57 protein-coding genes and 4 pseudogenes (1 of these 61 cut by a window edge) are annotated in these 53,686 nt (G+C 71.7%); 26 read left to right on the top strand and 35 right to left on the bottom strand.

What is annotated here, in order from left to right:
* The 3 genes from AB0O76_RS40435 to AB0O76_RS40425 all read right to left on the bottom strand — a co-directional run.
* A protein-coding gene (locus AB0O76_RS40435) for a nitronate monooxygenase (protein WP_365502100.1) crosses the window boundary here: on the bottom strand, window positions 1–446 show its beginning. Its footprint begins 544 nt before the window's first position; only the first 446 of its 990 coding nucleotides appear in the window; its start codon is at window positions 444–446; the stop codon falls past the left edge of the window.
* 67 nt (window positions 447–513) lie between these two features.
* The gene (locus AB0O76_RS40430; protein WP_365502098.1) at window positions 514–1,095 is read right to left on the bottom strand and encodes a DUF2867 domain-containing protein; all 582 of its coding nucleotides are present in this window, start codon (window positions 1,093–1,095) and stop codon (window positions 514–516) included.
* A 95-nt stretch (window positions 1,096–1,190) separates the two neighbouring features.
* Window positions 1,191–1,799: a helix-turn-helix domain-containing protein gene (locus AB0O76_RS40425; protein WP_365502096.1), complete on the bottom strand. Its 609-nt coding sequence runs from the start codon at window positions 1,797–1,799 to the stop codon at window positions 1,191–1,193.
* Window positions 1,800–1,908: 109 nt separating this feature from the next.
* On the opposite strand from AB0O76_RS40425, the gene AB0O76_RS40420 reads away from it, so the two are divergent.
* Window positions 1,909–3,369 carry a cytochrome P450 gene (locus AB0O76_RS40420; RefSeq protein ID WP_365502094.1) on the top strand — a complete coding sequence of 487 codons (1,461 nt, stop codon included), beginning with the start codon at window positions 1,909–1,911 and terminating at the stop codon, window positions 3,367–3,369.
* A gap of 233 nt (window positions 3,370–3,602) precedes the next feature.
* Window positions 3,603–3,890, top strand: coding sequence for a hypothetical protein (locus tag AB0O76_RS40415; protein ID WP_365502092.1), 288 nt, complete (start codon window positions 3,603–3,605; stop codon window positions 3,888–3,890).
* Between the two features lie 30 nt (window positions 3,891–3,920).
* On the opposite strand, the gene AB0O76_RS40410 is transcribed toward AB0O76_RS40415, so the two are convergent.
* Both AB0O76_RS40410 and AB0O76_RS40405 read right to left on the bottom strand, forming a co-directional pair.
* Window positions 3,921–4,157, bottom strand: coding sequence for a hypothetical protein (locus tag AB0O76_RS40410; protein WP_365502090.1), 237 nt, complete (start codon window positions 4,155–4,157; stop codon window positions 3,921–3,923).
* 56 nt (window positions 4,158–4,213) lie between these two features.
* On the bottom strand, window positions 4,214–4,708 hold the full coding sequence (locus tag AB0O76_RS40405; protein ID WP_365502088.1) for a TetR family transcriptional regulator C-terminal domain-containing protein: 495 nt from the start codon (window positions 4,706–4,708) through the stop codon (window positions 4,214–4,216).
* 27 nt (window positions 4,709–4,735) lie between these two features.
* Here AB0O76_RS40405 and AB0O76_RS40400 point away from each other — a divergent pair, with 27 nt between their 5' ends.
* From AB0O76_RS40400 to AB0O76_RS40390, 3 genes are all read left to right on the top strand, one after another.
* Window positions 4,736–5,272 (top strand): hypothetical protein, encoded by a 537-nt coding sequence (locus AB0O76_RS40400; RefSeq protein ID WP_365502086.1) that lies wholly within the window; start codon window positions 4,736–4,738, stop codon window positions 5,270–5,272.
* Window positions 5,269–5,535, top strand: a complete 267-nt coding sequence (locus tag AB0O76_RS40395; RefSeq protein WP_365502084.1) for a hypothetical protein — start codon at window positions 5,269–5,271, stop codon at window positions 5,533–5,535. Before AB0O76_RS40400 ends, AB0O76_RS40395 begins: the two co-directional genes overlap by 4 nt.
* Before the next feature lie 227 nt (window positions 5,536–5,762).
* Window positions 5,763–6,278, top strand: a complete 516-nt coding sequence (locus AB0O76_RS40390; RefSeq protein WP_365502082.1) for a hypothetical protein — start codon at window positions 5,763–5,765, stop codon at window positions 6,276–6,278.
* 98 nt (window positions 6,279–6,376) lie between these two features.
* Here the strand turns inward: AB0O76_RS40390 and AB0O76_RS40385 are convergent, their stop codons facing one another.
* From AB0O76_RS40385 to AB0O76_RS40345, 9 genes are all read right to left on the bottom strand, one after another.
* Window positions 6,377–7,618, bottom strand: coding sequence for a glycosyltransferase (locus AB0O76_RS40385; RefSeq protein ID WP_365502080.1), 1,242 nt, complete (start codon window positions 7,616–7,618; stop codon window positions 6,377–6,379).
* Window positions 7,618–8,463, bottom strand: a complete 846-nt coding sequence (locus tag AB0O76_RS40380; RefSeq protein ID WP_365502078.1) for a MerR family transcriptional regulator — start codon at window positions 8,461–8,463, stop codon at window positions 7,618–7,620. The genes AB0O76_RS40385 and AB0O76_RS40380 overlap by 1 nt, the downstream gene beginning before the upstream one ends.
* Window positions 8,460–9,185, bottom strand: coding sequence for a helix-turn-helix domain-containing protein (locus AB0O76_RS40375; RefSeq protein WP_365502076.1), 726 nt, complete (start codon window positions 9,183–9,185; stop codon window positions 8,460–8,462). Before AB0O76_RS40375 ends, AB0O76_RS40380 begins: the two co-directional genes overlap by 4 nt.
* 52 nt (window positions 9,186–9,237) lie before the next feature.
* A complete protein-coding gene (locus AB0O76_RS40370; protein WP_365502074.1) occupies window positions 9,238–11,136 on the bottom strand; it encodes a DUF2264 domain-containing protein in 1,899 nt (632 codons plus the stop codon).
* Window positions 11,133–12,149, bottom strand: a complete 1,017-nt coding sequence (locus AB0O76_RS40365) for a hydroxyacid dehydrogenase (RefSeq protein WP_365502072.1) — start codon at window positions 12,147–12,149, stop codon at window positions 11,133–11,135. The genes AB0O76_RS40370 and AB0O76_RS40365 overlap by 4 nt, the downstream gene beginning before the upstream one ends.
* Before the next feature lie 37 nt (window positions 12,150–12,186).
* Window positions 12,187–13,050, bottom strand: a complete 864-nt coding sequence (locus tag AB0O76_RS40360) for a carbohydrate ABC transporter permease (protein ID WP_365502070.1) — start codon at window positions 13,048–13,050, stop codon at window positions 12,187–12,189.
* Window positions 13,047–14,018, bottom strand: a complete 972-nt coding sequence (locus AB0O76_RS40355; protein WP_365502068.1) for a sugar ABC transporter permease — start codon at window positions 14,016–14,018, stop codon at window positions 13,047–13,049. Before AB0O76_RS40355 ends, AB0O76_RS40360 begins: the two co-directional genes overlap by 4 nt.
* Before the next feature lie 80 nt (window positions 14,019–14,098).
* On the bottom strand, window positions 14,099–15,430 hold the full coding sequence (locus AB0O76_RS40350) for a sugar ABC transporter substrate-binding protein (protein ID WP_365502066.1): 1,332 nt from the start codon (window positions 15,428–15,430) through the stop codon (window positions 14,099–14,101).
* Between the two features lie 91 nt (window positions 15,431–15,521).
* Window positions 15,522–16,616: a substrate-binding domain-containing protein gene (locus tag AB0O76_RS40345; RefSeq protein ID WP_365502064.1), complete on the bottom strand. Its 1,095-nt coding sequence runs from the start codon at window positions 16,614–16,616 to the stop codon at window positions 15,522–15,524.
* A 162-nt stretch (window positions 16,617–16,778) separates the two neighbouring features.
* On the opposite strand from AB0O76_RS40345, the gene AB0O76_RS40340 reads away from it, so the two are divergent.
* Window positions 16,779–17,141 carry a hypothetical protein gene (locus tag AB0O76_RS40340; RefSeq protein ID WP_365502062.1) on the top strand — a complete coding sequence of 121 codons (363 nt, stop codon included), beginning with the start codon at window positions 16,779–16,781 and terminating at the stop codon, window positions 17,139–17,141.
* On the opposite strand, the gene AB0O76_RS40335 is transcribed toward AB0O76_RS40340, so the two are convergent.
* The 5 genes from AB0O76_RS40335 to AB0O76_RS40315 are packed head-to-tail and all read right to left on the bottom strand — an operon-like array spanning window position 17,128 to window position 23,535.
* Window positions 17,128–18,624, bottom strand: coding sequence for a membrane-associated oxidoreductase (locus AB0O76_RS40335; protein ID WP_365502060.1), 1,497 nt, complete (start codon window positions 18,622–18,624; stop codon window positions 17,128–17,130). The two genes, AB0O76_RS40340 and AB0O76_RS40335, sit on opposite strands and share 14 nt — an antisense overlap.
* A 33-nt stretch (window positions 18,625–18,657) precedes the next feature.
* Complete coding sequence (locus AB0O76_RS40330) at window positions 18,658–20,187, bottom strand: ATP-binding cassette domain-containing protein (protein WP_365502058.1); 1,530 nt, start codon at window positions 20,185–20,187, stop codon at window positions 18,658–18,660.
* Window positions 20,184–20,990, bottom strand: a complete 807-nt coding sequence (locus AB0O76_RS40325) for an ABC transporter permease subunit (RefSeq protein ID WP_365502056.1) — start codon at window positions 20,988–20,990, stop codon at window positions 20,184–20,186. The genes AB0O76_RS40330 and AB0O76_RS40325 overlap by 4 nt, the downstream gene beginning before the upstream one ends.
* Window positions 20,987–21,940 carry an ABC transporter permease gene (locus AB0O76_RS40320; protein WP_365502054.1) on the bottom strand — a complete coding sequence of 318 codons (954 nt, stop codon included), beginning with the start codon at window positions 21,938–21,940 and terminating at the stop codon, window positions 20,987–20,989. Before AB0O76_RS40320 ends, AB0O76_RS40325 begins: the two co-directional genes overlap by 4 nt.
* On the bottom strand, window positions 21,937–23,535 hold the full coding sequence (locus AB0O76_RS40315) for an ABC transporter substrate-binding protein (protein ID WP_365502052.1): 1,599 nt from the start codon (window positions 23,533–23,535) through the stop codon (window positions 21,937–21,939). Before AB0O76_RS40315 ends, AB0O76_RS40320 begins: the two co-directional genes overlap by 4 nt.
* A 534-nt stretch (window positions 23,536–24,069) precedes the next feature.
* On the opposite strand from AB0O76_RS40315, the gene AB0O76_RS40310 reads away from it, so the two are divergent.
* From AB0O76_RS40310 to AB0O76_RS40300, 3 genes are all read left to right on the top strand, one after another.
* Window positions 24,070–24,633: a GNAT family N-acetyltransferase gene (locus AB0O76_RS40310; protein WP_365502050.1), complete on the top strand. Its 564-nt coding sequence runs from the start codon at window positions 24,070–24,072 to the stop codon at window positions 24,631–24,633.
* Between the two features lie 81 nt (window positions 24,634–24,714).
* Window positions 24,715–24,885, top strand: a complete 171-nt coding sequence (gene rpmF / locus AB0O76_RS40305) for a 50S ribosomal protein L32 (RefSeq protein ID WP_135332135.1) — start codon at window positions 24,715–24,717, stop codon at window positions 24,883–24,885.
* A gap of 4 nt (window positions 24,886–24,889) precedes the next feature.
* Window positions 24,890–26,062, top strand: coding sequence for a GTP-binding protein (locus AB0O76_RS40300; protein WP_365502048.1), 1,173 nt, complete (start codon window positions 24,890–24,892; stop codon window positions 26,060–26,062).
* Here the strand turns inward: AB0O76_RS40300 and AB0O76_RS40295 are convergent.
* The 4 genes and pseudogenes from AB0O76_RS40295 to AB0O76_RS40280 form a co-directional block, all read right to left on the bottom strand.
* Window positions 26,051–26,287 (bottom strand): hypothetical protein, encoded by a 237-nt coding sequence (locus AB0O76_RS40295; protein ID WP_365502046.1) that lies wholly within the window; start codon window positions 26,285–26,287, stop codon window positions 26,051–26,053. The genes AB0O76_RS40300 and AB0O76_RS40295 overlap by 12 nt on opposite strands.
* Before the next feature lie 7 nt (window positions 26,288–26,294).
* Window positions 26,295–26,966, bottom strand: coding sequence for a TNT domain-containing protein (locus tag AB0O76_RS40290; RefSeq protein ID WP_365502110.1), 672 nt, complete (start codon window positions 26,964–26,966; stop codon window positions 26,295–26,297).
* Between the two features lie 190 nt (window positions 26,967–27,156).
* Window positions 27,157–27,531: an STAS domain-containing protein gene (locus AB0O76_RS40285; RefSeq protein WP_365502044.1), complete on the bottom strand. Its 375-nt coding sequence runs from the start codon at window positions 27,529–27,531 to the stop codon at window positions 27,157–27,159.
* 245 nt (window positions 27,532–27,776) lie between these two features.
* A pseudogene (locus AB0O76_RS40280) lies at window positions 27,777–28,313 on the bottom strand (cytosine permease); the annotation flags it as partial.
* Window position 28,314: 1 nt separating this feature from the next.
* Between AB0O76_RS40280 and AB0O76_RS40275 the strand changes: the two are divergent.
* Window positions 28,315–29,085, top strand: a pseudogene (locus AB0O76_RS40275) (amidohydrolase family protein); the annotation flags it as partial.
* Between the two features lie 137 nt (window positions 29,086–29,222).
* Window positions 29,223–30,425 carry a lactonase family protein gene (locus AB0O76_RS40270; RefSeq protein WP_365502042.1) on the top strand — a complete coding sequence of 401 codons (1,203 nt, stop codon included), beginning with the start codon at window positions 29,223–29,225 and terminating at the stop codon, window positions 30,423–30,425.
* Here AB0O76_RS40270 and AB0O76_RS40265 read toward each other — a convergent pair.
* Window positions 30,422–31,090, bottom strand: coding sequence for a hypothetical protein (locus AB0O76_RS40265; RefSeq protein ID WP_365502040.1), 669 nt, complete (start codon window positions 31,088–31,090; stop codon window positions 30,422–30,424). The two genes, AB0O76_RS40270 and AB0O76_RS40265, sit on opposite strands and share 4 nt — an antisense overlap.
* Window positions 31,091–31,213: 123 nt before the next feature.
* Here AB0O76_RS40265 and AB0O76_RS40260 point away from each other — a divergent pair, with 123 nt between their 5' ends.
* Both AB0O76_RS40260 and AB0O76_RS40255 read left to right on the top strand, forming a co-directional pair.
* Window positions 31,214–32,824: an alpha-amylase family glycosyl hydrolase gene (locus AB0O76_RS40260; protein WP_365502038.1), complete on the top strand. Its 1,611-nt coding sequence runs from the start codon at window positions 31,214–31,216 to the stop codon at window positions 32,822–32,824.
* Window positions 32,825–32,877: 53 nt separating this feature from the next.
* Window positions 32,878–33,594, top strand: coding sequence for a TetR/AcrR family transcriptional regulator (locus AB0O76_RS40255; RefSeq protein ID WP_365502036.1), 717 nt, complete (start codon window positions 32,878–32,880; stop codon window positions 33,592–33,594).
* Between the two features lie 74 nt (window positions 33,595–33,668).
* On the opposite strand, the gene AB0O76_RS40250 is transcribed toward AB0O76_RS40255, so the two are convergent.
* Both AB0O76_RS40250 and AB0O76_RS40245 read right to left on the bottom strand, forming a co-directional pair.
* Window positions 33,669–34,262, bottom strand: a complete 594-nt coding sequence (locus AB0O76_RS40250; protein ID WP_365502034.1) for an isochorismatase family protein — start codon at window positions 34,260–34,262, stop codon at window positions 33,669–33,671.
* Entirely contained in the window at window positions 34,255–35,499 is a 1,245-nt protein-coding gene (locus AB0O76_RS40245; RefSeq protein WP_365502032.1) for an amidohydrolase family protein, read from the bottom strand. Before AB0O76_RS40245 ends, AB0O76_RS40250 begins: the two co-directional genes overlap by 8 nt.
* 131 nt (window positions 35,500–35,630) lie before the next feature.
* Between AB0O76_RS40245 and AB0O76_RS40240 the strand changes: the two genes are divergently transcribed.
* The gene (locus AB0O76_RS40240; RefSeq protein WP_365502030.1) at window positions 35,631–35,930 is read left to right on the top strand and encodes a hypothetical protein; all 300 of its coding nucleotides are present in this window, start codon (window positions 35,631–35,633) and stop codon (window positions 35,928–35,930) included.
* On the opposite strand, the gene AB0O76_RS40235 is transcribed toward AB0O76_RS40240, so the two are convergent.
* Window positions 35,901–36,620: a DUF2470 domain-containing protein gene (locus AB0O76_RS40235; RefSeq protein WP_365502028.1), complete on the bottom strand. Its 720-nt coding sequence runs from the start codon at window positions 36,618–36,620 to the stop codon at window positions 35,901–35,903. The genes AB0O76_RS40240 and AB0O76_RS40235 overlap by 30 nt on opposite strands.
* Before the next feature lie 247 nt (window positions 36,621–36,867).
* Window positions 36,868–37,143, bottom strand: a complete 276-nt coding sequence (locus AB0O76_RS40230; protein WP_365502026.1) for a hypothetical protein — start codon at window positions 37,141–37,143, stop codon at window positions 36,868–36,870.
* Between the two features lie 49 nt (window positions 37,144–37,192).
* Here AB0O76_RS40230 and AB0O76_RS40225 point away from each other — a divergent pair.
* A pseudogene (locus AB0O76_RS40225) lies at window positions 37,193–37,604 on the top strand (fumarylacetoacetate hydrolase family protein).
* 67 nt (window positions 37,605–37,671) lie between these two features.
* On the opposite strand, the gene AB0O76_RS40220 reads toward AB0O76_RS40225, so the two are convergent.
* Window positions 37,672–38,304, bottom strand: coding sequence for an MBL fold metallo-hydrolase (locus tag AB0O76_RS40220; RefSeq protein ID WP_365502024.1), 633 nt, complete (start codon window positions 38,302–38,304; stop codon window positions 37,672–37,674).
* Complete coding sequence (locus tag AB0O76_RS40215; protein WP_365502022.1) at window positions 38,304–39,389, bottom strand: S-(hydroxymethyl)mycothiol dehydrogenase; 1,086 nt, start codon at window positions 39,387–39,389, stop codon at window positions 38,304–38,306. Before AB0O76_RS40215 ends, AB0O76_RS40220 begins: the two co-directional genes overlap by 1 nt.
* A gap of 138 nt (window positions 39,390–39,527) precedes the next feature.
* Here AB0O76_RS40215 and AB0O76_RS40210 point away from each other — a divergent pair, with 138 nt between their 5' ends.
* Window positions 39,528–40,319 carry an ABC transporter permease gene (locus tag AB0O76_RS40210; RefSeq protein WP_365502020.1) on the top strand — a complete coding sequence of 264 codons (792 nt, stop codon included), beginning with the start codon at window positions 39,528–39,530 and terminating at the stop codon, window positions 40,317–40,319.
* Window positions 40,320–40,352: 33 nt separating this feature from the next.
* Window positions 40,353–40,844 (top strand): glutathione peroxidase, encoded by a 492-nt coding sequence (locus AB0O76_RS40205; RefSeq protein WP_365502018.1) that lies wholly within the window; start codon window positions 40,353–40,355, stop codon window positions 40,842–40,844.
* 139 nt (window positions 40,845–40,983) lie between these two features.
* Here the strand turns inward: AB0O76_RS40205 and AB0O76_RS40200 are convergent, their stop codons facing one another.
* On the bottom strand, window positions 40,984–41,877 hold the full coding sequence (locus AB0O76_RS40200; RefSeq protein ID WP_365502016.1) for a helix-turn-helix transcriptional regulator: 894 nt from the start codon (window positions 41,875–41,877) through the stop codon (window positions 40,984–40,986).
* Window positions 41,878–41,973: 96 nt separating this feature from the next.
* Between AB0O76_RS40200 and AB0O76_RS40195 the strand changes: the two genes are divergently transcribed.
* On the top strand, window positions 41,974–42,768 hold the full coding sequence (locus tag AB0O76_RS40195; RefSeq protein ID WP_365502014.1) for an NAD(P)H-dependent oxidoreductase: 795 nt from the start codon (window positions 41,974–41,976) through the stop codon (window positions 42,766–42,768).
* Between the two features lie 21 nt (window positions 42,769–42,789).
* Here the strand turns inward: AB0O76_RS40195 and AB0O76_RS40190 are convergent, their stop codons facing one another.
* Both AB0O76_RS40190 and AB0O76_RS40185 read right to left on the bottom strand, forming a co-directional pair.
* The gene (locus AB0O76_RS40190; RefSeq protein WP_365502012.1) at window positions 42,790–43,617 is read right to left on the bottom strand and encodes an NAD(P)H-binding protein; all 828 of its coding nucleotides are present in this window, start codon (window positions 43,615–43,617) and stop codon (window positions 42,790–42,792) included.
* Between the two features lie 115 nt (window positions 43,618–43,732).
* Window positions 43,733–44,395, bottom strand: a complete 663-nt coding sequence (locus tag AB0O76_RS40185) for a restriction endonuclease (protein WP_365502010.1) — start codon at window positions 44,393–44,395, stop codon at window positions 43,733–43,735.
* A gap of 32 nt (window positions 44,396–44,427) precedes the next feature.
* Here AB0O76_RS40185 and AB0O76_RS40180 point away from each other — a divergent pair.
* From AB0O76_RS40180 to AB0O76_RS40165, 4 genes and pseudogenes are all read left to right on the top strand, one after another.
* Window positions 44,428–44,682: pseudogene (locus AB0O76_RS40180) on the top strand (hypothetical protein); the annotation flags it as partial.
* Window positions 44,683–44,812: 130 nt separating this feature from the next.
* Window positions 44,813–45,262, top strand: coding sequence for a carboxylesterase family protein (locus AB0O76_RS40175; protein WP_365502008.1), 450 nt, complete (start codon window positions 44,813–44,815; stop codon window positions 45,260–45,262).
* A gap of 29 nt (window positions 45,263–45,291) precedes the next feature.
* The gene (locus tag AB0O76_RS40170; protein WP_365502114.1) at window positions 45,292–45,459 is read left to right on the top strand and encodes a hypothetical protein; all 168 of its coding nucleotides are present in this window, start codon (window positions 45,292–45,294) and stop codon (window positions 45,457–45,459) included.
* Between the two features lie 109 nt (window positions 45,460–45,568).
* The gene (locus AB0O76_RS40165; RefSeq protein WP_365502006.1) at window positions 45,569–46,753 is read left to right on the top strand and encodes a serine hydrolase; all 1,185 of its coding nucleotides are present in this window, start codon (window positions 45,569–45,571) and stop codon (window positions 46,751–46,753) included.
* Between the two features lie 129 nt (window positions 46,754–46,882).
* Here the strand turns inward: AB0O76_RS40165 and AB0O76_RS40160 are convergent, their stop codons facing one another.
* Together AB0O76_RS40160 and AB0O76_RS40155 are read right to left on the bottom strand one after the other, a co-directional pair.
* Window positions 46,883–47,782 carry a trypsin-like peptidase domain-containing protein gene (locus AB0O76_RS40160; RefSeq protein WP_365502004.1) on the bottom strand — a complete coding sequence of 300 codons (900 nt, stop codon included), beginning with the start codon at window positions 47,780–47,782 and terminating at the stop codon, window positions 46,883–46,885.
* A gap of 112 nt (window positions 47,783–47,894) precedes the next feature.
* A complete protein-coding gene (locus AB0O76_RS40155; protein ID WP_365502002.1) occupies window positions 47,895–48,308 on the bottom strand; it encodes an SsgA family sporulation/cell division regulator in 414 nt (137 codons plus the stop codon).
* A 209-nt stretch (window positions 48,309–48,517) separates the two neighbouring features.
* Here AB0O76_RS40155 and AB0O76_RS40150 point away from each other — a divergent pair, with 209 nt between their 5' ends.
* The 4 genes from AB0O76_RS40150 (at window position 48,518) to AB0O76_RS40135 (ending at window position 53,585) form a co-directional block, all read left to right on the top strand.
* Complete coding sequence (locus AB0O76_RS40150) at window positions 48,518–50,047, top strand: sigma-70 family RNA polymerase sigma factor (RefSeq protein ID WP_365502000.1); 1,530 nt, start codon at window positions 48,518–48,520, stop codon at window positions 50,045–50,047.
* A gap of 117 nt (window positions 50,048–50,164) precedes the next feature.
* Window positions 50,165–51,709: an ATP-dependent DNA ligase gene (locus AB0O76_RS40145; RefSeq protein WP_365501998.1), complete on the top strand. Its 1,545-nt coding sequence runs from the start codon at window positions 50,165–50,167 to the stop codon at window positions 51,707–51,709.
* A 117-nt stretch (window positions 51,710–51,826) separates the two neighbouring features.
* On the top strand, window positions 51,827–52,312 hold the full coding sequence (locus AB0O76_RS40140) for a TrkA C-terminal domain-containing protein (protein WP_365501996.1): 486 nt from the start codon (window positions 51,827–51,829) through the stop codon (window positions 52,310–52,312).
* Window positions 52,313–52,316: 4 nt separating this feature from the next.
* Window positions 52,317–53,585 carry a cation:proton antiporter gene (locus AB0O76_RS40135; protein WP_365501994.1) on the top strand — a complete coding sequence of 423 codons (1,269 nt, stop codon included), beginning with the start codon at window positions 52,317–52,319 and terminating at the stop codon, window positions 53,583–53,585.
* Window positions 53,586–53,686 lie beyond the last annotated feature (101 nt).

The raw sequence follows: 53,686 nt of genomic DNA, 5'->3' as shown, positions 1-53,686 counted from the left end.
TGCCGCGCACCGTGCCCACCGCTCTCGGTCCCCTGGGCCACGATCACATCGGCCCCCACCTCCACGGCACGCCTCGCCTCATCCAGGTCGGTGACCTGAACGATCAGAAGCGCGTCGGACCGGCGGATCCGGTCGACGAACGGGCCCGGGTCACCGAAGGACAACATCACCGCGGCGGGCCGGAACTCCAGCGCACGGTCCACCGCATCGGCATCGATCCCCCAGGTCAGAAAGCCGACACCCCACGGCTCGGCAGTCCCCTCCGCGACGATCGCCAACTCGCGCTCCAGCCAGGCCCGTTCCCCGTGGCCACCGCCCACAAGGCCGAGCCCGCCCGCCCGGGACACGGCCGCGGCCAGCGCACCCCCGGCCGAACCGCCCATCGGCGCCAGCACGATCGGCTGCCGTACGCCCAACAACTCCGTCAACTCCGTCGACAACGCCATGGCCCCATCATGGCTCCCGCCCCGAAGCTGGAAGGAGAACGCTGACGCGGCCGTCCCGGCATCCGCTTCACGGCGCTGCCGCACGCCACTCGCGTTCGATCTTCCGCATCAGTGCCGGGTACACGATCACGTACCGGAAGGGTTTGATCACGGCCATGTAGGCGGCGCCGAACAGGCCGTTGGGCTTCGCCAGGACCGCCATCTGGCCGCGGTGTCCGCCGGAGCCGTCCGGGACCCAGCTCAGGTGCATCACGGTATGCACGGTCCCGTTGGCCAATTCCGCCGCCCACTCGTGCTCCAGCAGGTACAGCGGGGTGAACGGGAGCGCGGTGAACTCCGGCCCCGTCGGGACGTCGTGCAGGTCCTTGGGCATGCGGTTGCGCAGCGAGGCCACCCGGGTGCCGATGCCGGACTTCGGGCGGTCCCAGCCGAGCACCTTCCCGATCTTCCAGCGCGCCGCCCAGAGCGTGCGCACGACGAGCGGGGCGCCGTCGGGGAAGTTCCCGGAGACGGTCTGCGAGACCAGGCGGGGGAAGTCGTCGGGCCCGCCGGGGGTCGGCAGCGCCCACACGTCCTCGACCTGGAAGTCGCGAGTCAGTTCGTGGATACGCCACGGGCGTTCGGTGTGTGCGGTCTTCGGCAGTCTCATCCGGGAACCTCCGTGTCGGGGGGCATCGGCAGCGTGCGGCATCAGGCGCCCCTCGGATCCGGTGTGCGGGGCGCGGGTGGCAGACCGAGCACGCCTCACGGCGAGATCGCGCCCAGGAGTGCTCTCGCGCACAGGTCCCGCACCTCTTCCCTGGGCAGGTCCGGCTCCTCGAGCCACTCCAGGCAGACGGCCACCATGAACGCGAGCCAGCCGCGCACGGCCAGGCGGAGAGTCGGCAAGTCGTGTGCGGTGGCCGCCGCTTCGGGGTCCGCGGCCAGGGCTTGCAGGATCTGGTGCTCCTGGGCGGCGAGGCTCTCGCGGTAGACCTTGCGCGCGCTCGGGTCACCCGTCGCCTCGGCCCGGTGGAGGGCGCGGAACCCCTCCGCGTGCGCCTCGACGTAGGCGAGGAACGTGTCGAGCCCCGTGGTGACCTGCTCGCGGACCGGGATCCCGGGGACCGCGGCCGTCAGCCGCAGCATGCGCCGGCTCTCGCGCTGCACGACGGCGGCGAAGAAGTCGCTCTTGGTCGGGAAGTAGTGGTACAGCAGGCCGCGTGAGACACCGGCGATCTCCGCCACCCGCTCGACCCATACGTCGTCGTACGGATTCTGTGCGAAGAGCCGCGCCCCGGCGGTGAGCAGTTGCTCGCGCCGCTCCTCGGTGCTGAGTCTGCGGCGCGTGCGTTCCTGCGGGTTCACGGCCATGCGAGCACCTTACTTGACGTGGATTCAACAGGGGGACCAGACTGAAGTGCCTTATTGAATCCGCGTACAACAAGCTCAACGAGCGCGTGGCACAAGGGAGATGGCACTCATGGCGCAGTTGTCCGAGGTGGCGGAGCCGGAGGGTGCCCCGATGCCCAAGGGGTTCCGCAGTGCCGAGCTCGGGTGGCCGCGGCTCGACCTCGTTCCGCATCCGCCGCGCCGTGTGCCCCTGATCGGCGATGTCCTCGGCGCCAACGTGCGTACACCCGTGCAGGATTCGATGCGGATCGGGCAGGCCCTGGGGCCGATATTCCGCCGCAAGGCCTTCGGCAAGGAGATCGTCTTCGTCTGGGGTGCCGAGCTCGCGGCCGAGCTGGCCGACGAGTCACGGTTCGCCAAGCATGTGGGGCTCGGCGTCGCCAATCTGCGGCCGGTCGCCGGGGACGGCCTGTTCACCGCCTACAACCACGAGCCCAACTGGCAGCTGGCGCACGACATCCTCGCGCCGGGGTTCAGCCGTGACGCGATGGCGGGCTACCACCCGCTGATGCTGGACGTCGCCCGGCAGTTGACGGCCCGCTGGGACGAGCGCGAGGCGGCGGGACGGTCCGTGGACGTGCCGGGCGACATGACGAAGCTGACCCTGGAGACGATCTCCCGCACCGGCTTCGGGCACGACTTCGGATCCTTCGAGCGGTCCCGGCCGCATCCGTTCGTGACGGCGATGGTCGGCACGCTCTCCTACGCCCAGCGCCGCAATGTCGTTCCGCCCGCGCTCGCCCCGCTGCTGCTGCGCGGCGCGACGCGGCGCAACACGGCCGACATGGCGTATCTCAACCGCACCGTCGACGGCGTCGTCGCGGCACGGCGCGCCGCGCCCGACCAGGGCACCGGCGATCTGCTCGACCGGATGCTGGAGGTCGCCCACCCCGAGACCGGCGAGCGTCTTTCCGCCGAGAACATCCGCCGCCAGGTCATCACCTTCCTGGTCGCCGGGCACGAAACGACGTCGGGCGCCCTGTCGTTCGCGCTGCACTACCTGTCGCGCTCCCCCGAGGTCCTTGCCCGCGCACAGGCCGAGGTCGACGAGATCTGGGGTGACGTGGCGGAACCCGCGTACGAGCAGGTCGCCAAACTCCGCTATCTGCGCCGCGTCCTCGACGAGTCGCTGCGGCTGTGGCCCACCGCCCCCGGCTTCTCCCGCCAGGCCCGGCAGGACACGACGCTCGGCTCCACGCATCCGATGCGCGAGGGGGCCTGGGCGCTGGTCCTTGCGACGCTGCTGCACCGCGATCCGGCGGCATGGGGCGAGCGGCCCGAGACCTTCGATCCGGACCGGTTCGCGCCGTCGGCCGTCCGGGCGCGGCCCGCCCATGTCTTCAAGCCGTTCGGGACCGGCGCCCGCGCCTGCATCGGCCGTCAGTTCGCGCTGCACGAGGCGACGTTGGTCCTCGGTCTGCTGCTGCGCCGCTACGACCTGCACCCCGATCCGGGCTACCGGCTGCGGGTCGCCGAGCGTCTGACCCTCATGCCGGACGGGCTCACGCTGCGGCTCAGCCGCCGCGCCTAGCGCTCCGCGGGGAGTGCGGTATTCGTCTGCGGGTCCGTCGTGGCTGGTCGCTCCCCCAAGTTCTCGGCTTCGCTCGAACAGGGGGACCCCCTTCGCGGCGGAGCCGCACATCGGTACAGCCCCGCGCCCATTCGGGGCCCTGCCGAACCGCGATTGTCAGACCCATGCGCAAGAGTGGAAGGTCCACCGGTGCGCACCGCCGGCCGGACCGACCCGCGCTAAGGAGCTCTGCCATGACCAGCACGCCGACCCCTGAACTGGCCGCCGCCCAGGCCTGCTTGCGGCTGCTGCACACCGCACGTGCCGCGCTGACGGGCCCCGTCCCATCGGCCGCGGCGGCCTCGCTGCTCGCCGGGCCCATGGCCGAGGCCGACGAGGCGCTGCGCCGCGCGGGCCTGACGGGCAACGAGGCGGAGCTGCTCGCACGGATCTACGACCTCGATCCGCACCCTCCCACGCGGTCCGGGGACGACGGCCCCCACGTCTCCGGATCCGCCGTCTCCAGCTCGGCCTCCACTTGACCCCGTCAGCTGAGCTTCCCCGTGAACGCGTCAGCTCGGCTTCCACTTGAACTTGTCGCCGCCCACCCAGTGCACGACCTCCGGATCATCCGCGTCGTGCACGATGACGCCCGCCCGGGCGGCGACCTCCAGTACGTCGACGAGCCCCGTGGCCTCGCCGACCACCTCGCCGTCGATCTCCACGATGCGGAAGGGGGGTCGGCCGGGATTGACGCCAAGGACCGTGATCCGAGGATGAGTCACATGGAGGTTTGCGCTTTCGGTCATGCCTGGAGACTGCCACGCTCCGGGCCCGTCATGACCTGCCTGTTCGGCCGCTCGGGCTACGCGCCGGTGGGCTCGGGCCGTCCGATCAGCCGCTCGGCCGTCGAGCGGGCCGAGGCGAGTGCTCCCCCGCGGTCCGCGCCGCGCTGACCCAGGACGACACGGGTGCTCAGGCCGTCGAGCAGCGCGAGGAGTTCACCGGCACGGCCCGCGGCATCGTCCGCCGTGAGCACGCCCCGGTCCGCGCCCTGGGCGACCAGCGCCTCCAGGTCCTGCTGCCAGCCGTGGTCCAGTTCCGGTGCCGTCCGGCCCGCGAGCAGCGCGCGGCGTTCCTCGGCGAGCGCGGCCTCGCTCCAGCGCAGCGCTTCGAGCAGCAGGCGGTCCTTGCTGCCGAAGTAGTACAGGATGTGCCCGACGCTGGTGCTCTTCCCTCCGCGCGGGACGAACCACGCGGACCTGGACGACTTCGCGGCGGCCGCGCGGGACTTTGCCGACGACCGGCTGCGGGTGGGCCCGCTCAAGCTGTACGTCGACGATGTCGTCGAGCCGCGCACGGCCGCACTCCTGGAGCCGTACGCCGGGTGCGGCGGCACCGGGGTGACACGTTCTGTCCCCCGCACGAGTTCGCGGAACTGCTCGCGAAGCTGGACGCCCGGGGCTTCCAGTGCTTCGTGCACGCCACGGGCGACCGCGGCATCCGCACCGTCCTGGACGCCGTCGAGCACGCCCGCTCCCTCAACGGTCCGCGCGACGCCCGCCCAGGTCGTCGATATGCAGCCACACCACTGCGCCCCCGAGATCGCTACGCCAACTTCCTCGAGGCCGACCGCGGGTCCCTGACCGTCGGCAAACTCGCCGACTTCGTCGTCCTGACCCGGGACATCCTCCGCGCAGACCCGCAGGCGCCCGTCCCGACGTACCTTCCGAGATCCGGACCGCACCGGACTCGCACCACGAGGAGGGATCGGGACATACTTCCGGAGAACAAGGTGGCCGTGCTGTACGGGGCCGGAGGGCCGATCGGCGGAGCGGTGGCGCGCGCCTTCGCCCGCGAGGGCGCGCGGGTCCACATCGCCGGACGCACCGCCAAGACGCCTACGTCGACGGCATCGCCGTGAGCGACTTCCTCCGGCCGATCACGAACGCGATGCGTTCCCAGTTCCTCACCACCCGGGCCGCGGCCCGCCACATGACCGCACGCGGTGCAGGCGTGGTCCTCGCGTTCGGCGGTGGGCCTGTGGACTCGACCCATCCGGCGCTGCTCCTCCGTACAGCGACGCTGAGCGACGTGGGTGCCACCGCGGCGTTCGCGGCCTCCGACAAGGCCCGCACGATCACCTCCACGGACATCGACATCTCCTGTGGTGCCATCGTCAACTAGGGCGCATCCGCTGGTTGGCACCACGGCTCGCAGTCGCGGCGCATCGCTGACCTGCACATTCACCACCCCACCCATGCCGCGACGCCATCGACGCCACGGACTGCGCCATAAATGACTCGTCATGGCGCCACTAGTGTGCCATGATGGCATCACGAACGGCGCACCCTTAGGCCTCGCAGGCCGAAGGGTGCGCGTTTCACGGAGTGAGCCATCCAGGGGGTCGGATCATGGAGACAGCACAGAGTCAGGAGCAGAAGGCGCCCGGCGCCTTCGCCGCCTTCGCGCGCTTCGTGCTCTGCGGCGGCGGGGTGGGGATCGCCTCCAGCTTCGCCGTGGCGGGTCTCGCCGCCTGGATTCCCTGGGTCCTGGCCAACGCCCTGATCACGGTGGTCTCCACGCTCCTCGCCACCGAGCTGCACGCCCGCTTCACCTTCGGAGCCGGCGGGCGCGCGACCTGGCGCCAGCACGCACAGTCGGCCGGATCCGCGGCAGCCGCGTACGCGGCGACCTGCGTGGCGATGCTTGTCCTGCAGCAGCTGGTGGCGGCGCCCGGTGCGGTGCTCGAGCAGGTGGTCTATCTGTCCGCATCCGCGCTCGCCGGTGTCGCGCGGTTCGTGGTGCTGCGCCTCGTCGTCTTCGCGCGAAACCGCTCGCAGGCCGCGGCGAGCGTCCGCCCCGTGCACGCTGCCGTGGCCGGCGCCCCGGTGCCGGCCGACCCCGCGGTGCTCTGCTACGCCGCCTGAGTCATCGCTCGTCTGCGGCTGCGTCGTGGCTGGTCGCTCCCCCAAGTTCTCGGCTTCGCTCGAACAGGGGGACCCCCTTCGCGGCGGAGCCGCACTTGTCACAGCCCCGCGCCCCTTCGGGGCGCGCCCAACCCCTCCACCGCCTTGAGGACATGACCCGCACCGTCCTCCCCGCCCATCCGGCGGGCGATGCCCTCGGCCGCCACCCTCAGCGACTCCTCGCGCACGGCGCGGCCGAGCTGCTCGGCCAGGCGCTCCGCGGTGAGGTCCTTGAAGGGGATCGGCGTGGTGGCGGCGCCCGAGGCGGCTACGCGTGCGGCCCAGAACGGCTGGTCGGCCATGACAGGGACGGGGATCGCGGGGACCCCGGCCCGCAGCGCCGCCGCCGTGGTGCCCGCGCCCGCGTGGTGGACGACCGCGGCCATCCTCGGGAAGAGCAGTGCGTGAGGCACCTCGTCGACGGTGAGGATGTCGTCGCCGTGCGCCATCAGGCCCGCCCGCCCCTCCTGCAGCACTCCACGCAGCCCGGCCTTGCGCAAGGCGGCCACGGCGATCTCGCCCAGCCGTTCGCCCTCACCGGCGGCCATGCTGCCGAAGCCGATGAAGACGGGCGGCGGGCCCGCGCGCAGGAAGTCCTCGTAGGCGGCGGGCAGCGGGCGGCCCGGGTCGTGGTGCGGCCACCAGTTGCCGACGACGTCCAGGCCATCGCGCCAATCTCCGGGCCGGGGCACCACGGCCGGGCTGAAGCCGTGCAGGACCGGCCACTTGGCCTCTTCCCGCCGGCGCCGAACGGCTCCGGGCGCGGCCTCGGGCAGGCCGAGTCGGCTCCGCAAGTCCCGGACGGCGTCGGCATAGACGCGGTCCGTCATCCGCAGCGAGAAGCGGCCCATCGCGCGGTTGCCGGGGCCGCCGAGGGAACGGGCACCACTGAGGACCGGTGCGAACTCGCGTGTGGGGTGCGTGGGTTGCAGGTATACGCCCAGGGTCGGTACGCCCATGGCCTCGGCCAGCTGCCAGCCGAGCGGGGCCGTGGTCGTCGAGAGCAGCAGGATGTCAGCGCCGCCGCCGTGCTCCGCCGCGTCGACGAGCCCGGACCCCAGTTCGCGTACGAACGACGCGGCCGCCCGCAGCAGCTCCCGCTTGCCGCCGCTCCCGCCGCCGGAAGCGTGTGGGTCGGCGGGCAGCGGACGGAAGGCGAGGCCCGCGCCGCGGACGAGCGGCGCGAAGGTCTTCTGGGTGGCCAGGGCGACGTCGTGGCCCGCTTCGCGCAGCCGGGCGCCGAGTCCGGTGTACGGCGCGACATCGCCGTACGACCCTGCCGCGGTGATCAGGACGCGCATCAGCTTTCCTCGCTCTCAGCGAGTGACCCCAGGCCGGACTCGACCCCACCCTCAACCTCAGGTTTAGCTTTACCTTCAGGGTTGGCCCGGGCGTTGGCGAGCACCGCGGCACGCAGGAACATCGCCAGGCCGGGCCGCTGCTGGGAGGGCGGCACGACGAGCGCGAAGGCCCTCGGATCCTCGGCGAAATCGTCGGCGACACGGATGTGCATGTCGGGCGGGCACGGGGTGAACCAGCGGGAGATGTGCCTGCGGTGCTCCTCGGCAAGGGCCATCGCGCGCTCTCCCCCGGCGGGCTCTCCCGCATCGAACGCCGCGACGAGCCGCTCGCGCCACCGCGCCGCCTCGCTCATGAGCAGCGCCCAGTCCTCCTTGGAGTGGGCGGCGGCGCGGCTCATCGCCTCGCGGTGGCCTGCGCTGCCCTGCCACTTCAGCTCGGCCTCGGTGGCGTAACTCAGATCGAAGGTGATCTCCCCGAACACCTCGAACCGCTCCTGCGGACTGAGCCGTACGCCGGTCTGCTGGACCTCCATGGCCCGCTCGGCGACCTCCACCAGGCGCCCCAGTCTGCCGATCTGCTCGACCAGCGCCTTGTGCCGGGCGCGCAGCTGGTCGAGGGCGTTGGCCTGCGGGTCCGCGAGGATCTCCGCGATCTCCTCCAGGGCGAAGCCGAGTTCGCGGTAGAAGAGGATCTGCTGCAGGCGGGCCAGGTCGGCCTCGCTGTACAGGCGGTAGCCGCCGGGGCTGCGCTCGCTGGGGGTGAGCAGCCCGGCCCGGTCGTAGTGATGCAGGGTACGGACGGTCACCCCGGCGAACCCGGAGACCTGCCCCACGGTGTAACTCATGGACCTCGCCTTTCGTCGGACTGAAGCCTGCAGCCTGACGCGGCGTGAGGGTCAAGCCGGCCGCGCCGCAGCGAGCCCGGCGTGCGGCCCACCAGCTTGCGGACGGTGCGTGTGAGGTGCGCCTGGTCCGCGAAACCGGCGGCTGCTGCGGCCTCCGCGATGTCCGTACCGCCCTCGACGAGCGAGCCGATCGCGGTCCGCAGCCGCTCCCACTGCCGCAGCGTGCCGAGCGGGATACCCACCTCCGTGCGGACCAGCGTGCGCAGCCGCGCCGGGGAGAGCCCCACCTCGGAGGCGACGGCCTCGAGCCGGGCGGCCCCGCCGCAGGCCAGGACCGCATGCCGCACGCGTGCGTCGACGGTGGTCGGCGGCCCGGCGAACGCGGCCAGTTCGGCGCGCAGCGCAGCTCCGTCCAGCTGCGGCCCCAGCGCGTCGCGCAGCCTCCCCGTTCGCGCCCCGTCGAGCCAGACCGGCCGCACGGCGTGGGCCGCGCCCGGCACTTGCCACGGTTCGAGGAAGACGGCGGCGAAGCCCGACGAGGTGCCGCAGCCGTGCTCGAACCGCGGCGGCACCAGCACGCCCGCCCCGGCATCGGCCCCGACGGTGACGTGTCCACCGGTCGGCAGGACGAGCTTCCAGGCGGGATGCCGGTGCCGGGTCACCTCGTACGGACGGGATTCGGCGAAGACGGTGATGCCGTGCCCGGCGGTGAACGTGCCCATGGTCCGCCAGTGTGCCCAACCGCCGAGCCAAAAGCCCACCCCCCCTGAACCGTCAGCCCACCGGAGCCTCCAGGTGTTCCACGGCAAGGGGTTCGAAGGAGATCCGGGTGGTGGAGCCGTCGTCGGCCCACCGCACCTCGACCCCTTCGGCTGTCGCGTCCACGCCGGTGACCGCATCCACCAGGGGCCCGGGTTCCGGCTCCGCGGTGAGCAGGGCGAGGGCCGCGTAGAGGGATGTGCCCTCCGTGTCGGCGGTGAGGCGCGGCATGCGGGCCCACCGGGTGAACGCGGTGCCCTGGGGTGCGCGTTGTTCGTCCTGGGCGGTCCAGCCGTGCAGCGGATGGAGCGCGGAGTGCAGGTTCTCCTCGGGCCCGGTGGCCCAGCCCGTCTGTGTGACGCGGGCGCCGTGCGGTGCGCCGGTGACGCGGTGCACGCGCAGTTCGTACCGGCCCTTGGCCACGGTGACGCTCTCCACGCTCAGGCCCGGCACCATGGGCGGGCCGCTGACGAAGACCGGAGTGTGCCGGGACGCGGCCCAGCCCCAGTCCGCCCCGTTGTCGGCGCCGAGCGGCTTGATGCGGCAGCGGGCGCTGCGGATGCCCGCCACTTCTACGGCGATGTGGTTGTCCGCGGTGTTGCCGCGTGCCGTGGGGCCCGTGCGGGTGGAGTAGGCGTGGCGGGCGTAGAGCGGGTCCTCGTGCACGGCCGACTGCGCCTCGTGCGGGCGCGCGTGGTCGCTGCCGTGGTTGTGCAGCCGGACCACCCCGTCCGCGCGGGTGCTGTGCACCAGCAGTCCTGGCGCGGGCAGCGCGAGCACCCGGTCGCGGGTCTCGCTGGGCGCCGGTTCCTCCGTCGCCGTCCACAGGGGGTGGCCCGCCGGGGCGAGCAGGCAGACGAACGCCTTCGACGCCCAGTACGGCGACGCGGGCCCCGAGTAGTTCTGCAGGCTCGCCTCGTGGGGGCCGTGCCAGCCGAGGCTGAGCAGGCCGTCGTCGCCGACGGAGCCGCGGTCGAGGAAGTAGCGCAGCGATCCGCTCAGGAGGCGGCGCGAGGTGCCGGGGGTGAGCGGCGTGTGGCCGGTGACCGCGCCGAGGGCGACGGACGCCGCCGCGGCGAACCGGTAGGTGAGGGAGCGGCCGAAGTGGATCGGGGCGCCGTCGCCTCCGAAGAGGAGCCCGAAGCTCTCCAGGAGTTCACGCAGACGTGGGCCGTGGAACGCCAACTGGCGCTTTTCGTCGGACAGTTGGGCATCGAGTGTCGGGTAGAGGTGCAGCGCCCAGCCGTTGTAGTGGTCGAAGGCGCGGCCGTCGCCGTCGGCGTACCAGCCCTGGCCGCGGTACCAGCTCTCCAGGAGTTCGAGGGCCCGGTCGCGGATCCGGGCCGTCTCAGCGCCCCCGCGGCCCACCGACTCCAGGAAACCGGCCACGGTGTACGGGAAGAGGTACCAGTTGTTCGGTGCGGGGACGTGGCGGAGCGCGCCGCGCAGCCACTCCTCCGCGCGGTCCTGTACGTCGCCGTCGAGGCGGTCCCACAGCCAGGGGCGGGTCAGCCGCAGGCCGAGCGCCACGGAGGCGGATTCGACCATGGGCTGGCCCTGGATGTGGTGGTCGAGGATGACCGGCCAGGACTCGGTGTCGTCGCGGCCCGGTGTGCGGGTGCCCGCGGCGAGTCCTTGCGCGTACCGGTCGAGCCATCCGTGCGGGTCCTTGCCATCGGCGCCCGCTACCCGGAACGCGGCGGCGAGGAAGGTGCGCGCGTATCCCTCGAGGCCGTCCGACCGCACGCCCGACGCGGAGGGCCGTCCCGGCAGGTCGAGGAGGGCACCGCGCGGTGTCGCCCACTGCCGGGCGGCGCCCAGGAGGCCGTCGGCTGTGGCTTCCCAGTGCTCGCGTGTGTAGCCGGTGTGCGGGCTCAACTCCCGGTCTTCTTCGGGCATTCCGGGGATGCTCATGCGAGGTAGGCCAGCCTTTCGCGTCGTACGGGATGGGCGAAGCCGTCGCCCGCCGCCCAGCGGCCGAGCTCGGCGACGGCGAGATCGGCGAGGCGCCCCCACTCGTTGCCCTGCGATCCTGCGAGATGCGGCGTGATCGTGACGTTGTCGCAGTCCCACAACGGGTGGTCGGGGGGCAGCACTTCGGGGTCGGTGACGTCGAGGACGGCCCGGATGCGGCCGGTTGTGGCGGCCTCGGTGAGGGCCTCTTGGTCGAGCACGGCGCCGCGAGCGGTGTTGATGAGCACCGCGTCATGGCGCATCGCGGCGAGTAGGTCGTGGCCGACGAGGCCGCGGGTGGCGGGCAGCAGCGGTGTGTGCACGCTGACGACGTCGCTGCCCGCGAACAGTTCCTCGATGCCGACGGACCGTACGCCGAGCGCCGCCGCCTCCTCGTCGCTGACGTACGGGTCGTGCAGCAGCACCCTCAGGTCGTACGGCCGCAGGAGTTCGATCACCCGCCGGCCGATCATCGATGCGGAGAGGATGCCGACCGTACGGCCGTAGTTGCCGATGCTCTGCGAGACGCCGAGCCAGTCGTCGCGGCGGCGGGTGGCGCCGAACTCACGGGCGCGCTCGAGGACTTGCTTGCCGGTGAGCAGGATCATGGCGACGGTGTATTCGGCGACGGGCAGCGCGTTGGCCGCGGCGGCCGACGACACCTCGATGCCGCGCTCCCAGCACTCCCCGGTGATGTGCCCGCGTACCGATCCTGCGGTGTGCACGACGGCCCGCAGCCGGGGTGCCGCCGCGAGCGCGGCGGCGTCGAGGGGCGGGCAGCCCCAGCCGGTGACGAGGACCTCGACGTCCGCGAGCACGGAGCGGGCCCTCGCGGTGGTGAAGTCGTCGAGGACGGTGTCCGGCACCAGATCGCAGACCTGGCCGAGCGCGGTCAGGGCGCCGGGCCCGAGCACGGCCTTCGCCGCGTCCGGCGCCATGGCGAGCGCGGTGTGCGGACGGTGGCTGCCGTTCATCAACACGTTCCCTTTCACATGGCCCCTTCCCATTGGCTCACTTGACCGAGCCCGCGGTGAGGCCCGACTTCCAGAAGCGCTGCAGCAGGATGAAGGCGAGGATCAGCGGAAGCACCGCGAGGAGCGAACCCATGATCACCACGGGGTAGTACTCGGGCGAGACGCTTGCGGAGCTGTTCCAGGTGTAGAGGCCGAGGCTGACGGGATACAGCTTCTCGTCCGAAAGCATCACCATGGGCAGGAAGAAGTTGTTCCAGATGGCGGTGAGCTGGAAGAGGAACACCGTGACCAGGCCGGGGCCCAGCATCCGCAGGGCGACGCGCACATACGTGGTGAGCTCCCCCGCACCGTCCATCCGCGCGGCTTCGAGCACCTCGTCGGGAACGTACCCCTGGCTGAAGATCCGCCCGAGATAGACGCCGAACGGGTTGAAGAGGACCGGGATGAACACCGCCCAGAAGGTGTCGACGACGCCCGTGGCCGACGCCATCAGATACAGCGGCAGGGCGAGCACCGTCTGCGGCACCATCACCGCCGCGAGCACCAGGCCGAACACCTTCTCCTTGTGCCGGAAGCGGTACTTGTCGAAGGCGTACCCGCAGGCGACGCTGATCAGCGCGCTGATCGCGGCGCCGAGGACGGCGTACAGCAGGCTGTTGGTGTACCAGCGGCCGTACAGGCCGCCGTCCATCGCGAACAGGTCGCGCAGATTCTGTACGAAGGAGAAGTCGGCCGGCGAGAAGAAGTCGCTGCTGAACAGGGCGTCCCGGTTCTTGGACGCGGCGAGCACCAGCCACAGGACGGGCAGCAGGGTGTAGAGCACCGCGATGCCGACCACGGTGTTGACGACGGTGCGGCCCAGGAGGCGTGGGCGGCCCGCGGTGAGGGTGTCGGCGCTCATCGTGCGGCCTCCTTCTGGGAGCGGTTCGTCCAGCGGGTGACGCCGTACGAGAGGGCGACCGTGCACAGCAGCAGGATCACCGAAGCGGCCGCCGCCAGGCCGTAGTTGTTGCGAGTGAAGGCCGCGTCGTAGATGTACATGCTGGGCGAGAAACGCGAGTTGATCATCGGGGACGACTGGCTGAGCAGCATCGGCTCGGTGAACAGCTGCAGCGCCCAGATCAGGGTGAACATGGCGACCATCACGATGGATGAGCGCACCAGCGGCGCCTTGACCTGGAGTGCGGTGCGCACGGGTCCTGCGCCGTCGACGACCGCGGCCTCGATCACCTCGCGGGGTACGGCCTGCAGGGCGGCGTAGAAGATCACCATGTTGTAGCCGAGGTTGCTCCACAGGGCGATGTTCACGATCGACGGGAGCACGGTGTGCACGCCGAGGAAGTCGAGCGTGATGTCGCCCTTGGCGAGCAGTTCGACGACCGGGCTGAGCCCCGGGGTGTAGAGGTAGAGCCAGATGAGGGCGGCGATGATGCCGGGGACCGCGTGCGGCAGGAAGAGGCTCAACTGCGCCCAGGCGCGCAGCCGTACGACGCCCGAGTCGAGCAGCAGGGCCAGAGCGAAGGCGCCGATCACCATCAGCGGGATGTAGATGAGGCAGTAGAGGGCGACCAGGCCGAGGCTGCCGATGAAGGTCGGGTCGGTCAGGACGGCGGTGTAACTGCGCAGGCCGACGAAGACGGTGCGTTCCGGGCCGAAGCCGAGGCCGGGCTGGTCGTCGCTGAAGAAGCTCAGCCAGACCGCGGTGCCGACGGGTAGCAGGAAGACCGTCGCCAGCAGGATCAGGAAGGGGGTCATCAGGACGCCGCACGCCATGTGTTCACGGCGGCGCGCGCCGGCGCGGGCGCCACCTGCGGCGGTGGGGGCATCGGCCGTGCGGGCGGCGCGGGCCGGGGGCGCGGTCGTGGTCATCGGGGGTCACCCGCCCTTCTGCTGGTGCTCTGTGGCGTACGTACGGGGTGCTTGGCCTCGCCCTGCGGCGCTCGCGCCGGTCATGTGCTGCGCTCGGTGGTGGAGAGGCCGAGGGCCTTGAGGTCCGGCATGGTGCCGTCCTGCGCCGCGTGCACGGCGTCGATGAGTGAGCCCTGGCCGCCGCCCGCGCGGGCGAAGCCGTCCTGCATCACCCGCTGGGTGGCGGTCATCCGCGGGCCCCAGACCCAGCCGTCCCGGATGGTGTCGGCCTGTTCCTGGAAGAGGCGGTAGATGTCCTGGCCCGCGTAGTAGGAGCGGTCGAAGGCGGCGCGACCCACGGAGACCAGGCCGGGGACGGCGGGGTACTGGCTGCTGGTGCCGCTGGAGAGGCGTGCGCGCAGGGCGTCGGGGTGCGAGACCTGCCACTCGATGAACTCCATGGCGGCTTCCGGGTTCTGGCTGTCCTTGGTGACGGCGAAGGTGGAGCCGCCGTGGGTGCCGACAACCGGGTGGTCGGGGTCCCACTGCGGGAGCGGGGCGATCGCCCACTGCTTCTTCTGGCCCGGCCTCGCGTTCATCTGCGCGCCCGCGTCCCAGGCGCCGCTGAGCCGGGCGAGGACCAGGCCCTCACCGAGCTGCGAGTCGTGCTGTCTGCTCTCGGAGGCGTTGGCGAAGACCAGGTCTTCGTCGACGAGCCGCTGCCAGTACGCCGCGACCTTGCGCGTCGGCCGGTCGGCGAGCGAGACGTTCCAGGCGCCGTCGCGGGTGTCGAACCACCGGGCGCCCGCCTGCCACGCCCACGCGGCGAACTGGGTGAAGCCGTCGGTGGGGAAGAGCGCGAGCCGCCGGTCGCGGGACTTTCCCCGTACGGTGCGGGCGGCCTCGGCGAACTCGTCCCAGGTGCGCGGGACTTGAAGGCCGTACTCCTTGAACAGGTCTGTGCGGTAGTGCAGGACCATCGGCTCCACGTCGAGCGGAACGGTGAAGACCCGCTTCTCGAACGTGGTCAGACCGAGGGCCTGCGGGAGCAGCTCGGCGCGCAGCCGGTCGGTCAGGAGCGGGGTGAGGTCACGGGCGACGCCGTCGATGGCGAAGCCGGGGACCTGGGGGTATTCGATGGTGGCGACGTCCGGGGCGTTGCCCGCGCGGGCGGCGTTGCTGAGTTTGGCGTAGCCGCCCATCGCCCCTGACGGGATCTGCTGGAACTCGACCTGGACTCGGTCGTGGGTCTTGTTGAACGCGTCGACCACTTCCTGGCTGCCGCGCAGCGCGGACCAGAAGGTGATGCGTGTACTGCCGCCCTTGGTGCGCGCCGTGCGGCCATCGCTGCCCGAGCAGGCGCTCAACGCGCCTGCCGCGGGAACGGCGGCTGTCACGGCGAGCAGGGACCGGCGACTCGGTCGACCGGGCATGGGTGCCTCCCGCGGCTCTTGTTCGGGACACGGGAATCCTGATCGCGTGAACGATGCCGGTCAATAGACCGATCAAAAGAAACTTAAGCGGTCAAACGATCGCGGGGTGGGTGGCGGAGCCGCGGACCTTCAGTTCCGGAAGGAGCTCAACTCGCTGCGGCCGTCCGGCGCCTGACGTCTCCGCTTCGGCGAACCGGCGCAGCAGGAGCTGGGCCGCGACCCGTCCCACCTCGTGCTTCGGCGGGGACACCGCGGTCAGCGGGGTGCTGCCAAGGGCGGCCACCACATCGTCGTACGCCACCACCGAGCAGTCCTGCGGCACCCGCACCCCGCCGTCGATGAGCTGCGACACGAGCATCAGCGCGTCGACGTCGCCGTGCAGGACGGCGGCCGTGGCGCGGCGCTCGCGCAGCAGCGCCGCGAGGTCAAGGGGGTCGCGTGCCCGCCCTGGGCCGGCGTCGCGGGCGCTGAGCACCACCGTCCAGTCCTCGATCTCCGCCCGGGAGGCGGCGATCTCGGCGAAGGCCGCGCGCAGTGCACGGGCCGTCGGGCTGTCGTCACGCGCGGCAAGGACGATCCGGCGGTGGCCGAGCCGCACGAGGTGGTCGACGGCGAGGTGGATGCCGAACCAGTGGTCCGTGCACACCGAGTCCATGGCGTGCAGCACACTTCCGGCCCGCGGCCGCCGCTCCATCACCACCGTGGGCACACCGGCCGCGGCGAGCCAGGCGTAATCCGCCTCCTCCTCGGCCGCGGTGCGCCAGCGCGGAGCGATGAGCAGCCCTCGCACGCCCTCGGCCAACACCCGCTCCACGAGCGGCCGTTCGGCGCCTTCCACCTGCGGCGCGATGTGCAGGGCGACCCGCATCCCCGCCTCGCTCAAGGCGCCCCGCGCCCCGTGCATCGTCTCGTACAGGTAGGTGTGCCGCTCCGGCACCATCAGCGCCACGGCCTCCCCGGACGCCACCGGTTCGGCGGGCGCCGTGCTCCGTTCCACGGGCCCGACCGAGCGCGCAACACCGTGGCCGCGCCGCAGTCGGCCCTCCCGGGCGAGGTCTTCGACATCGCGGCGCACGGTGATCACCGAGACCTCGAGATCGGCGGCGAGATCACTCAGCCGCGCCGTACCGCGCGACTCCACGACCGCGAGTATCCGCTGCCGCCTGACTTCCCTCGGCTCTCGCATGCTGCCGGCCCCCTCGCGACGTACCCATCGGGTGTTCGTTTGAGCGTTTCCGCTGGAGGATATCGATCATTGCCCCGTCCGCACCCGGGAGTCGCGCGTTCTGTTCATCACGCGCGCGTTCTGTTCAATACGCGGCCCCGCCCACGCCCCGATCATCGCCGCATGTCCGACTTCGCAGCCCTGGCCCTGGCGGCCTTCCTGACCGTCACGGCCGTCACGCACTTCCTGTTCCCCGCCTATTTCCGCACCCTGGTCCCGCGGTGGCTCCCCTCCCCCACCGCCCTCGTCGTCGGCAGCGCGGTGGCCGAACTCGCCACGGCCGCCCTGCTGTTCGCCCCCGCGACCCGCACGGTCGGCGGCTGGACCGCGGTCGCGCTGCTGAGCGCCTTTCAGGTGTCGCATCTCGACGCCGCGTTCCACACCCGCACTCGCCCGGGCTTCCTCGGCAGCCCCTGGGGCGTGACGGCCCGGCTGACCGTGAACGCCGCCTACATCGCCTGGGCGCTCGCGGTCACTGCCGGCTGAGCGAGCGCGAGATGCCCGCCGCGACCGTCGTCACCAGGACCCAGCCCGTGGCGATCAGCAGATACGAGAGCCACTGGTACCAGCCTTCCGGCGCGAACGCCGTCTCCTGCCCGAAGCCGATGATCGGGAGGAGCAGGTCAAGGGTGTAGAACACGGGGTTGAAGTCGGGGGCCTCGTCGGACTTCAGCCGGGGCGGATGGTGCAGGGCGAAGGCGAGCGCGCCGCCGAGCAGCAGGACGAACAGCCATCCGGCGGCGCGCATGGGCCGGAAGCCGTAGCCGACGGTGACGTCCTGGAGATGGCCCCACATCCTGGCGTACGGGGGCAGGGTGGCGCGATGGCGGCGGAGCTTGGCCAGCTGGACGGTGCGGGCCGCCGACTCGTCCCCCACCGTGCGGTACGCGGCGGCCAACTGCTCGTAGCCCTGCGGGAGATAGCCGCCCGCCTCACGTTCGAGCAGCGGAAGGCGCTGCTCGGCGGGCAGGTGCGGGGCGAGCCGTTGGTAGCTCAGCCCGTCGAGCTTGACCTGATCCGGCCATACCTCCGGAGGGACGTGCAGCAGGTCCAGCTGGGAGCGGCGCAGATTGACGGCACCCTCGATCGGGGCGGCCTCCCGCAGCCACAGCTCGCCGATGACACAGCTACTGGCACGCAGCGCCGACCCCTCTGGGTGGGAGAGACGGGCGTAGGCGAGATTGATGTGGCGCGGAATGCGGGCGCCGCTCAGATTGACCGTGCCGCGGGCCCGCAGCCGCATGGCCCGCAGGTCGGTGCCGACCGACAAGGTCTCGGCGTGCAGGGCGACTCCACCCGGGGTGCTCAGTTCGGCGTCGTCGAGGTTGACCTGGCCACCGACGGTGGCTCCCTTCAGCCGGACCTGGCCGTGCGCGACAAGGCCGACAGCCCATACGTCGGCGCCGATCTCCGCGTGGTTCAGCTGCAGCACCGCTTCGGCGTCCGGCGTGTCCTGCTCGGGCGGCTCACCAGGAACGGGCGGCGTGCCCAGCTCCGCGCCGTTGACGAAGAAGGCGCCGTTGATCCGCGCGCCCCCGAGCCGCACGGGACCCGTGATCCGACAGCAGGCGATGCGCAGGACCAGCTCGACACTGAGGTTTCCCGCGGTCAGCCCCGGCAGGACCGAGTCTCTCAGCACCAGGGCGGGAACGTGGGCCCCGTACAGATTCGGCGTCTCGTCGAAGTGGCAGGCGCGCATCCGGACGGGGTACTCGACCGTCCCGTACATGAGCTCGAGCCGCCCCGTGATCCGCGCGCCCAGCAGCTTCAGGCCGGCTATCTCCCCGTCCCGCGTCGGCCCGTTGAGCAGCAGCGCCCTCAGTACCTCGGCCCGCACGGTCCGTTCGGGCCCCCACGACCCACCGGCCAGGGCGTCGTCCCCGGGGCTCTCGCGGAAGTCGACACGCTCACCGAGCGGAAAAGCCTGCCAGACGCGGACTTCCGCCGGGGTCAGGTCGTTGATCTCCATCGGCGGGATGCTGTCGCGGGCGTGTTCGGGCTGTCAACTGCGGCCTTGGACCAGGCCTTCCGTCGCCTCCACCAGCGCGGCGGTGAACGGGTGGCGCGGCGAGGCAAGCACCTGCTCCGCCGACCCCTGTTCGACGAGTTCACCGGCGTCGAGGACGGCGATCCGCCCCGCGGTCGCGGCGGTGGCCAGGTCGTGGGTGATCAGGACGAGCGTCAGACCGTCTCGGTCGTTCAGGAGCCCGGTGAGCGTGTCGAGGATGCCGCGCCGGGTGACCGCGTCGAGTCCGGACGTGATCTCGTCGCAGATCAGCACCTTGGGGCGGGCGAGCAGCGCCCGGGCCAGAGCGGCGCGCTGGAGCTCACCGCCCGACAGCCGTTCGGGGCCGCGCCGTACGAGGTCGTCGCCGAGGCCCAGGGACGTGAGCGTGCTCAGCGCTTCGGCCCTGGCCTGCTCCCGGTCCGCTCCGCGCAGCCGTACGGCCGTGCGTGCCACCTGGTCGAGCACCGGGCGGTGCTCGTCGAACGCGGCCCGCGCGTCCTGGAAGACGTACTGCACGGCGGCCAGTTGTCCGCGGTCGCGGTCACGCAGGCTGCGGGGCAGCGGAGCCCCGTCGAGGTGGATCTCGCCGTCGTGGTCCCGGTGGAGTCCCGCCAGGCAGCGGGCCAGGGTCGTCTTGCCGCTGCCGGAGCGGCCGACGAGGGCCAGCATCTCACCGGCCTGGAGGGTGAGTTCGGGGACGTGCACCGCCTTGCCGGCACCGTCGCGGTGCCGGGCGGTGAGGTCGCGTATGCGCAGCACGTCACGTCCACCCGAGCGGGGCTCGTGCACCACCATGCCGTCCGCCGCCAGGAGTTCGGCAGTCCACGGATGCCGCGGCGCGTGCCACAGCTCCTGAGCCGGGCCGGATTCCACCACGCGGCCGCCGCGCAGGACGAGGACGTCGTCGGCGAGGGCCCGCACCACGTCCAGATCGTGGCTGAGCAGGACGACACCGATGCCTTGTCGGGCGATCGCCGCCAACTGGTCGACGATGCGCCGCTTGGTCAGCGCGTCCTGCCCGGTGGTCGGCTCGTCCGCGACGACCACACGTGCGCCGAGGAGCAGCGCCTGAGCCAGGACGACCCGTTGCTGCTGCCCGCCGGAGAGCTGGTGCGGGTGGCGCCGCAGCAGGGCCTCACCCTCCGGGAGCTGCGCGTCGGCGAGGGCCTGAAGGATCAACTCCCGTGCTGCCGCCCTGCGTTCGGACCGAGGCCGGCTCCGCACCCGGCCGCGGGCGATGTCCCGCAGCAGGGCACCGACGCGGCGTGCGGGGTTGAGGGCGGCACCGGGGTGCTGGGGGACGTAGCCGACGAGGCCGCCGGGGGCAAGCACGTCGCCGGTCACCCGCGCACCCGGCGGATACTCGCCGAGGAGCGCGAGGCCCGTGGTCGACTTGCCGCTCCCGGAGGCACCGACCAGCGCGGTGACCCGTCCCGGCAGGACACGCAGGCTCACCCCGTCGACGATCGCCCTGCCTCCGTCCGTCTCGACCCGCAGGTCCTTGATCTCCGCGACGGCGGTCACGCGCGCTTCCTCTTTTCCAGTACGGCGTCGAACAGCAGGTTGCCGCCCATGGTCAGGGCGACGATCAGCAGGGCGGGGACGACCACGGCCCAGGGCTGGAGGAACAGGCCCGTACGGTTGCGGTCCACCATCACCGCCCAGTCGGAGGCGTCCGGTTCGACCCCGACGCCGAGGAACGCGGCGGTGGCCACGAGATAGAGCACGCCGGTGAACCGGATGCCCGCGTCGGCGGCGAGGGTGCGCGTCATCGACCTGCCGACATAGCCGACAGCCATGCGCCACCATGTCTCACCCTGCATGCGCAGCGCCTCGACGGCCGGGCGCGCGGCCGCTTCCGCCGCGGCGGCACGCACGATCCGCGCGGCGTCGGGGATGTTGACCAGGGCCACCAGGAGGGCGAGCCCCACCGTCCCCGGCGAGAGGACGGCGGCGACCAGCAGGATCAGCAGCAGCGACGGCACGGCCAGGAGGACGTCCAGGGGCCGCATCAGCAGCTCTTCGAGCCAGGTCCGGTGGGTGAGCGCGCTGATGAGACCGAGGGGCAGCGCCACCAGGTAGGCGAGCGCCGTCGCGGCGAGCGCGACAACGACCACGGACCGTCCGCCGAGCAGCACTTGGGCCCATACGTCCCGGCCGACGAAGTCGGTGCCGAGCCAGTGCCCGTCGCCGGACGTGAAGGAGGCCGCCCTCGGGCCGGGCGCGCCGACGAAGAGCGGGCCGAGCAGCGCGAGCGCGAGCGGTATGCCCAGGATCACCAGGCCGAGCAGGAGACGCCCCGCCCCGACACGTGTGAAGACCGTCATGCCGCGACCCCCGTCCGGGGTGCGAACCGGTGCGTGACCAGGTCGGCACCGAGGTTGAGGACGACCGCGGTGAGCCCGAAGAGCACCGCGAGGCCCTGCACCACGGGGACGTCCCGTTCGGCGACGGCGTTCATCAGGACCGTGCCCAGGCCGGGGATGACGTACAGCGCCTCGACGACGATGACCCCGCACAGCAACCAGTCGATGGTGCGGGCCAGTTGCTGCGCGGCCGGCGCGACGGCGTTGGGCAGCGCATGCGCGTAACGGATCCGTGCACCAGGAACGCGGTAGCGGCGAGCCTGGGCGACGTACGGCGAGGCCAGCGCGTCGATCATGCCGGCCCGCACCAGTCGGGCAAGGGAGCACACCGGTCGCGAGAGCAGGACGAGGACGGGGAGCACGAGCGGCGCGGGGTGGGCGAGCAGATCCGTGCCGTAGCCGACGGCGGTCGGCGGCAGCCAGCCGAGGCGCAGCGCGAACACGGTGACGAGCAGCACGCCGAAGGCGAACTCCGGGACCGCGTACACCCCGAGCGTCACCGAACTGACGATCCGGCCCACGAACCGCCCCTCGTGCCTGGCACACAGCACACCGAGACCGACACCCAGCGGCACGAGGAGCACCACGGTCACCGCGGCGAGCAGCAAGGTCGGTTCGAGACCGTCCGATATGTACGTGCCGACGGGCCGCCCCGAGGCCAGCGAGGTGCCGAAGTCGCCCCGCAGCAGGCCCGCCACCCAGTCCGCGAGGCGTTCGTACGCGGGCCGGTCGAGCTGCAGCGATTCGCGGATCGCCGCGATCCGCTCGGGGTCGGGCTGGTCTCCCGCGAGCGCCACGGCGGCATCGCCCGGCAGCGCCTCGGTGAGGGCGAAGACGAGCAGCACGACGGCCGCCGTCTGAGCGAGGCCCAGGAGCAGCCGCCGGGCGACCCAGGTCCGCAGTCCGCTCACGCCAGCCAGACCTTGTCGAAGCGCGCCCAGTCCAGGGAGTTGGCCGGCGCCTTCTCCTCGACGCCGCGCACGGTACGTGCGGTGCCGAGGATCCAGTCGGCGAAGCCCCAGATCAGGAAGCCGCCTTCGGCGTGCAGTCGGCGCTGCATGCGCGCGTACACGGCGGCGCGGTCCTCCTTGTCCTTGGTGGACTGCGCCTGCTGATACAGCGCGTCGAAGTCCTTGTGCTTCCAGTGGGTGGCGTTGGTGGTCGAGTCGGTGAGCAGGCGCTGCGAGATGTGGGACTCGATGGGCATGGCGCCGGAGCGGTAGGAGGCGAAGGTCCCGGAGTCGAGGATGTCGCTCCAGTAGCTGTCCTTGCTCCCGGTCTTGATCTTTACGGTCACTCCGGCCCGGGCCGCCTGGTCCCGGAAGATCGCTGCGGCCTCGGTGAATCCGGCGGCGACCGGGGAGGTGTCGAGGGTGACTTCGAGCTTCTGGGCCCCGGCCTCCTTGAGGAGCCCCCGCGCGCGGTCCAGGTCCTGTTCGCGCTGCGGCAGACCGCCCGCGTAGTACTCGTAGCCCTTGCCGAAGAGGTCGTTGCCGATCTCGCCCGCGCCGGACAGGGCGCCGTCGACCAGTTCCTTGCGGTCGGCGATGAGGAAGAAGGCCTCGCGGACCCGCCGGTCGTCGAACGGCGGCCGGTCGGTCTTCATGACAAAGCCCTGCATGGCGCTGTTGCGCAGCCGGACTATCTCGATCTGCCCCTTCTTCTCGTGGGCCCGCGCGGTGGCGGGGTTGAGCTCATGCGCGTACTCGATCTGGCCGCCGAGGAGGGCGTTGACGCGCGCCGATTCCTCGTTGGCGACGACGAACTCCAGCTCCTCCAGGTAGGGGGCGCCGTCCCAGTAGGCGTCGTTGCGCTTGACGACGGCGGACTTGCCGGGCGCGAAGGACACGAAGCGGAACGGACCGCTGCCGACCGGCTTCTTGTCGAAGTCGTCGGCGCCCTTGGGCACGATGTACGCGCCGAACGCGGCCAGGACGTTGGGGAATTCGGCGGTCGGGCGCTTGAGGACGAACTCGACGGTCCGATCGTCCAGGGCCCGGCTGGCCTTCAGGTCGATGGGCTCCAGGGACGCCTTGGCCCGGAACTCCTCGGCGGGGTCGGCGATGCGGCGGTAGCTGTAGAGGACATCGTCGGCGGTCACGGGCCTGCCGTCGTGGAAGGAGGCCTTGCGCAGGGTCACCTTCCAGCGGTCGAGGCCCTTGTTCGGCCGCCATGCCGAGGCGAGCCGGGGCCGGGCGGACAGATCGGCGCCGTAGTCGGCGAGCTTGTCGAAGAGAGCCTTGGCGCGGGCGGCGTCGGCGAAGAGGTTGGCCCGGTGCGGATCGAGGGTCTCGCTGGCACCGCCGCCGGCGAACGCGGCGCGCAGCCGTCCGCCACGCCGGGGCTTGCCGTCGCCCTCGGCGTCCGCACCGGCGGCGGGTGTGTCCGACCCGGCGCAGCCGGTGAGGGCGAGCGCGCCGAGCCCGGCGGCCGCCCCGCCGGCGGCCAGAAGGCCCCTGCGGCGCAGGCCGTTCGGTCGGGGATCGTTGACGGGGACGTCGTTCATGCGGGTGTCCTTGGTGTACGAGCGCTTGCGCAGGCGGGGACCCGACGTGCGGGACTGCGGAACGCGGCGGGGCGGGGGTACAGGGCTGGCGGGACTGCAGAACTCGTAGGACGGGGGAGGTAGGGGTCCGCGGAACTCGCGGGACGGCGGAAGTTCGGGACGGGGACTTGCGGGACGGCGGCGGATCATCGGAACTGCGGGCTGAGGGACTGCGGTGACTCATCGGAACCGCGTGGCTGCGTGCCCCACGACTGCGCCGCGGCCAGGCAGACTCGGCGAAGACCGGGGCGGTGCCGCGCCCGGCAAGGGGCGCGCGGAACTGCGCGACCAGCCCCCACCGGCCTGGAGGTCCATCACCGCACCTCCAGCGGAGCGCTTGGCGCACGCCAAGACCGGGCCGGATCCCGCCAGTTCGCGGCCGCTCACTGCCGCGGGCCTGCCCGCCTTGACGCGGGCATACGTTATCGACAATCGTTTTCATTGTCACCTGACGGCTCGCCAGCCCCTGCACCCACCCCCGAAGGAAGCACCCCGATGACCAACACCCCCGAGGGCGCGTCACACCCCTCGTACACCGTGCGCCCCGCCACGACCGCCGACCTGGAGGGCGCACGCCGGCTGATGCTGGACACCTTCTACCGGGACTTCGGATACGGCTACACGCCCGCATGGCACCGGGACGTCATCGACCTCGCGGACACCTACCTCAACGACCCGCGACACCTCCTCCTGGTGGCGTTGCACGGCGGCGAGGTGGTGGCCACGACCGGCGTACGTTCAGTGGGCCCGGCCCATCCCCCGCACCCCCGCCGGCTCGCCGAGCGCTACCCGTCGGGCACGACCGCGCAGATCGTCCGCGTCTACGTCAGGGCCGAGCACCGGCGCCACGGCCTGGCGCGGACCCTGGTGCGCGCGGCATGCGACTTCGCCGCCGCGACGCCCGGATACGACGCCATCTACCTCCACACGAACGTGCACGCGGAGGGCGCCGAAGGGTTCTGGCGCAGCATCGCCAAGGAGGTCTTCGACGCCCGGACGACCGGCGAGCACGGCCCCGGCGTCGGCACGGTGCACTTCGAGATCCCGATGCCCCGCTGAGTCCCGATCCCCCAATTCGTAATGGGATCCATTTTCATATAGCCTCGACGCCGCACCACCGAGAAAGGAACCCGAGAACCCATGGCCGTACCCAAGCGCAAGATGTCCCGCAGCAACACCCGCCACCGGCGCGCCCAGTGGAAGGCCAGCACCCCGCAGCTCGTGCCGGTCACCGTCGACGGCTCCGCCTACCTCGTTCCCCAGCGCCTCGCCAAGGCGTACGAGCGCGGCCTGCTGCGCCCCGAGGGCTGACGGGATGGCCGAGCGACTGCCGGTCACCGTCCTGTCCGGCTTCCTCGGCGCGGGCAAGACGACCCTGCTCAACCATGTCCTGGGCAACCGCGATGGCCTGCGCGTCGCGGTGATCGTCAATGACATGAGCGAGATCAACATCGACGCCGCCCTCGTGCGGGGCGGCGAGGCCGCCCTCTCGCGCACCGAGGAACGCCTCGTGGAAATGACCAACGGGTGCATCTGCTGCACCCTGCGCGACGACCTCCTTGAGGAGGTCGACCGGCTGGCGAGGGCCGGGCGGTTCGACTACCTCCTCATCGAGTCCAGCGGCATCTCCGAGCCGATGCCGGTGGCCGCCACCTTCGAGTTCCCCCGCGACGACGGCGCCACCCTCGGCGATCTCGCGCGGCTCGACACGATGGTGACGGTCGTCGACGCCGCCAACTTCCTGCCGGAGCTGACGGGCGGCGACGGCCTGGCCGAGCGGGGTCTTGATCAGTACGAAGCGGACGAGCGCACGGTCAGCGATCTCCTCATGGACCAGATCGAGTTCGCGGACGTCATCGTCCTCAACAAGCTCGACCTGGTCGACGAGCGGGACGCCGAGCGGCTGACCGCCACCCTCGCGCGCCTCAACCCGCTCGCCCGCGTAGTGCCCGCGACCCAGGGCCGGGTGGATCTCCAACAGGTCCTCGGAACTGGCCTGTTCGACCTGGAGCGGGCCCAGCAGGCTCCGGGGTGGGTGCGGGAGCTGAACGGGGACCATGTGCCGGAGACCGAGGAGTACGGCATTTCCAGCACCGTCTTCCGTGCCGAACTCCCCTTCCATCCCGTGCGGTTGTGGAACTTCGTCACGCAGGACCTGGACAGCGGGGCCTTCGGGGACGTGCTGCGCTCCAAGGGCTTCTTCTGGCTCGCCAGCCGTCCGAACGTGACCGGATTGTGGTCACAGGCGGGGTCCGTCGCCCGCTTCGAACCGTCCGCCGCGCGCGACGCGGAGGACTTCCAGGGGCAGGAACTGGTCTTCATCGGGACCGGGTTGCGGGCCGATGCGCTGCGTGCGGCGCTGGCCGGGTGCCTGATGGCCGATGGCGAGAGCCTTCCGCCGCTCGACCTCGACCCGTTCCCCGCCTGGGACACGTACGGCATCGACGACGCCTGCGAGCACGAGGCTCTCGCCGGCTCACACCAGTAGCCGCAGCAGCTGTGCGCAGGCCTCCGCCTCGTCCGCGTGCCGGGTGATGGGGTGGTGCGTGCCGCGTTCGTACGTCCCGGTCTCCCACGCCCCGCCGTCCTCGGTCCGCCGCAGGTAGACGAAGTCGGGGGGCGTGGGGGCCGGTTCGTGGACGCCCTCGATCCAGTAGTAGCCGTCGGCGACACCGGCCTCGCGCAGGGCGGCGGGCAGTCCACGGATGTCCATCGGTGTGCTAGCCGTTCGCCGGCTCGAGGTAGCCGTGCTCGAGGAGCCACTTCACGTTCAGGCGCTGTCCCTCGCCCGGGTCGAGGAACACCGCGTCGAGCTTGATCTGCTGTCCGTGACCCGGCTGCTCGAACCAGGGGGCGATGCTGCCCTGCCAGACGTAGAACGGCTTGCTCACCTCGTAGACGCGGTAGTCGCAAGCGACTGCGGCATCACGGGTGTTGAGGTTCTGCGGGGGCAGTGCGCGCTTGGCGTACGGGTCACCGGCCGGGGCCAGGAACGAGCCGTACTCCGAGCCGAAGCGGTCGAGCAACTCGCCCTCCTCCAGCTCCTCGGGGTGCTTGTCGACCTGGCCGTTGACCGTCTCGAAGCCGTCGTTCGGCGGGTACTTCCAGCTGCCCGTGTCCGCGGGGCCTTCCCAGTACTTCTTCAGGAACGACGACGGCGTCAGGTCACCCGTCCGCTTCCAGCCCTTGAGCAGCGGGCCGACCGGCTCCTGCCACTTCTTGGGCAGCCACTTCGGGCCGAGCCGCGCGTCCTTCTGGAACTCGCCGGTGCAGGGCTCGTGCGGCTTCGACGTCGCCGCGGCCTTCGACTCCGACGCCGCCGTCGCGGCGGGCGCCGCCGCCATGGCGGTCGCGACACCCAGCGCGGCAAGAACAGTACGGATCCGGATCACAGAACTGCGGTCCACTCGGCAACTCCTCGCGTGCCCACGGGAAACGGGCACAGATACGGGACGAGAAACGAAAACAACTCGCACACCGTATCCGAGCAGTGGCTCTCAGTGGCCGCCTTCCGCGGCGGCGGGCCGAAACCAGCCATCCGCCCACGGCGGAGGCCAGTCGGCCCCCGTCCCGACCCGCGCCTCACGCCGGGACGTCATCGCCGTCAGGAACCTCCAGTTCGGCGGGCAGGGCGTCCAGGGCGGTGAAGCTGCGGTCGAGTCGGGTGATGCCCATGACCCGCCAGACGCGGGGAGCGCAGCGGACGAGTCTCAGGGCGCGGCCCGTGGCGGCGGTTCGGTTTCTGATGCGCACGAGGAGCCGCAGGCCGCCGGCGTCCAGAAAGGTGACCTGGCGCAGATCGACCACCACGTCGGAGCCCGAGCGGTCGAGGAACTCCCTTAAGCACGGCTCGAGTTCCTGCTCCGCCCAGGCGTCCAGTTCGCCGTGGAGTGTCAGAACGGTCAGCCCCTCCACCACACGGTGACGCAGCCCAAAGCTCGGGTCGGATATGCCCATGGGCTACCCCCAACTTCCCTTCCCCGCATACGAAGAGTGACGAATCCGCGCGTGGTACGGCCTGTCCGACCGGCACCGGGAGCCGCCTGGGTCCGGGGCGGCGCCGAGTATGGCATCTACATCTTGCCCGTTCAGGTGCTATTCATGCCTCGCGGTGGCGCTACCGGTCGCAAGTGGGGGCAACTTGGCGGCAATTCTAAGACCGTAACTCTCCGTAGCCTTCTATCGGAAGCGGAGGTGGGGGCTCATGCCCGTGGCACTCCTCCGAGCCCGTCGCGGGTGCAGCGTGTCATGAGGATATAGACCGCGGATGCCACCAACATGCCTGCGGGCAGGGCGAGATCAACGCGTCCCAGGGTGTCGGCGACCGGTCCCGTGTACGCGGTGTTCACGCACAGGGCGGCCGCCGTGACACCGGCGGCGAGCGCCAGCGGACCCGACCGGTTGACGCCCGCCGTGAACCAGAACGGGCTGCCGGGTGTCTCGTCCGTGAGCGCTATGCCGTCGTAGCGGTTGCGGCGCAGCACGATGTCCGTGGCGTAGACGGCCATGCTCGGGCCGAGCAGGACGACGGTCAGCTGGAGGACATTGCTGACGGTGTCGAGGAAGTTGGAGGCCAGCAGTCCGTACAGGGTGAGCGAGACGGCGGCGATCCCGTCGACGATGACGCTGATCGAGCGGCGGATGCGCAGCCCGACGGCCTGCAGGGCCAGGCCTGCGCTGTACGCGGTGAGGGCGTTGATGGCGATCGTGCCGAGGATCAGGGCGAGCAGGAAGACGGGGCAGCTCTTCATGGACGGCACCATCGACAACGGCACCGCCTGGCTCGAACGCCCCGACTGTCACGGCGAGTCCACACACGCCTTCTGGCCCGACCCCGCCGCCTACACCCACGTCGTCGGCGAACTCCACCGGGCGGGGGTGCCCACCGCCACGCATGCCATCGGTGACGCGGCCGTACGGCACGTCCTCGACTCCGTGGAGAAGGCGCGGGCCACGGGGGAGCGCCCCGTCCGGCACCGGATCGAGCACATCGAGACGGTGCCCGACGACACCCTGGCCCGGTTCGCCGAGCTCGGCGTCATCGCGTCCATGCAGCCCACGCACTGCTGCGACTTCACCCGGGCCGACCACACCGACAACTGGTCGCGCCGTCTCGGCGATGACCGGGCGTCGCGTGCCTGGCGCTGCCGCGATCTGTGGGACTCCGGCGCCACGGTCGTCCTCGGCTCCGACTGGCCCATCGCCCCCTACCCGCCGCTGGGTGTCATGGCGGGCGCCCGCCACCGCCGTCCGAGCCGCGACCTCAGCCGGCCGCCGCACGGCCCCGAGCAGGCCCTGTCGGCGCTGGAGTCGCTGCAGGCCATGACCGTGAACGCCGCTCATGCGGCGGGCGATGACCACGACGCCGGGCAGCTCGCCGTCGGCCACCGCGCCGATCTGACCGTCCTCGCCGACAACCCGCTCACCACCGACGCCACCGATCTTCCGGATCTGTCGGTCCTGCTCACGGTGCTCGACGGCCGCGCCACCCACCGCGCCACAAGCCTCTGACCCGTCCCGTCACGCCCACTCCGCCGTTGCACAGAACGCAACTCCGGTTGCGCCTCTTGTCCATGAGGCCCCTGGGCAGCACTGTGTCTGTCACACGCGTCACCACCGTCACAGGAGGAGCGGGCATGGAGGCAGGCATGAGCAGGGGGTCCGACGGGCGGCCCGAGGCGCGCGGCCGGGGACGGCGCGGGTTCATCGGAGCCGTCGCCGCCACGGCTGCCGCGGCCGCGCTCACCTCGTCACAGCACGCCGCTGCCCTTTCCTCCTCGCAGTCCACTTCCACCCCGTCGCCCCAGCGACCGCCGCGCCGCACGCGGCCGCTCCTTCTCGGTACGTACACCACCAAGCCCGGCGGCGGCATCGGCCTCGGTCTCGCGACGTACGACGACGCCACGGGACGCATCACCGCCACCGGAACACTGACCGGCGTCCCGGATCCCTCCTACCTCTGCCTCCACCCTTCGGGCAGCACCCTGTACGCCGTCAACGAGCAGGAGCAGGGCGGCGTGACCGCGGTCGCGCTCTCGCCCGCGGGCCCCGAAGTCCTGGGCTCGCGCGGCACCGGCGGCGCCGGGCCCTGCCATCTGTCCGTACACCCCGGCGGGCGCTGGCTGCTCAGCGCCAACTACCTCTCCGGGAGCGTGGCCGTCCATCCCGTCCAACCCTCCGGCGCGCTTGGCGAGTTGACCGATGTCGTCACGCACTCCGCTCCCCCGCCCGGGCCGGGGCAGGAGGGGCCGCACGCCCATCAGATCGTCACGAGCCCGGACGGCGGGCATGTCCTCGCCGTCGATCTCGGCACCGACGCCGTGTACAGCTACCGCCTCGACACGAAGGCGGGCAGGCTGACGCAGGTCTCGTACGCCACGCTCCGCCCCGGCGCGGGGCCCCGGCACCTCACCTTCCACCCCTCGGGACGGTTCGCCTACCTCGCCAACGAGATGGACAACACAGTGGTTGTCTGCGCGTACGACCCCGCCAGTGGGCGACTGACTCCGGGTGAGCCGCAGTCCACGGGCACGGGCGAAGGCACCAGCTATCCGGCCCAGTTGCTCGTCACACGCGCCGGCACCTTCGCCTTCCTCGCCAATCGCGGCCACAACAGCCTGACCCGGTACGCGATCGAGGCGGGCGGCGCCCGGCTGCGGATGCTCGACACGGTGCCCGTCGGCGGGGACTTCCCCCGGCACATCGCCTTCTCGCCGTCGCAACGGCTGCTGTTCGCGGCGAACCAGAAGTCGAGTTCGGTGAGCGTCTTCCACGTGGGCGCGAAGGGCCAACTACGCCTGGCGGGCGAGCCGTTCCCGGCCCCCGTGGCCGTGTGCGCGCTGCCGCTCTAGGGCGCGTACAGCTGGGAGGCGGAGGGTGTGCGCGCCCGCTGCCGGTCAGGGGTGGTGTAGGCGAAGTTCAGGACGGTACGGCGGATGCCGGTCCTGCGCAGTGCGGTGACGCGGTGGGCGGTGGTGTCGGCCCGCAGGAGGTAGCCGTCGCCGCGCCGGTGGTGGGCGTGGGCGGCGGTGGCGTGCAGGGCGTCGAGGGCGCTGGTGCGGGCGGTGTAGTGCAGGAGGCCGCCGTCGGCCGGGTCGGCGGGGGCCTCGATGAACAGCACCAGGGCCAGCGGGTAGTCGTCGGTGTGGGCGCCATGGGTGTCGCCGGGCCGGTGCAGGATGTTCAGGACGTGCCGCTCAAGGGGGTCGGCGACCTCGACCGCGGGCAGGGCGGCGACCCGGCCGAGCCACGCCAGGAGCTCCCGGTCGCGGTAAAGCCCCGGGATCAGCGTGGATTCATCGTCGATGGCGTGACCGCCGAGGGTGGTCATGTGGCGGGGCGAATCGTCCATGGACGCCATGGCGAAGTCCCGGCGCACGGCGAGCTTTTCCAGCCGCTGCACCTCGCGCGTCAGGTCATCCAGTAGCCGGGGCGGAATGAGCGAGGGCAGTCTCAGATAGCCGTCGGCGGCGAAGCGGTCGCTCAGCGGCGGGGTGTACGCGGGTAAGGAAAGCATCGTGCGGACCTACCCCGGCCCCGAGCGGGACAACCCATGCCGTACCCGTAGGCATCACCAGGAAGGTACGTATCACGAGGGACATGAAGGTACGTATCACGAGAGAAGGGCTGCACCCGTTCCATGACTTCGTTCCGCCCCGCCCCCGCCTGGCTCTCCGACGCCGTCTTTTACCAGATCTATCCGCAGTCCTTCGCCGACTCCGACGGCGACGGAATCGGTGACTTCAACGGCATCACCGAGCATCTCGACCACCTGGCGTGGCTCGGGGTCGACGCCGTCTGGATCAATCCCTGCTTCGCCTCGCCGTTCCGCGACGCCGGTTACGACGTGGCGGACCATCTCTCCGTGGCGCCCCGTTACGGCACGAACGACGACCTGGCCAAGCTGGTGGACGAGGCGGGCCTGCGCGGCATCCGGGTCCTCCTCGACCTGGTGGCCGGTCACACGTCCGACCGGCATCCGTGGTTCACCGCGTCCGCCGACGACCCGGACGACGACCGCTACATCTGGGCGCCGGATGGCTGCCCGGACGGTTTCGTACGGTCGCCGGGGTCCCGCCCCGGCGCGTATCTGCCGAACTTCTTCGACTCCCAGCCCGCCCTCAACTTCGGCTACGCCCGCCCCGATCCGGCCGAGCCGTGGCGGCAGCGGGTCGACGCCGCCTGGCCGCGCGCCAACCGCGCCGCCCTGCGCGACGTCATGCACCACTGGCTGCGGCTCGGCCTCGCCGGATTCCGCGTCGACATGGCGCACTCCCTGGTCAAGGACGACCCGGACCGCAGCGCCACGGCAGCGGTGTGGACAGAGCTGCGCGGCTGGCTGGACACCGCGCATCCGGAGGCGGTGCTCCTGTCGGAGTGGGGCGATCCGGCGGTGTCCGTCCCCGCCGGGTTCCACGCCGATTTCTTCCTCCAGTTCGGCGGCCCCACCGACGGTCGGCCGCTGCGCTCCCTGTGGAACAACCGCGCGGGCACCGACTCCGAGGCATGGGATCCCGTCGCCCCGTTCTTCGACCCGAGCGGCCAGGGCTCCCCCGACACGTTCGTCGATGCGTGGCGGGCGGCCCGCGCGGCCGTCGGCGACGCCGGGCACATCTCGCTGCCCACCTCCAACCACGACTTCTCGCGCCTCAACTGCGGTCCGCGCACCGCCGAACAGCTCCCCGCGGCCTTCGCCTTCCTGCTCACCTGGCCCACGCTCCCGGCGATCTACTACGGCGACGAGATCGGCATGCGCTACATCCCCGATCTGCCCGACACCGAGGGCAGTGTGCTCGGCCCGCACTACAACCGGGCGGGTTCGCGCACCCCAATGCAGTGGGACGACGGCCCCGGCGCGGGCTTCTCCACCGCTCCCGCCGAGCGCCTCTACCTCCCCCTCGACCCGGATCCGCACCGGCCCACCGTCGCGGCCCAGCGCGCCGACGACACCTCGCTGCTGCATCTCGTACGCCGCCTGATCGCGCTGCGCAAGGCCGCCCCCGAGCTCGGCCCGGACGGCTCGGTGGAGGTGCTGCACAGCGGCTATCCGTTCGTGTACGTCCGGGGCGGGCGCTTTCTCGTCGTGGTCAACCCGCGCAGCGCGCCTGCGGCGTTCACCACCGATCTCGTCGCCGGTGCGGAGCCGCGCGCCCTGGAGGTGGCGGGTGTGGAGGCGGCGGGCGGCGCCGTCACGGCGCGGGGATTCGGGTACGGCGTCTTCGATCTGGGCCCGACGGACATCCCCTCTTAAGTCCCGTCGGGACAGATGTCTCATTGGGACGTGATAGGTGTACAGTCGAATACATGAAGGCGACGGAATCCACGAAATCCGCGGGATCCACCGAGTCGACACCCCAGGCACCGGCCCCCGGCCCGGCGGGCGAGGACCGCAGGCAGCGCAAGGCCCGGCAGACGCGGGAGGCGCTCGCCGACGCGGCGATCGACCTGATCCTGGAGCACGGCCTCGCGACCGTCACCGTGGAGGCCATCGCCGAGCGCGCCGACGTCACGCGCCGCACCTTCAGCCGCCACTTCGGCGGCAAGGAGGCCGCGGCGCTCGACTTCACCCGCGCCGACGGCGACCGCATCAACGCAGCCCTGCGCACGCGCCCCGCCGACGAGCCCCCGCTGGCCGCCTACCGGGCGGCCGTACAGGACTGGCTCGCCGATCCGGAGATGCCGGGATGGCACCGCCGCCCCCGGACGCGGGCGCTCCTCGCGCTCGTCGACACGGAACCGGCGCTGTTCGCCGCGTACGAACGCGTCCGGGGCGACGCCCAGGACGAATCCGTCCGGATCATCGCCGACCGGCTCGGCACCGGCCCCGCCCGGGACCAGCGCCCGGCCGTGATCGTCGGCGCCGCCGCCGGAGTGCTGACCGCCGCCCTGCGCAGCTGGGCGCGCGGCGGACACGCAGACGACACAGACGTCGAAGACCTCGCCGCGCATGTGGAGCAGGCCTACGACGTCCTCACCGGGGAGGCCGCCCTGGCGGCCCCCCACATCGCGACAGGAAATTGAACAAGGTCTTCCACGAGCACGGCGTCGTGGGCCTCACGAAGACGGCCGCGCGTCCCCTGTCTACGTCTCTACTTCTACGGCTTGGTGAAGTCGACGTCCTGGGCCCTCGCGACGATCTCGACCTCGTCGCCGAGGGCCCATTCGGCGACCCGCGACACCATCGCCGCCGGGACCGCATCGCTGATTCCCTCCGCGGCGGGAATGTCGTACGTCGCGTGCGCGTCGTGCGGCATGACGACGCGGAAGTCCAGATCGAGGGCGGTGCGCGCGGTCGCGAGGACGCACATCTCGGACTGCACCCCGCAGATGGCGAGGTCGCGCACGCCCGCATCCGCGAGCAGCTCCCCGAGCCCGGTCTCCTCGAAACCGTCGTCGATCGTCTTGCGGAGCACGGTCTCGCCCCGGTCCGCGTCCACGGGGAGGTGGATCTGCCAGCCGGGAGTGCCGGGTTCGTCGACGGATCCGGGCTCGCCGTCGTTCTGGAGCTGGATGACGAGGGCGCCGGCGGCGCGGGCCCGCGTGATGAGGTCGATCGTACGGTCGAGGACGCGGGCCGCTTCCGGTACGGCGCCGTCGCCGGAGACGAAGGCGGACTGCATGTCGACGACCAGCAGGGCCTGAACGGGCTTCGTGGTCGTGTCTATTGGCTGCGCATTGTTCTCAGTCACGGTCCACCATCTTGCCGTTCGCCATCACCAGCCGTACGTCCCCCAGCGCTTCCACGTCCTTGAGAGGATCGCCGCGCACCGCGATCAGATCGGCCCGGTAGCCGGTCGCCAGGCGTCCGACGTGGTCGGCGATGCCCAGGGCGTCGGCGGCCTCCGTGGTGGCCATGTCGATGACGCGGTCCGGTTCGATGCCCAGGTGCTGGTAGAAGCCGAGGCTCTGGGCCAGGCCGTCGCAGCCCGCGCGCTGGACTCCCGCGTCCGTCCCGGCGATCAGGCGGGCGCCGTGTTCCGCCATGGTCCGCACCTGGTCGAACATCGCCTTGGCCCGTTCGGCGCCGAAGAACATGGGCAGCATCCGCCAGTTGGGGCTGACGGTGGGGCAGATCCGGATGCCCTTGGCGACGATGGCGTCCAGGACGTCCTCGCGCAGGTCGAAGCCCTTGCGGGTCATCCAGGTGCAGTGCTCGATGGTGTCGACGCCGGCCATCACGGCGGCCACGATCCCGGCGGTGCCGTGTCCGTGCGCGGCGACCGGCAGCCCGGCCCGGTGTGCCTCGCGGACGACGGCGCGGATCTCGGGGGCGCCGAACTGGGCCTGCCAGGTGGCGGGGCCGCCGTGGGTGAGGCCGCCGCCGGTGGCCATCACCTTGATGACGTCGGCGCCCAGTTCGGCGTTGCGGCGCACCAGGGCGCGGATCTCGTCCTCGCCGTCGACCTCCCCGCCGAGGAACCAGCAGTGGCCGCCCTTGGTGGTCAGCGGTGTGGTGGCGGCGACGATCCGGGGGCCCGGCACGGCGCCGTCGGCGATCGCCTCGCGCAGCCGCAGGGTGAGGCGGCCCCGGTCCCCGAGGTCGCGCACGGTGGTCACGCCGCTGTGCAGGAACTGGCGCGCCCGCTCCTCCATGGCGACCATCAGCGTGCGGTCGTCGTGGGCGTCCAGGACGGCCACCGGGTCCTTGCTCGCGTCGAAGACCAGGTGGACATGGGCGTCGATGAGGCCGGGCAGCACCGTGGCGTCGGGCAGCGCAAGCCGTCGCGCCCCGTCGCGCACCATCGGCTCGACGGCACCGCGGGGTCCCGCGGCGACGATGGCCGCGCCGTCCGTCAGTACGGCGCCGTCCTTGACGCACTGGCCACGCGGCCCGGTCAGAACCCGCCCTGCCGTGATCAACGTCTGGCTCATCTCGACCTTTCCCACAAGGAGTTGGCGGAGCCGGCGGTGCTTGCCGGGTTCCATCGTCCGTCATGGGAGGGCGGAAGGGGATGTTCTGGCGGCCGTCCCGATGTGGACGCCGCGTGCGCGCGCTGTCCCGCGGGGGCGCATAGCCTGGGGCGGAACGCCCCGCTCAGGACGGAGGTCAGGGTCTGATGAGCACGGAAGTCACGGTCCTCCTCATGGCCGCCGGGGCCCTGGCGGCCGCCACGCTTGCGGTCGCGGTCGCCCTGCTCGTACGCCTGGTCAGGGCGCGCCGCAGGCTGCGCAGGGCGGGGTTGCCGGTGGAACGTCAGTGGGTGTTCTGGGGTGCGGTCGCCTATCTCGTACTGCCCGCGGATCTGCTGCCCGATCCGGTGTTCCTCGACGACATCGGAGTGCTGGCGCTCGCGCTGCGGTCGATGCGGAAGGAACTGTCGGCGGGCTCAGGACTCGGGGGTCGCGGGGCGCAGTAGCGGGCGGCGCACATGCCGGGCCTTGGTCAGCAGGATGTGCATGCGCTCGGTCACCTGGGCGACGTCCTCGACGGGCTCGTCGAACGGCAGCCGCACATCGGCCTGGCTGCGCGCCCGCTCCAGGCGCAGGGTGAGGCCGTACTGGTCGATGGCGAGCGGGCGCACGCGCACCACTCCGTGCAGGCTGTCGGCGTGGACGAGCCGCGTCAGCTGCTCGACGGCGTCCTCGTGCGCGTCGGCGAGGTGGGTGAGCAGGCGTGCCTCGGCCTCCGCCAGGGGGTCGGGGGCCGTCAGGGCGAGTTCGTCGAGGTCGATGCCGATCCGCTCGCCGGTGGCATCGTGCAGCACGGCGCAGGTCGGCGCGAAGAGGAAGCGCTCGCCGTCGGGCACGAGCGACCCCGAGAGCCACAGCCGGGCCCGGATCCGGTCCCTGACCGGCACCGGTGAGACATCGGCGAGTTCCAGCAGGGTGGACGGCTCGCCGCGCGGCGCGCAGATCATCGCGGTGGCCAGTGCGCTGTCCCGCGGCGGGACCAGCAGAACCGTGCCGTCCGCGCCGACGCTGTGCGCGCCGACGAGTTCGTCCCTGCCGATCTCCGTGGTCACCGCGCAGGACCACGCGGTGGCGAGCACGGAACGCGCGCGTGCCGCTGCTGTGGGCACGGTCGTGCTGATGTGACGGACACCCATTCGTCAACCTCCATTAGGTAAGCCTTGCCTAACTTATCTGAGATCAAGAGTGGGTGCCACCAGGCGGGGCCGACTTCCGCCTCAGGGAGATGGCCGCCGGGCACGGCCGAGTACCGGCCCGAGTGCCGGCAGCGGCTCGGCGCCGGCGCGATCTCCGAGGTCCTACGCCTGTTCGCAGGGCTGCCGCCGGTGCAGGCTGTGGGGATCAACTCCGCACCGCACCTGTGGTCCCTTACCGCCATCTCCCTTACCGCACAGGAGAGTTCACCCCATGCGTCTCATGCGCATCGGCGAGCCCGGCCGCGAACGGCCCGTTCTCGCCTCGTCCGACGGCAGGCACCGCGACCTCTCGTCCGTGACCCGCGACATCGACGGCACCTTCCTCGCCGCCCTGTCCGAAGACCCGTCGCTCGTACCAGACGCCTCCGGTCTGCCCGAGACGGACATCACGGGGCAGCGCGTCGGTGCCCCCGTAGCCCGCCCGTCCGCCGTGCTCTGCATCGGGCAGAACTACGCCGCCCACGCCGCCGAATCGGACTCCGAGCCTCTTCTACAAGGCGCCGAACACCGTCATCGGTCCGTACGACGACGTCCTCATCCCGCGCGGCTCGAAGAAGACCGACTGGGAAGTCGAACTCGGGCGGCCAGTGGTCCAAGGGCAAGAGCTGCGCGACGTTCAACCCGCTGGGGCCCGTCCTGGTGACCGCCGACGAGGTGGGCGACCCGCAGGGCCTGCGTCTGCGGTCCTACGTGAACGGGGACGTCCGGCAGGACTCCGTGTCCGCCGACATGATCTTCGGGGTCGCGGAGCTCGTGCACCATCTGTCGCAGTATCTGGTCCTCGAACCCGGCGATGTCATCAACACCGGTACGCCCCAAGGGGTCGCCCTCTCCGGGCGCTTCCCCTACCTGGTCCCCGGCGACGTGATGGAGATGGAGATCTCGGGCCTCGGGACACAGCGCAGCCGCTGCGCTCCCGCATAGGGAAGGCGTCCGGCGGCGGCCGTGCACCACGGGCCGCCGCCCGGCCGATTCAGTCGGCCCCTGCCGTTCAGTGCCCCCTGGCGATCCACTCCTCCAGATGCGGCGCCTCCGCGCCGATCGTCGTGCTGTCGCCGTGGCCGGTGCGCACGACAGTCTCCGGTGGCAGCGTCAACAGCCGGTCCCTGATCGAGTCGACGATCGTCGGGAAGTCGCTGAACGAACGGCCCGTCGCTCCCGGCCCGCCCGCGAACAGCGTGTCGCCGGTGAAGACGGTGGCAAGGTCCGGCGCGTACAGGCTGACCGCGCCCAGGCAGTGGCCCGGCGTGTGCAGGACCTTCAACTCCGTGCCCGCCACGGTCAGTTCCTGCCCGTCAGTCAGCTCGCCGTCGGGGGCGCGGTCGGGGTGGGTCTGCTTCCACAGCTCCGCGTCGGCGGGGTGCAGCAGGATCGGCGCGCCGGTGCGGGCGGCGAGCGCGGGGGCCGCGTCGATGTGGTCGTCGTGCGCGTGCGTGCACACGATCGCGACGACCCGGCGGTCCCCGACGGCGGCCGCGATGGCGTCCGCGTCGTGCGCGGCGTCGATGACGACGACCTCGCTGTCGTCACCGACGATCCATACGTTGTTGTCGACGTCCCAGGTGCCGCCGTCGAGGGAGAAGGTCCCGGACGTGACGAGGTGGTCGATACGGGCGGCCGCCATCAGAAGACCACCACCGAACGCAGGACATCCCCGTGGTGCATCCGCTCGAAGGCCTTCTCCACGTCCTCCAGAGCGATCGTCTCGGTGACGAACGCGTCCAGGTCAAGGCGCCCTTGCCGGTAGAGGTCGATGAGCATCGGGAAGTCGCGTGAGGGCAGACAGTCCCCATACCACGACGACTTGAGCGCACCGCCGCGCCCGAAGACGTCGAGCAGCGGCAGGTCGATGCGCATCTCCGGTGTCGGCACGCCGACCAGGACGACCGTGCCTGCCAAGTCGCGGGCGTAGAAGGCCTGTTCGTACGTCTCCGGGCGGCCGACGGCCTCGATGACGACGTCGGCTCCGTTGCCGCCGGTCAGCTCGCGAATCGCCTCGATCGGGTCCGCCGTGCGGGAGTTGACGGTGTGCGTGGCGCCCAGGCTCTCGGCCGTCCGGAGCTTCTTGTCGTCGATGTCCACCGCGATGATCTTCGCGGCGCCTGCGAGGCGCGCGCCCACGACCGCCGCGTTGCCGACACCGCCGCAGCCGATGACGGCGACCGAGTCGCCCCGGCCGACCTCTCCGGTGTTGATGGCGGCGCCGAGCCCGGCCATGACGCCGCAGCCGAGGAGTCCGGCCGCGGCGGGCGATGCGGCCGGGTCGACCTTGGTGCACTGGCCGGCGGCGACGAGGGTCTTCTCGGCGAAGGCGCCGATGCCGAGCGCCGGCGAGAGTTCGGTGCCGTCCGTGAGGGTCATCTTCTGCTCGGCGTTGTGCGTGTCGAAGCAGTACTGCGGGCGACCGCGCAGACAGGCACGGCACTGACCGCACACCGCACGCCAGTTGAGGATCACGAAGTCGCCGGGCGCGACCTCGGTGACGCCGTCGCCGACCGACTCGACGACGCCCGCCGCCTCATGGCCGAGGAGGAAGGGGAAGTCGTCGTTGATGCCGCCCTCGCGGTAGTGCAGATCGGTATGACAGACGCCGCACGCCTGCACCTTCACCACGGCTTCTCCGGGGCCCGGGTCCGGCACGACGATCGTCTCGATCCTCACCGGCTCGCCCTTCGCGCGGGCGATCACGCCCTGTACCTGCTGCGCCATGAGGTCAGCCCTTCTTTCTTCGGCATCACATGTTCCTCGGGCATCCTCACATCCTGGACACCCCCTCGACGACCCGCTCGCACAGGTTGCGACGGCCGATTCCGATCTCCTGGGCCCGGTGCCGCCTAGGGTGGGCGGGTGCGTGATCTCGCTGCTCAGGCCCTGCTTCCGGTCAATGCGACGCTCGGTGCGGCGCTGCTCGTGCTGCTGCTTGTCGCGGCCGCGACGGCCGCCGTGTTCCGGCTCTCCCCCGACGGTTCGTACGGCAGGGCGCGCGAGATCGTGGTGGCCGAGGTGCGGGCGGCCGCGCAGCTGGGCGTGGTGTCCCTGGCGATCGGCTGGGTGATCCACCACCTGGCGGCGCTCTTCGCCTTCCTGCTCCTGATGTTCGCCGTCGCCGCGCGCACCGCGGGGCGACGCATCACCGAGAACGGCAGCTGGTGGTGGGCGGCGCTGCCGATCGCGGGACCCGTCGTCCCGGTGGTGACCGCCCTGACGCTGGCCGGGCTGCTCCCCGTGCGGGGCATCGCCATGATCCCGGTGACCGGCATCCTCATCGGCGGTGCGCTGACGGCGACCGTTCTGGGCGGCCGCCGGGCCCTGGACGAACTCCACGCCCGCAAGGGCGAGTTCGAAGCGGGCCTGGCCCTCGGCCTGCTCGCCCGGGACGCCCGCCTGGAGGTGATCCGCCCCGCCGCGTCGGACGCCCTGCTCCCCGGACTCGACCAGACCCGCACGGTGGGCCTTGTCACCCTGCCGGGAGCGTTCGTCGGCATGCTCCTAGGCGGTGCGTCCCCCGCCCTCGCGGGCGCGGTGCAGCTGTTCGTGCTGATCGCCCTGATGGCGGTCCAGGCGATCGCGGTGGCGGTGACGGTCGAGCTGGTCGCCTGCGGCCGGCTGAACCGCGCGGAGTCGGCGGAGTCGGCGTGAGCGGCGACAGGCCCTGAGCGTAGGCTCCGAATCATGTCTGTCTACGAAAATGCCGAGATCGCCGCCCTCCAGGGCGGCCCCGCGAACCTGGACCAGCACCTGGGCAAGGCGGTCCTGATCGTCAACGTCGCCTCCAAGTGCGGGCTGACCCCGCAGTACGCGGGCCTGGAGCGACTCCACGCGCAGTACGCCGCCCGCGGCTTCACCGTCCCTGGCGTCCCCTGCAACCAGTTCATGGGCCAGGAGCCCGGTACGTCGGAGGAGATCGCCGAGTTCTGCTCGGCGACGTACGGCGTGACCTTCCCGCTGACCGAGAAGGTCGACGTCAACGGCGATGCCCGGCACCCGCTGTACGACAACCTCGTGGGCACCGCGGACTCCGAGGGGCACAGCGGTGACATCCGCTGGAACTTCGAGAAGTTCGTGATCGACGCGAAGGGATCGGTCGTCGCCCGCTTCTCCCCGCAGACCGAGCCTGACGCTCCCGAGGTCATCGCCGCGATCGAGGCGAACCTGCCGAAGTAGTCGGCGAACGCGGCCGTCTGCCCTGCTGTGCGGCAAGGCAGACGGCTCGCGTCAGCTGTCCAGAGATCAGAGTCGGTGCAGGCAACGTGGTGCTCTAGCCGACCGCAGGCGGGGGCATCGGGTTTTCCGCGGGCCCTGTTCAGTGCACGGCAGCCGTCTCCGACACCCGGGCGAGGGCAGCCGCTTCCGCGCTGTCCTCGTCGGCGCTGAACACATGCACCACCAGGCCCGTCTCGCCGGGTGCCGCCGGTACGTGCAGGGTCTCGAAGTTCAGGGTGAGCAGCCCGGCGGCCGGGTGCCGCAGGCGTTTGCGGCCCGCCGCGCACATCACGACCTCGCCGCTGTCCCAGATCCGCCGGAACTCGCCGCTGGCCGTGGTCAGTTCGGTGATGAGCGCGGCCAGTTCCGTGTCCTGCGGGTAGCGACCCGCGGCGACGCGCAGCTGGCCCACCGCCTCCGCCGCCCTGTCCTCCCACTCGGGGTGTACGAGACGGGATGCGGGGTCGAGGAAGAGGAATCTGGCGTTGTTCCGGTCGCGGCCGGCCGGGTCGGCGAGGCCGCCGATCAGTTCGGCGCCCAGAGGGTTCCAGGCCACCACGTCGAGGCGGTGGTCGGTCGCGAAGGCGGGGAAGTCGCCCAGGGCGTCCAGGATCCGTCGCAGCAGGGGGCTGACCCCGGCCGTGGGCGCGGGCTCGCGACGGGCGGCGGCCAGTGTGGTGAGGTGCGCGCGCTCCGCCGCGTCGAGGCCGAGCGCCCCGGCGAGCGCGTCGAGCACCTCGGGGGACGGCTGTGTGGCCCGGCCCTGTTCGAGGCGTACGTAATAGTCCACGCTGATCCCGGCCAACTGGGCCAGTTCCTCACGGCGGAGGCCGCGCACCCGGCGGCGCCGACCGCCGGTGAGCCCCACGTGCTCCGGCGTCACGCGCCCCCGGCGGGCACGCAGAAAGCCGCCGAGGCCCCGATCCGTGTCGCCGGTCCCGCCGCTGGTGCCACCCATGTTGTCCACGCCGTCCATGCTCTTCACCCCGTTCATGCGCCCAGTATGCGTGGCCCTGGCAGTACCAGGATCGGTGTTCCGACGTCGAACAGGGTGCTGGCTGACCGGAGCGCGCCCGGAGATCGTGGCGGCATGAACGCAACCACGCCGCCCCGCCCGAAGAAGATCCTCGTCGTCAGCGCCCACCCCGAACCCCTTTCCCTCAACGCCTCCCTGGCCGCCTTCGCGGTCGACGAACTGCGCGCGGCGGGGCACGAGGTGCGGGTCTCCGACCTGTACGCGATGAAGTGGAAGGCGACGGTGGACGCCGACGACTTCCCCGGTCACACCGGGGATCAGCGCCTGCATGTGATGGCCGCCTCCGAGCGGGACACGCTCGCCGATCGTCTTGCGTCCGACATCGCGGTGGAGCAGGAGAAGGTGCGCTGGTCGGACGCGGTGATCCTGCAGTACCCGCTGTGGTGGTTCTCGGCGCCCGCGATCCTGAAGGGCTGGATCGACCGGGTGTTCACCAGCGGGTTCGGCTACGGCCCCGCGGTCCCGCCGCCCTACAGCGAGGGCATCCTGGCGGGGCGGCGTGCGCTGGTGTCGGTGACGATCGGCGCCCGTGAGTCGTCGTTCTCCGACCGGGGGATCCATGGCCGTCTCGCGGACGTCCTGTATCCCGTGCAGCACGGTCTCTTCTGGTTCACCGGCATGGCGCCGCTGGAACCGTTCGCGGTGTACCACGCGAACGAGCTGCCCGATGAGCGGTTCGCGGCGGCGAAGCGGGAGTACGGGCGCCGGCTCGGCGGTCTCTTCACCGACGAGCCGGTCCCGTTCCGTTCACTCGTCGGCGGCGACTACGACCACGACATGCGGCTGCTGCCGGGCGTCGAGACGCCGGGGACGAACGGCCTCGATCTCCATGTCCGGCCGCGCGGCTGATCAAGTCACCGCTGTGTGCCGCTACTTGAAGGCGGCGGCGTTCCGTGCCGCCCACTCGGCGAAGGGGCGGGGCGGGCGGCCGATGACCCGCTCGGCGTCGGGGCTCACCCGCTGTTCGTCGGGCGACGGTGAGCCCAGGATGGCGAGGGTGGCCTCCACCACCTGCTCGGGCATGAAGGCCGGCATCTGCGCCCGGGCCTCCGCCTCGCTCTGCTCCACGAACCGCACCGGCTCGCCGATCGCGTCCCCGATCGCCGCGGCCTGCCGCCTCGGCGAGACCGGCGCAGGACCCGTCAGGACGTAGGTGGCGCCGCCGTGCCCGGCCTCCCGCAGCGTGACGTCGGCGACCGCCGCGATGTCGTCCGGGTCGATCACCGGCAGGGCGACATCGCCGAACGGCGCGGCGACCGTACGGCTCGTGCGGACCGCGTCGGCCCAGAGGAACGCGTTGGAGGCGAAGCCGCCGGGTCGCAGCACCGTCCATTCCAGGCCCGATCGCTTGACGGCCTCCTCGTACGCAGGTGGGTGGCGCAGTGTTCCGACGCCTTGGGAAGAGAGCAGCACAACCCGACGTACGCCGCCTGCCCGCGCGGCGTCGAGGACGCCGTGCACATCGCCGCCGGCCTGCGCGAAGTCTCCGGACGTCAGCAGGAACAGGGCGTCGGCCCCGTCGAGTGCGGGCCTGAGCCGCTGCGGATCGGCCACGTCGGCCCGCAGGTGCCGCACTCCCGCCGGGACGTCGGTCTCCGACACCGCGCGCGAGACGGCCGTGACCTGCTCTCCTGCCGCGACGAGTGCCTGCACAAGTGGCCGTCCCACGTTGCCCGTTGCTCCGGTCACCACGATCATGTTCGCTCCCCATGCCTTGTTCTCTGTTCTCTGTGGACACGAAGGAAGCTATCGGCGCCGGGACATTAGGCACCTAGGGGAAAGTAATGGGGAACCGCCCCGATTGTGACCGTCCTCACAGGTGCCGGCTGTCGCCCTGCCCCGCGGCGCTGACGTCGAGGAGCGACTCCAGCGGGGTTCCGCTGTTCCACAGGCCCAGATGGTCGCGGTGCACGGTGACGATGGAGTGCGTCGCCGCGAACGTCGCGGAGGGACGGCTGAACCGTGTGGTCGTCACGAAGATCGCCACATCGGCCCCGAAGTGCACGCGGGAGCCCAGGAGATCGCGCAGTTCACGGCTTGCGATCGTGCCGCTCGGGGCGTACCGCTTGCACTGGACGACCATGCTCCGGCCGTCCGGCAGCCGCCCGATCACATCGGCGCCCTGGTCGCCGGCGCCGCCCACCCGGCGCACCTCGGTGCAGCCGTCCCTGCGGCACAGCCCCGCGACATGCTCCTCGAAGGCGGTGCCGGTCATGGCGTCCACATCCGCGAGGGTCCGGTACCCCGCCCGTACCGCCTCCTGTCCGCGCCACTCGCGATCCCGTCCGCGCGCCATGCGGTCCGTGCGCCACAGCCACCACGCCACGGATCCGAGGCCGCCGACGAGCAACACCGCGGCCGCGTAGGGCCAGACGACCGACCAGAACACCACCACCAGGAGCAGCAGGGCGGTGACCAGGGCACCCGCCTCGCGCCGTTTGCTCTCCGCCGTACGCCGTCCCCGTCGAGCGGCCATCGGTACCCCCTCCGCCGTCCTTGCCAAGGAGTGTGGGCAGGGAGGGCGGGTTCGGGAAGGGCGGACGTTCGGCCACTGGCCGAAGCCGCGCCTCAGACCTCGTCGAGGGTGGTGCCGGCGCCACCCCACGGCAGGTGGCTGCCCGGCTGCTCGCGCGATCCCCAAATCCATACGCTCGTCTACGGACCGACGATGCCGTACGGACTCCCGATGTCGTACGGACCGGCAAAGGCATCGTTCGCGGCACGGTGACCGACACGGTGCGTACCTTCGAAGGGATTCCGTACGCCGCCCCGCCCACCGGCGAGCGACGCTGGGCCCCCACCGCGCCCGCGGGCCGCTTCTCCGACAATGAGGACTGCCTCTTCGTGAACGTCACGACACCGCGCTCGGCGTCTCGCCGCCCGGGGCGACGTGATGACGGTCAACTACCGCCTGGGCGCCCTGGGTTACCTCGCCCACCCCGATCTGGAGAAGTACGGCAAGCATCGCGGCGAGTCCGGCAACTACGGATTCCTCGACCAGCAGGCGGCCCTGCGCTGGGTGCAGCGCAACGCCGGTGCCTTCGGCGGCGACCCGGACGCGACGATCGAGGAGGCCGACTACCGTGCCCGCATAGAGGAGGAGTACGGCAAGCGGAAGGCGGCCGCCATCGCGAAGCGCTACCCCGTCAGCGCGTACGTCGACACACCGGCCCTCGCCCTCGCGGCGGCCCTGACCGACGCCAACTGGGCCCGGCCCGGCATCGACACCGGTCGACCCCCTGGTACGCGGACCCGACGTACCCGAAGCCCGGCTTCCCTGCCGGGGCCGGGCACCTGTTCGAGCTCCCCTACCTCTTCGAGCTCGACGATTTCGAGCGGCTGACGCCGGCCCAGCGGGACCTGTCCGACGCGATGATCCGCATCTGGACGGACTTCGCACGCGAGGGCAGGGCGGACTGGAAGCCGACCACCCCGACGGCGGTCAACGCCAAGGCCCTCGCCTCGGGGCCCGGCGGCATCCGCCCGGTGGACTTCGCCAAGGACCACCGGTACGCCTTCTGGAAGTCGCTGAGCCGATAGCCGCACGCGCTGCCGTGCGGACCCGTCCGGCAGCGTCCCTCACCCCCCGATACATCCAGCCGGACCAAGCTGACCTGCGAACTTCCGGCCGTGCTCCTACGGTGGCTGAATGGCCATCAGGTACCTTCCGCGCTCCTCATCCGTCCGCACCGCGGCCCTCACGATCGTTGCTCTGGTCCTCCTGCCCACACCCTTCGCGGCGGCCGCCCCGGCCGAGCCCGCACCGCCCAAGCCGGTACCCGCGTACTCCTCGACCCTGCTCGACCGGCCCGGCACCCACGCCAAGCCGGGCGCCCGCGCCCCGGCGCTGCCGGCCGATATCTCGGCGCTGTCCTGGCTGGTGGCCGACGCCCGTACGGGCGAAGTGCTCGCCGCGCACAACGCCCACCGCCAACTGCCGCCCGCCTCCACCCTGAAGTCCCTCTTCGCCCTGACGGCCCTGCCCCACCTGGACGCCGCCGCCAGCCACAAGGTCTCCGGGAGCGAGCTCTCCGGCGTCGGTGACGGCAGCAGCCTGGTGGGCGTCGAGGCGGGCCGCAGCTACCGCGTATCCGATCTGTGGCGGGGCGTCTTCCTCAGCTCCGGCAACGACGCCGTTCACGTGCTCGCCAAGCTGAACGGCGGCTGGCAGCAGACCGTCCTTCAGATGCGCGCCAAGGCCCGCGCCCTGGGCGCCCGCGACACCCATGTGGTCTCCCCCGACGGCTACGACGCAGCGGGGCAGGTCTCATCGGCGTTCGACCTTGCGGTCTTCGGCCGGGCGGGACTCGCGGATCCCGAGTTCGCCCGCTACTGCGCGACGGCGGTCGCGCGGTTCCCCCATGGCAACTGGTCCTACCCGATCATGAACACCAACCGCCTGCTGACCGGCGCGGACGGCGTGGCACGCTACCCCGGCCTCATCGGCATCAAGAACGGCTACACCAGCCATGCCGGCCACACCCTGATCAGCGCGGCACAGCGCGGCAACCGCACCCTGGTCGTCTCCGTGATGAACCCTCAGGAAGGTGGCGGACACGCCGTGTACGAAGAGGCGCGGTCGCTGCTCGACTGGGGCTTCAAGGCAGCGGGGCGCGTACAGCCGGTGGGTTCACTGCTGCCCCAGAGCGAGCTGTCGCGCACCGCGCAGCGTCCGGCCCCCACCGGGCAGGACGCGCTGGGCCTGCAGTCCGACGACTCGGACTGGACCGCGATCCTCCTGGTCGGCGCGGGTTCGGCGATCCTGCTTGCGGGTGCGGTGGTGGTGATCCGGCGGCGTGCGGCCCGCCTCTACCGCTCCTCCGGGCGCCAGTAGCCGAGCGCGTGCACACGGCAGTACGGCCTTGACCGCGTCGACCAGATGGGCGCCGCCGCCGTCCGTCAGGTGCAGGCGCCGTTCCCCTCCCCTGAGCGGCCCGAAGCCGTCAATAACCCTCGGCACGGATCACAACCCCTGTGCCCGCTTGTGGAGTTCACCCGCGGTCGCGCCCAGGACCTCGCCCTCCATGGCCGAAGCGCCCTCCGCCGCGTCACCGAAGCTGTTGACGGACACCAGCTTGCCCCGGCCCGACTTCTCATCGAAGTCGGCCAGCCAGGGCCCGCCACTCGACCCGCCTTCCATCGGGCAGCGCACGCTCTGCTTGTCCTGGGGCGCGGCCTTCGTGGTGCCCGCGCAGTACATCAGCCGCTCGCCGCGCTGCTCCTGGCTGTCGGGATAGCCGAAGACGGTCACTTTGCCGCCCGGCTTGCGGTCGACGGCGACGGCCTGCCCGCCGACCGTGTCGGTCAGCGACTTGCCCTTCCGCTCGTCCACCACGACGACAGCGACGTCGTTCTTGGCGTCGCGCTCCCAGCTGCGCGGCATCGCGAACGCCCGCACCGCGAACGTCCCGTACGGGCGCTTGCCTTCGCCGTATCCCGGCACGAAGACCATGTTGCTGTAGTGGTTCCCCGGGGATGCGGGCAGCTGCACGCAGTGCCCGGCGGTCATCACCGCGGAATGGTTGCGGCTCCTGACCGCGGTGGCGGTGCAGTAGGAATCCTGGCCCTGCTCGTTGGTGAAGAAGAGCCGTCCGACCGTCTTCACGGCCGGGCCGTTCCAAGGCTTGACGGACGCGGCGTCGTGCCCGAGGGCGGCACCGGCGACGACCTTGCGCATCCGGTCCGCGGTCCAGTACCCGAGGGTCTCGCGGCGCTCTTCCGCAGTGAACCTCACCGTGGTGATCGCCGCCTCGCCGCTCGCCGCGATGCCGACCGCAGTGTCGGCCGCGGTGTCGGCCGTGTTCCCGGCAACGACCGCCAGGACGGAAGCGACGGCCAGCGCGGGCGCAGCCATCCGATACATGCCTTCCACCTCCGCACGCAGAATGCGGAACTCGTCGGCTTGGGACCCACCCCGGATACGACGGTATGCGAGGGCCGGACGATCCGCCCGTCGAGTCCGGTGGGCCCGGCGGTCATACCCCGCCCAGCAGGCGCGCGAGGTTCCGGTCCAGGTCGAGGCCGGTCGCCTCGCTCCCCGCGCCGACGACGGCGTACGAGCGCAGCAGGAATCGCTGCAGCACGGCGCGGTCGAACTGCACCAGGGCCAGGCCCTGCGGCGCGTGGAACTCGAGGACCGTCCGTGCACGACCACACGGCCAGATGTGCACGTCACCGCTGCCCGCCGGGGCGCGAAGCCCCTCCTCCAGGAGTTGACGGGCGAAGATCCAGGTGACCTCCGCGCCGTCGAGGGAGGCTTCGGACGGGAAGGTGATCTGGGCGGCCAGGGGGTCGGCCGACGAGTACCGGAGGGTGACGGACAAGGGTCGCTCACGCCCCTCCGGGGTGATCAGGCGGGCGCGGGCGGGCTGCTCCAGGGTGACGGCCATGATCGGCTCCTCTTTCTCGTAAGGCTTCCGCTGCGCGGGGTCTGGTTCCTTCCGTGCCTGTACGAGTCCGCGGCGAGGGTGCGCATTACGGCGACACGCCAGGAGTTCGTGTGACCTACGCCACTCCTGCACCACAAGTCAGACATATCTGACCTAGGCTTTCGAACTCGTCCGAATCCCCCGCAGTGGAAACGGGAGAGTGCCCTGCCATGTCCGACGTCCCTGCCGAGGCCCCCGCCGACGGACCGGTGACCGTGCCCGCCACGGCCGCCTACGCCCGCCTCTACCGGGAGGAACAGCCGCGTCTCGTCGCCTACGCCCGCTCGCTGACCGGCAACGCCTGGATCGCCGACGACCTCGTCGCCGAGGCGCATTTCCGCGTCTGGCGGCGGCTTTCGGCCGGGCACGAGATCGAGAACGTACCGGCGTATCTCATGACGACCGTGCGGCACCTCGCGGCGGCGGTGGGGCGCGGTGCGGCGCGCGAGACGCCACGTGACCCGCGGACCGTCGAGTCCGCGGAGCGGGTCGACGTGCACAGCGACGGCGGGGACGATCCGGGCGACCGGGTCTCCTCCGTGGACCTGCTCGGCCGGGTCCTCGGACAGCTGCCCGAGCGCTGGGTGAAGGCGCTGTGGCTCGCGGAGGCGGAGGGCCAGCCGCTGGAGGCGGTCGGGCGCCGGATCGGGGCCGGGCAGGGCGCGACCGCGGTGCTTCTGCACCGGGCGCGCGAAGGGATGCGGCAGGCTTTCCTGCGCGCTCATCCCGGTACGCCGGAGGATCCCGCTTGCGAACAGCACTGGGACCGCATACCCGGCCACATACGCGGCGAGGCCTCGGCCCGGCAGTCCGAGCGCCTCCTTGCCCACCTCGACGGCTGCGCCGACTGCCGGGCCAGGCTCGCACTGCTCGCCCGCGCCAACGACCGGCTGCCGGCGCTGGTCGGACCGGCGCTGCTGATCTTCGTTCTGGGCGGCGCGGGCAAGTTCCTCGTGCCGCTGGCCGCGGGGTCGGCCGGGGCAGCCGGGGCGGCTTCGGCACCCGGCGGCCACGGTGGCCTCCTGCACGGCGTACGTCACGTCCTCACCGGCGGCGGAAAGATCCCGGCCGCCGCGGTCGGCGTCGTCGGCGCTTCGGTGGCGGGGGCGGCCGTGGCGGCAGGGCTCGTGCTCGGCGGTTCCGGCAGCACGGCACCGCCGCAGCGGGCCACCGCGGTGGAGAGCAAGGCGGCCCAGCCACCGGCCGCGGAGGCACCGGTGCCGCAACCACGCAGCGAGGACCGCTCTGCGCCGCCTCCGGCCGAGCAGCCACCGCCCGCTCCTCCGGCCTCCCCAGCGGAACAGCAAGCACCGGCGCCTGAGGACGCACCCGCCAAGCAGGACGCGCCTACCGGGCCGGACGCACCGACTGAGCAGCAGGCACCCCCGCCCCAGCCCCAGCCACAACAGGCGGAGCCGGAAGCCCCGGCGCCCTCGGCCCCGGCAGACCCGCCCGCACCGCCGACACCCGCTGAACCGACCGAACCGGCGCCCCCCACGGAACCAACCGCCCCGGTCACTCCAACCCCTCCACCCCCTACGCCGACACCTACTCCAACTCCGACCCCCACACCGCCCCCGGTGGACCCAACTCCCCCCGTACCGACGCCAGTCGACCCGACGCCCGTCGACCCAACCCCTCCCCCGGAGCCGGTCTGCGAGCCCTGGATAGGACCGATCCACGTCTGCCACACCCCATGAGGTGAGGGCGACCGCCGGTCACCCGAGGTCGAACAGCACCCAGCGTTGGACACCACCCCCGCCGCCACCCGGCGGAAAAGATGTCAGGAACGGGCCCGACCGGGGAAAGGGAGACACATGCTCCTGGCCCGGCTAGCCCACGTGTCCCATTCAGTCGCCACGACCTCCGCCCGCTCGGGGAAGATCGCCCTCCTGGCCGATCTCTTCCGGGCCGCGCAGCCGGACGACGTCCCGGTCGTGATCCCGTATCTGGCGGGGCGGCTTCCGCAGGGGCGCATCGGGATCGGGTGGAATCTGCTCAAGGACCCTGTCGAGCCCGCATCCGAACCCACCCTGACCGTCCGGGGCACGGATGCCGCCCTCACCGCCATCGGTGCCGTCACCGGCACCGGCTCCCAGGCCGAACGCAAGCGCCTCGTCAGGGAGTTGATGGGCCAGGCCACCGGCGAGGAGCAGCGGTTCCTGTTCGGGCTCCTGACCGGTGAGGTCCGGCAGGGTGCCCTTGACGCCATCGCCGTGGAAGGGCTCGCGCGGGCCACGGAGGTTCCGGCCGCCGCGGTGCGCCGTGCCGTGATGCTCGCCGGGGCGGTGAGCCCCGTCGCGCAGGCGCTCCTCGCTCGCGGTCCTGCCGCCCTTGACGCGTTCCGGCTCAGCGTCGGGCGGCCCGTCCTGCCCATGCTCGCGCACGGCGCCACCTCCGTGGGCGAAGGCATCGACAAGCTGGGACCGTGTGCGGTCGAGGAGAAGCTGGACGGCATCCGTGTGCAGGTGCACCGCGACCGGGACGACGTACGTGTTTACACCCGCACCCTCGACGACATCACCGATCGACTTCCCGAACTCGCTGCTGCCGTAATGGAGTTGAACGGCGAGCGGTTCATTCTCGATGGTGAGGTCATCGCCCTCGGCGGCGACGGGAGGCCCCGGCCCTTCCAGGAGGTCGCGGGCCGCGTCGGATCGCGCGTCGACGTGGCCACCGCGGCCGCCGAGCTGCCGCTCTCCCCCGTCTTCTTCGACGCCCTGTACGCCGACGGGCTCGACCTGCTCGATCTGCCCTTCACCGAGCGGCACGCCCGCCTGGCCCGGCTCGTCCCGGAACCGATGCGGGTGCGCCGCGCCGTCGTGGACGAGCCGGAGAGCGAGGCCCAACGGCGGGACGCCGAAGCCTTCTTCGCCGACACCCTGCGGCGCGGCCACGAAGGCGTCGTGCTCAAAGCGCTCGACTCCCCCTACAACGCAGGCCGTCGCGGCACCAGCTGGCTGAAGGTCAAACCCGTGCACACGCTGGACCTCGTGGTCCTGGCCGCCGAGTGGGGGCACGGGCGGCGGACCGGCAAGCTCTCCAACCTGCACCTCGGCGCACGGCGCGCCGACGGGACGTACGCCATGCTCGGGAAGACCTTCAAGGGCATGACCGACGCGATGCTGGCCTGGCAGACGGAGCGGCTGCGTGAGCTCGCCGTCAGCGACGACGGATTCCTCGTGACCGTACGTCCCGAACTCGTCGTCGAGATCGCCTACGACGGGCTGCAGAAGTCCACCCGCTACCCGGCCGGCGTCACCCTCCGCTTCGCCCGGGTCGTGCGCTACCGCGAGGACAAGTCGCCCGCCGATGCCGATTCGGTCGAAACGGTGCTGGCAGAACGTCAGCCGGAGCCGTAGCCCCTTTAGTCCTGGAGCGGTGCGGCTACCACCAAGTTCAGGCAAAGATCAGCCCGATAGGGTGACCTTAACGCTTTATTGACGCCCATTCGCATCAGCAGCATGAGGGGGAGAGCTGTGCCCGCATCACGCCTGAGCCGGACGCCACTTCCAGGCATCGGCATCCGGTACGACCTGACCACCCGAGAACAGCGGCAGATCTCGGTGGTCGCGCACCGGGACGGCGCGCGCACCCTCAGCGCCTACCGTGCGGACGACCCCGACGCTTGCGCGCTCTCGCTGCGGCTGAGTTCCGGTGAGGCGGCCGCACTGATCGACGCGCTGATGCCCTCGCACCACAGCCCGAATCTCCTGCACACCACCGATCTGGGCCTGGTCGCCGAGCGCATCGAGATCGCGGGCGCCTCGCACTGGAACGGGCGGCTGCTCGGCGAGACCCAGATGCGCACCGAGACCGGTGCCTCCATCGTGGCGGTGCTGCGCAGGGCCGAGGCCATCCCCTCGCCCGCACCGGACTTCCGTCTCTCGGGCGGGGACACCCTCATCGTGATCGGCACCCGCGAAGGTGTCGAGAGCGCCGCGACGATACTCGGGCGGGAGTGATTCGATGCATTCGGCTGTCTTCCTGATCGAGTTCGGCGCGATCATCCTGGCCCTCGGACTGCTCGGCAGGTTCGCCGGGCGGTTCCGTTTCTCCCCCATCCCCCTCTATCTGCTCGCGGGGCTCGCGTTCGGTGAGGGCGGGCTGCTTCCGCTGGGCGCCAGCGAGGAGTTCGTCGCGATCGGCGCCGAGATCGGCGTCATCCTGCTGTTGCTGATGCTGGGGCTCGAGTACACCGCGAGCGATCTGGTCAGCAATCTCAAGACCCAGTACCCGGCCGGTCTTGTCGACATGGGGCTCAACGCCGTGCCGGGCGCGATCGCCGCCCTGCTCATGGGGTGGGGGCCGGTGGCCGCCGTCGTCCTTGCGGGCGTCACCTGGATCTCCTCGTCCGGCGTCATCGCGAAGGTGCTCGGCGACCTGGGCCGCCTCGGCAACCGCGAGACCCCCGTCATCCTCAGCATCCTGGTCCTCGAAGACCTGGCGATGGCCGTGTATCTGCCCATCATCACCGCCCTGTTGGCCGGTGTCGGCTGGGCCGCGGGCAGTCTCACCCTCGCCATCGCGCTCGGCGCCGCCGGTCTGGTGCTGTTCCTGGCCGTGCGCTACGGCCGCGTGATCTCGCGCTTCGTGTCGAGCGACGACCCCGAGAAGCTGCTCCTTGTCGTGCTCGGACTGACCATCCTGGTCGCCGGGATCGCACAGCAGCTCCAGGTCTCGGCCGCCGTGGGCGCCTTCCTGGTCGGCATCGCGCTGTCCGGCGAGGTCGCCGAGGGGGCGCACAGTCTCCTGGCGCCGCTGCGGGACCTGTTCGCCACCGTGTTCTTCGTCTTCTTCGGTCTGCACACCGATCCGGCGAGCATTCCCCCGGTGCTGCTTCCCGCGCTCGCCCTCGCGGTCGTGACGGCCTGCACGAAGATCGCCACGGGGTACTGGGCCGCCCGCCGCGCCAAGATCTCCGTCAAGGGACGGTGGCGGGCGGGCGGTGCGCTTGTGGCGCGCGGCGAGTTCTCCATCGTCATCGCGGGGCTCGCCGTCACCGCGGGCATCGAGCCGTCACTCGGCCCGCTGGCCACGGCGTACGTCCTGATCCTCGTGATCGTCGGCCCGCTCACCGCGCGCTTCGCGGAGCCGGTGGCCGCGCGGGTGAGCGGTGTCGTCTCGCGCCGCCGAGAGGCCGCGGCCGCGGTGGCCCTGCCGTCGCCCCGGGAGCCGGAGCAGCCGACGTCGGCGGAGGAGTCGCTCGACGGGCAGGGCACGGGCGGCCGGTCCTGACGCCCGCCTTCGGGGGGCGCCGGCTACCCCGCCCTGCTCAGGAACCACGTGCTGCACCCGCTCGGGCTCGCCGAAACCACCCTGGGCCCCGGGGCCACCGG

The sequence above is a fragment of the Streptomyces sp. NPDC086554 genome, from assembly GCF_040686095.1.
Taxonomy (GTDB): domain Bacteria; phylum Actinomycetota; class Actinomycetes; order Streptomycetales; family Streptomycetaceae; genus Streptomyces.
The sequence above is the reverse complement of the archived record's forward strand: the minus strand, read 5'-3'. Positions and strand labels throughout refer to the sequence as shown.

Bases quoted from the DNA above. Each gene is read 5' to 3' on its own strand.
- AB0O76_RS40430 (WP_365502098.1), bottom strand. From the start codon at position 1,095: ATGAGACTGCCGAAGACCGCACACACCGAACGCCCGTGGCGTATCCAC.
- AB0O76_RS40425 (WP_365502096.1), bottom strand. From the start codon at position 1,799: ATGGCCGTGAACCCGCAGGAACGCACGCGCCGCAGACTCAGCACCGAG.
- AB0O76_RS40420 (WP_365502094.1), top strand. From the start codon at position 1,909: ATGGCGCAGTTGTCCGAGGTGGCGGAGCCGGAGGGTGCCCCGATGCCC.
- AB0O76_RS40415 (WP_365502092.1), top strand. From the start codon at position 3,603: ATGACCAGCACGCCGACCCCTGAACTGGCCGCCGCCCAGGCCTGCTTG.
- AB0O76_RS40410 (WP_365502090.1), bottom strand. From the start codon at position 4,157: ATGACCGAAAGCGCAAACCTCCATGTGACTCATCCTCGGATCACGGTC.
- AB0O76_RS40390 (WP_365502082.1), top strand. From the start codon at position 5,763: ATGGAGACAGCACAGAGTCAGGAGCAGAAGGCGCCCGGCGCCTTCGCC.
- AB0O76_RS40385 (WP_365502080.1), bottom strand. From the start codon at position 7,618: ATGCGCGTCCTGATCACCGCGGCAGGGTCGTACGGCGATGTCGCGCCG.
- AB0O76_RS40380 (WP_365502078.1), bottom strand. From the start codon at position 8,463: ATGAGTTACACCGTGGGGCAGGTCTCCGGGTTCGCCGGGGTGACCGTC.
- AB0O76_RS40375 (WP_365502076.1), bottom strand. From the start codon at position 9,185: ATGGGCACGTTCACCGCCGGGCACGGCATCACCGTCTTCGCCGAATCC.
- AB0O76_RS40370 (WP_365502074.1), bottom strand. From the start codon at position 11,136: ATGAGCATCCCCGGAATGCCCGAAGAAGACCGGGAGTTGAGCCCGCAC.
- AB0O76_RS40365 (WP_365502072.1), bottom strand. From the start codon at position 12,149: ATGAACGGCAGCCACCGTCCGCACACCGCGCTCGCCATGGCGCCGGAC.
- AB0O76_RS40360 (WP_365502070.1), bottom strand. From the start codon at position 13,050: ATGAGCGCCGACACCCTCACCGCGGGCCGCCCACGCCTCCTGGGCCGC.
- AB0O76_RS40355 (WP_365502068.1), bottom strand. From the start codon at position 14,018: ATGACCACGACCGCGCCCCCGGCCCGCGCCGCCCGCACGGCCGATGCC.
- AB0O76_RS40350 (WP_365502066.1), bottom strand. From the start codon at position 15,430: ATGCCCGGTCGACCGAGTCGCCGGTCCCTGCTCGCCGTGACAGCCGCC.
- AB0O76_RS40345 (WP_365502064.1), bottom strand. From the start codon at position 16,616: ATGCGAGAGCCGAGGGAAGTCAGGCGGCAGCGGATACTCGCGGTCGTG.
- AB0O76_RS40340 (WP_365502062.1), top strand. From the start codon at position 16,779: ATGTCCGACTTCGCAGCCCTGGCCCTGGCGGCCTTCCTGACCGTCACG.
- AB0O76_RS40335 (WP_365502060.1), bottom strand. From the start codon at position 18,624: ATGGAGATCAACGACCTGACCCCGGCGGAAGTCCGCGTCTGGCAGGCT.
- AB0O76_RS40325 (WP_365502056.1), bottom strand. From the start codon at position 20,990: ATGACGGTCTTCACACGTGTCGGGGCGGGGCGTCTCCTGCTCGGCCTG.
- AB0O76_RS40315 (WP_365502052.1), bottom strand. From the start codon at position 23,535: ATGAACGACGTCCCCGTCAACGATCCCCGACCGAACGGCCTGCGCCGC.
- AB0O76_RS40310 (WP_365502050.1), top strand. From the start codon at position 24,070: ATGACCAACACCCCCGAGGGCGCGTCACACCCCTCGTACACCGTGCGC.
- rpmF (WP_135332135.1), top strand. From the start codon at position 24,715: ATGGCCGTACCCAAGCGCAAGATGTCCCGCAGCAACACCCGCCACCGG.
- AB0O76_RS40300 (WP_365502048.1), top strand. From the start codon at position 24,890: ATGGCCGAGCGACTGCCGGTCACCGTCCTGTCCGGCTTCCTCGGCGCG.
- AB0O76_RS40295 (WP_365502046.1), bottom strand. From the start codon at position 26,287: ATGGACATCCGTGGACTGCCCGCCGCCCTGCGCGAGGCCGGTGTCGCC.
- AB0O76_RS40285 (WP_365502044.1), bottom strand. From the start codon at position 27,531: ATGGGCATATCCGACCCGAGCTTTGGGCTGCGTCACCGTGTGGTGGAG.
- AB0O76_RS40270 (WP_365502042.1), top strand. From the start codon at position 29,223: ATGAGCAGGGGGTCCGACGGGCGGCCCGAGGCGCGCGGCCGGGGACGG.
- AB0O76_RS40265 (WP_365502040.1), bottom strand. From the start codon at position 31,090: ATGCTTTCCTTACCCGCGTACACCCCGCCGCTGAGCGACCGCTTCGCC.
- AB0O76_RS40260 (WP_365502038.1), top strand. From the start codon at position 31,214: ATGACTTCGTTCCGCCCCGCCCCCGCCTGGCTCTCCGACGCCGTCTTT.
- AB0O76_RS40255 (WP_365502036.1), top strand. From the start codon at position 32,878: ATGAAGGCGACGGAATCCACGAAATCCGCGGGATCCACCGAGTCGACA.
- AB0O76_RS40245 (WP_365502032.1), bottom strand. From the start codon at position 35,499: ATGGAACCCGGCAAGCACCGCCGGCTCCGCCAACTCCTTGTGGGAAAG.
- AB0O76_RS40240 (WP_365502030.1), top strand. From the start codon at position 35,631: ATGAGCACGGAAGTCACGGTCCTCCTCATGGCCGCCGGGGCCCTGGCG.
- AB0O76_RS40235 (WP_365502028.1), bottom strand. From the start codon at position 36,620: ATGGGTGTCCGTCACATCAGCACGACCGTGCCCACAGCAGCGGCACGC.
- AB0O76_RS40220 (WP_365502024.1), bottom strand. From the start codon at position 38,304: ATGGCGGCCGCCCGTATCGACCACCTCGTCACGTCCGGGACCTTCTCC.
- AB0O76_RS40215 (WP_365502022.1), bottom strand. From the start codon at position 39,389: ATGGCGCAGCAGGTACAGGGCGTGATCGCCCGCGCGAAGGGCGAGCCG.
- AB0O76_RS40205 (WP_365502018.1), top strand. From the start codon at position 40,353: ATGTCTGTCTACGAAAATGCCGAGATCGCCGCCCTCCAGGGCGGCCCC.
- AB0O76_RS40200 (WP_365502016.1), bottom strand. From the start codon at position 41,877: ATGAACGGGGTGAAGAGCATGGACGGCGTGGACAACATGGGTGGCACC.
- AB0O76_RS40195 (WP_365502014.1), top strand. From the start codon at position 41,974: ATGAACGCAACCACGCCGCCCCGCCCGAAGAAGATCCTCGTCGTCAGC.
- AB0O76_RS40190 (WP_365502012.1), bottom strand. From the start codon at position 43,617: ATGATCGTGGTGACCGGAGCAACGGGCAACGTGGGACGGCCACTTGTG.
- AB0O76_RS40185 (WP_365502010.1), bottom strand. From the start codon at position 44,395: ATGGCCGCTCGACGGGGACGGCGTACGGCGGAGAGCAAACGGCGCGAG.
- AB0O76_RS40175 (WP_365502008.1), top strand. From the start codon at position 44,813: ATGACGGTCAACTACCGCCTGGGCGCCCTGGGTTACCTCGCCCACCCC.
- AB0O76_RS40170 (WP_365502114.1), top strand. From the start codon at position 45,292: ATGATCCGCATCTGGACGGACTTCGCACGCGAGGGCAGGGCGGACTGG.
- AB0O76_RS40165 (WP_365502006.1), top strand. From the start codon at position 45,569: ATGGCCATCAGGTACCTTCCGCGCTCCTCATCCGTCCGCACCGCGGCC.
- AB0O76_RS40160 (WP_365502004.1), bottom strand. From the start codon at position 47,782: ATGTATCGGATGGCTGCGCCCGCGCTGGCCGTCGCTTCCGTCCTGGCG.
- AB0O76_RS40155 (WP_365502002.1), bottom strand. From the start codon at position 48,308: ATGGCCGTCACCCTGGAGCAGCCCGCCCGCGCCCGCCTGATCACCCCG.
- AB0O76_RS40150 (WP_365502000.1), top strand. From the start codon at position 48,518: ATGTCCGACGTCCCTGCCGAGGCCCCCGCCGACGGACCGGTGACCGTG.
- AB0O76_RS40145 (WP_365501998.1), top strand. From the start codon at position 50,165: ATGCTCCTGGCCCGGCTAGCCCACGTGTCCCATTCAGTCGCCACGACC.
- AB0O76_RS40135 (WP_365501994.1), top strand. From the start codon at position 52,317: ATGCATTCGGCTGTCTTCCTGATCGAGTTCGGCGCGATCATCCTGGCC.